60 protein-coding genes, 1 tRNA gene and 1 pseudogene (1 of these 62 cut by a window edge) are annotated in these 53,851 nt (G+C 71.1%); 40 read left to right on the top strand and 22 right to left on the bottom strand.

All coding sequences use genetic code 11. From position 1 onward, the window contains the following. Positions 1-754, top strand: the 3' portion of a protein-coding gene (locus CXQ97_RS13015; RefSeq protein WP_104181294.1) for an APC family permease. It extends 575 nt beyond the left edge of the window; only the last 754 of its 1,329 coding nucleotides appear in the window; the start codon falls outside the window, past its left edge; it ends in the stop codon at positions 752-754. Between the two features lie 152 nt (positions 755-906). Here CXQ97_RS13015 and CXQ97_RS13010 read toward each other — a convergent pair whose 3' ends face one another. Further along, positions 907-1,122 (bottom strand): transcriptional regulator, encoded by a 216-nt coding sequence (locus CXQ97_RS13010; protein WP_104181293.1) that lies wholly within the window; start codon positions 1,120-1,122, stop codon positions 907-909. Between the two features lie 52 nt (positions 1,123-1,174). Further along, positions 1,175-1,717, bottom strand: a complete 543-nt coding sequence (locus tag CXQ97_RS13005) for a thioesterase family protein (RefSeq protein WP_104181292.1) — start codon at positions 1,715-1,717, stop codon at positions 1,175-1,177. 126 nt (positions 1,718-1,843) lie between these two features. Between CXQ97_RS13005 and CXQ97_RS13000 the strand changes: the two genes are divergently transcribed. Both CXQ97_RS13000 and CXQ97_RS12995 read left to right on the top strand, forming a co-directional pair. Continuing rightward, positions 1,844-2,845 carry an NADP-dependent oxidoreductase gene (locus CXQ97_RS13000; protein WP_104181291.1) on the top strand — a complete coding sequence of 334 codons (1,002 nt, stop codon included), beginning with the start codon at positions 1,844-1,846 and terminating at the stop codon, positions 2,843-2,845. A 59-nt stretch (positions 2,846-2,904) separates the two neighbouring features. Continuing rightward, positions 2,905-3,363 carry an SRPBCC family protein gene (locus CXQ97_RS12995; RefSeq protein ID WP_104181290.1) on the top strand — a complete coding sequence of 153 codons (459 nt, stop codon included), beginning with the start codon at positions 2,905-2,907 and terminating at the stop codon, positions 3,361-3,363. On the opposite strand, the gene CXQ97_RS12990 is transcribed toward CXQ97_RS12995, so the two are convergent. Beyond that, the gene (locus tag CXQ97_RS12990; RefSeq protein WP_146069646.1) at positions 3,360-3,992 is read right to left on the bottom strand and encodes a GNAT family N-acetyltransferase; all 633 of its coding nucleotides are present in this window, start codon (positions 3,990-3,992) and stop codon (positions 3,360-3,362) included. The genes CXQ97_RS12995 and CXQ97_RS12990 overlap by 4 nt on opposite strands. A gap of 246 nt (positions 3,993-4,238) precedes the next feature. Here CXQ97_RS12990 and CXQ97_RS12985 point away from each other — a divergent pair, with 246 nt between their 5' ends. From CXQ97_RS12985 to CXQ97_RS12970, 4 genes are all read left to right on the top strand, one after another. Then, entirely contained in the window at positions 4,239-4,535 is a 297-nt protein-coding gene (locus tag CXQ97_RS12985) for a hypothetical protein (RefSeq protein ID WP_146069645.1), read from the top strand. A 136-nt stretch (positions 4,536-4,671) separates the two neighbouring features. Then, positions 4,672-5,499 carry an aldo/keto reductase gene (locus CXQ97_RS12980; RefSeq protein ID WP_104181287.1) on the top strand — a complete coding sequence of 276 codons (828 nt, stop codon included), beginning with the start codon at positions 4,672-4,674 and terminating at the stop codon, positions 5,497-5,499. 118 nt (positions 5,500-5,617) lie between these two features. Next, the gene (locus tag CXQ97_RS12975; protein ID WP_258062560.1) at positions 5,618-6,394 is read left to right on the top strand and encodes a sulfite exporter TauE/SafE family protein; all 777 of its coding nucleotides are present in this window, start codon (positions 5,618-5,620) and stop codon (positions 6,392-6,394) included. 28 nt (positions 6,395-6,422) lie between these two features. Next, on the top strand, positions 6,423-7,442 hold the full coding sequence (locus CXQ97_RS12970; RefSeq protein ID WP_104181286.1) for a putative zinc-binding metallopeptidase: 1,020 nt from the start codon (positions 6,423-6,425) through the stop codon (positions 7,440-7,442). A gap of 40 nt (positions 7,443-7,482) precedes the next feature. On the opposite strand, the gene CXQ97_RS12965 is transcribed toward CXQ97_RS12970, so the two are convergent. Then, positions 7,483-8,145: a pyridoxal 5'-phosphate synthase gene (locus CXQ97_RS12965; RefSeq protein ID WP_104181285.1), complete on the bottom strand. Its 663-nt coding sequence runs from the start codon at positions 8,143-8,145 to the stop codon at positions 7,483-7,485. Positions 8,146-8,254: 109 nt separating this feature from the next. Here CXQ97_RS12965 and CXQ97_RS12960 point away from each other — a divergent pair, with 109 nt between their 5' ends. From CXQ97_RS12960 to CXQ97_RS12940, 5 genes are all read left to right on the top strand, one after another. Next, positions 8,255-9,049 (top strand): phosphatase PAP2 family protein, encoded by a 795-nt coding sequence (locus CXQ97_RS12960; RefSeq protein ID WP_104181284.1) that lies wholly within the window; start codon positions 8,255-8,257, stop codon positions 9,047-9,049. Beyond that, entirely contained in the window at positions 9,033-9,641 is a 609-nt protein-coding gene (locus CXQ97_RS12955) for a TetR/AcrR family transcriptional regulator (protein WP_104181283.1), read from the top strand. The genes CXQ97_RS12960 and CXQ97_RS12955 overlap by 17 nt, the downstream gene beginning before the upstream one ends. A 105-nt stretch (positions 9,642-9,746) precedes the next feature. Continuing rightward, positions 9,747-11,207, top strand: coding sequence for an amino acid permease (locus tag CXQ97_RS12950; RefSeq protein WP_104181422.1), 1,461 nt, complete (start codon positions 9,747-9,749; stop codon positions 11,205-11,207). Between the two features lie 169 nt (positions 11,208-11,376). After that, on the top strand, positions 11,377-12,858 hold the full coding sequence (locus CXQ97_RS12945; RefSeq protein ID WP_104181282.1) for an APC family permease: 1,482 nt from the start codon (positions 11,377-11,379) through the stop codon (positions 12,856-12,858). 103 nt (positions 12,859-12,961) lie between these two features. Further along, positions 12,962-13,447, top strand: coding sequence for a hypothetical protein (locus tag CXQ97_RS12940; protein ID WP_104181281.1), 486 nt, complete (start codon positions 12,962-12,964; stop codon positions 13,445-13,447). A gap of 37 nt (positions 13,448-13,484) precedes the next feature. On the opposite strand, the gene ppk2 is transcribed toward CXQ97_RS12940, so the two are convergent. After that, the gene (gene ppk2, locus CXQ97_RS12935; RefSeq protein ID WP_104181280.1) at positions 13,485-14,507 is read right to left on the bottom strand and encodes a polyphosphate kinase 2; all 1,023 of its coding nucleotides are present in this window, start codon (positions 14,505-14,507) and stop codon (positions 13,485-13,487) included. A 324-nt stretch (positions 14,508-14,831) separates the two neighbouring features. Between ppk2 and CXQ97_RS12930 the strand changes: the two genes are divergently transcribed. Both CXQ97_RS12930 and CXQ97_RS12925 read left to right on the top strand, forming a co-directional pair. After that, a complete protein-coding gene (locus CXQ97_RS12930) occupies positions 14,832-15,650 on the top strand; it encodes a DUF1684 domain-containing protein (protein WP_104181279.1) in 819 nt (272 codons plus the stop codon). 38 nt (positions 15,651-15,688) lie between these two features. After that, positions 15,689-16,351 carry an alpha-ketoglutarate-dependent dioxygenase AlkB gene (locus tag CXQ97_RS12925; protein ID WP_104181278.1) on the top strand — a complete coding sequence of 221 codons (663 nt, stop codon included), beginning with the start codon at positions 15,689-15,691 and terminating at the stop codon, positions 16,349-16,351. Here the strand turns inward: CXQ97_RS12925 and CXQ97_RS12920 are convergent. Continuing rightward, complete coding sequence (locus CXQ97_RS12920; RefSeq protein ID WP_104181277.1) at positions 16,348-16,854, bottom strand: DUF664 domain-containing protein; 507 nt, start codon at positions 16,852-16,854, stop codon at positions 16,348-16,350. The genes CXQ97_RS12925 and CXQ97_RS12920 overlap by 4 nt on opposite strands. Further along, positions 16,851-17,516 carry a GNAT family N-acetyltransferase gene (locus tag CXQ97_RS12915; protein WP_181035071.1) on the bottom strand — a complete coding sequence of 222 codons (666 nt, stop codon included), beginning with the start codon at positions 17,514-17,516 and terminating at the stop codon, positions 16,851-16,853. Before CXQ97_RS12915 ends, CXQ97_RS12920 begins: the two co-directional genes overlap by 4 nt. Before the next feature lie 247 nt (positions 17,517-17,763). On the opposite strand from CXQ97_RS12915, the gene CXQ97_RS12910 reads away from it, so the two are divergent. Continuing rightward, on the top strand, positions 17,764-19,077 hold the full coding sequence (locus tag CXQ97_RS12910; protein ID WP_104181421.1) for an alpha-hydroxy acid oxidase: 1,314 nt from the start codon (positions 17,764-17,766) through the stop codon (positions 19,075-19,077). Positions 19,078-19,328: 251 nt separating this feature from the next. Continuing rightward, positions 19,329-19,628 carry a hypothetical protein gene (locus tag CXQ97_RS12905; RefSeq protein WP_146069644.1) on the top strand — a complete coding sequence of 100 codons (300 nt, stop codon included), beginning with the start codon at positions 19,329-19,331 and terminating at the stop codon, positions 19,626-19,628. Positions 19,629-19,703: 75 nt separating this feature from the next. Here CXQ97_RS12905 and CXQ97_RS12900 read toward each other — a convergent pair whose 3' ends face one another. Then, on the bottom strand, positions 19,704-20,006 hold the full coding sequence (locus CXQ97_RS12900; RefSeq protein WP_104181274.1) for a DUF4193 domain-containing protein: 303 nt from the start codon (positions 20,004-20,006) through the stop codon (positions 19,704-19,706). Positions 20,007-20,343: 337 nt separating this feature from the next. Here CXQ97_RS12900 and CXQ97_RS12895 point away from each other — a divergent pair, with 337 nt between their 5' ends. The 7 genes from CXQ97_RS12895 (at position 20,344) to CXQ97_RS12865 (ending at position 25,319) form a co-directional block, all read left to right on the top strand. Next, the gene (locus CXQ97_RS12895) at positions 20,344-20,778 is read left to right on the top strand and encodes a DUF2243 domain-containing protein (RefSeq protein WP_258062557.1); all 435 of its coding nucleotides are present in this window, start codon (positions 20,344-20,346) and stop codon (positions 20,776-20,778) included. Positions 20,779-20,780: 2 nt separating this feature from the next. Continuing rightward, entirely contained in the window at positions 20,781-21,623 is an 843-nt protein-coding gene (locus CXQ97_RS12890) for a cytochrome c oxidase assembly protein (RefSeq protein WP_104181273.1), read from the top strand. Positions 21,624-21,668: 45 nt separating this feature from the next. Further along, a complete protein-coding gene (locus CXQ97_RS12885) occupies positions 21,669-22,445 on the top strand; it encodes a hypothetical protein (RefSeq protein ID WP_104181272.1) in 777 nt (258 codons plus the stop codon). 119 nt (positions 22,446-22,564) lie between these two features. Next, positions 22,565-22,999, top strand: coding sequence for a hypothetical protein (locus CXQ97_RS12880; RefSeq protein WP_104181271.1), 435 nt, complete (start codon positions 22,565-22,567; stop codon positions 22,997-22,999). Positions 23,000-23,071: 72 nt separating this feature from the next. Beyond that, complete coding sequence (locus tag CXQ97_RS12875) at positions 23,072-24,403, top strand: alpha-amylase family glycosyl hydrolase (RefSeq protein WP_104181270.1); 1,332 nt, start codon at positions 23,072-23,074, stop codon at positions 24,401-24,403. 85 nt (positions 24,404-24,488) lie between these two features. Then, complete coding sequence (locus CXQ97_RS12870; protein WP_104181269.1) at positions 24,489-24,749, top strand: hypothetical protein; 261 nt, start codon at positions 24,489-24,491, stop codon at positions 24,747-24,749. A gap of 69 nt (positions 24,750-24,818) precedes the next feature. Next, a complete protein-coding gene (locus CXQ97_RS12865) occupies positions 24,819-25,319 on the top strand; it encodes a DUF5684 domain-containing protein (RefSeq protein WP_181035070.1) in 501 nt (166 codons plus the stop codon). Positions 25,320-25,388: 69 nt separating this feature from the next. On the opposite strand, the gene CXQ97_RS12860 is transcribed toward CXQ97_RS12865, so the two are convergent. Beyond that, positions 25,389-25,461 (bottom strand) — tRNA-Ala (locus tag CXQ97_RS12860). 112 nt (positions 25,462-25,573) lie between these two features. Here CXQ97_RS12860 and CXQ97_RS12855 point away from each other — a divergent pair. The 4 genes from CXQ97_RS12855 to CXQ97_RS12845 all read left to right on the top strand — a co-directional run bounded on the left by CXQ97_RS12855 (position 25,574) and on the right by CXQ97_RS12845 (position 30,638). After that, positions 25,574-27,124 (top strand): DHA2 family efflux MFS transporter permease subunit, encoded by a 1,551-nt coding sequence (locus tag CXQ97_RS12855; protein ID WP_104181268.1) that lies wholly within the window; start codon positions 25,574-25,576, stop codon positions 27,122-27,124. 36 nt (positions 27,125-27,160) lie between these two features. Then, positions 27,161-28,648: a S10 family peptidase gene (locus tag CXQ97_RS12850; protein WP_104181267.1), complete on the top strand. Its 1,488-nt coding sequence runs from the start codon at positions 27,161-27,163 to the stop codon at positions 28,646-28,648. 64 nt (positions 28,649-28,712) lie between these two features. After that, a complete protein-coding gene (locus CXQ97_RS20365) occupies positions 28,713-28,835 on the top strand; it encodes a hypothetical protein (protein ID WP_258062556.1) in 123 nt (40 codons plus the stop codon). A 27-nt stretch (positions 28,836-28,862) separates the two neighbouring features. Next, positions 28,863-30,638 carry a glycoside hydrolase family 15 protein gene (locus CXQ97_RS12845; RefSeq protein WP_104181266.1) on the top strand — a complete coding sequence of 592 codons (1,776 nt, stop codon included), beginning with the start codon at positions 28,863-28,865 and terminating at the stop codon, positions 30,636-30,638. 3 nt (positions 30,639-30,641) lie between these two features. On the opposite strand, the gene CXQ97_RS12840 is transcribed toward CXQ97_RS12845, so the two are convergent. Then, complete coding sequence (locus CXQ97_RS12840) at positions 30,642-31,142, bottom strand: DUF456 domain-containing protein (protein WP_104181265.1); 501 nt, start codon at positions 31,140-31,142, stop codon at positions 30,642-30,644. Between the two features lie 129 nt (positions 31,143-31,271). Between CXQ97_RS12840 and CXQ97_RS20360 the strand changes: the two genes are divergently transcribed. Then, positions 31,272-32,297, top strand: coding sequence for a hypothetical protein (locus tag CXQ97_RS20360; RefSeq protein WP_104181264.1), 1,026 nt, complete (start codon positions 31,272-31,274; stop codon positions 32,295-32,297). A gap of 87 nt (positions 32,298-32,384) precedes the next feature. Here CXQ97_RS20360 and CXQ97_RS12830 read toward each other — a convergent pair whose 3' ends face one another. Together CXQ97_RS12830 and CXQ97_RS12825 are read right to left on the bottom strand one after the other, a co-directional pair. Beyond that, positions 32,385-33,302, bottom strand: a complete 918-nt coding sequence (locus CXQ97_RS12830; protein ID WP_104181263.1) for an SDR family oxidoreductase — start codon at positions 33,300-33,302, stop codon at positions 32,385-32,387. A gap of 334 nt (positions 33,303-33,636) precedes the next feature. After that, positions 33,637-34,440: an SGNH/GDSL hydrolase family protein gene (locus tag CXQ97_RS12825; RefSeq protein ID WP_104181262.1), complete on the bottom strand. Its 804-nt coding sequence runs from the start codon at positions 34,438-34,440 to the stop codon at positions 33,637-33,639. Between the two features lie 100 nt (positions 34,441-34,540). Here CXQ97_RS12825 and CXQ97_RS12820 point away from each other — a divergent pair, with 100 nt between their 5' ends. From CXQ97_RS12820 to CXQ97_RS12810, 3 genes are all read left to right on the top strand, one after another. Then, the gene (locus CXQ97_RS12820) at positions 34,541-35,413 is read left to right on the top strand and encodes an SDR family oxidoreductase (protein ID WP_306739958.1); all 873 of its coding nucleotides are present in this window, start codon (positions 34,541-34,543) and stop codon (positions 35,411-35,413) included. Then, positions 35,406-36,035 carry a flavin reductase family protein gene (locus CXQ97_RS12815; RefSeq protein WP_104181260.1) on the top strand — a complete coding sequence of 210 codons (630 nt, stop codon included), beginning with the start codon at positions 35,406-35,408 and terminating at the stop codon, positions 36,033-36,035. Before CXQ97_RS12820 ends, CXQ97_RS12815 begins: the two co-directional genes overlap by 8 nt. A gap of 115 nt (positions 36,036-36,150) precedes the next feature. Next, the gene (locus tag CXQ97_RS12810) at positions 36,151-37,233 is read left to right on the top strand and encodes an acyl-CoA desaturase (RefSeq protein WP_104181259.1); all 1,083 of its coding nucleotides are present in this window, start codon (positions 36,151-36,153) and stop codon (positions 37,231-37,233) included. A gap of 66 nt (positions 37,234-37,299) precedes the next feature. On the opposite strand, the gene CXQ97_RS12805 is transcribed toward CXQ97_RS12810, so the two are convergent. The 4 genes from CXQ97_RS12805 to CXQ97_RS12790 form a co-directional block, all read right to left on the bottom strand. Then, positions 37,300-38,121 carry an anti-sigma factor gene (locus CXQ97_RS12805; protein WP_104181258.1) on the bottom strand — a complete coding sequence of 274 codons (822 nt, stop codon included), beginning with the start codon at positions 38,119-38,121 and terminating at the stop codon, positions 37,300-37,302. Next, positions 38,108-38,677, bottom strand: coding sequence for an RNA polymerase sigma factor (locus CXQ97_RS12800; protein ID WP_104181257.1), 570 nt, complete (start codon positions 38,675-38,677; stop codon positions 38,108-38,110). The genes CXQ97_RS12805 and CXQ97_RS12800 overlap by 14 nt, the downstream gene beginning before the upstream one ends. 134 nt (positions 38,678-38,811) lie before the next feature. Continuing rightward, positions 38,812-39,519: a class F sortase gene (locus tag CXQ97_RS12795; protein ID WP_104181256.1), complete on the bottom strand. Its 708-nt coding sequence runs from the start codon at positions 39,517-39,519 to the stop codon at positions 38,812-38,814. Positions 39,520-39,611: 92 nt separating this feature from the next. After that, complete coding sequence (locus CXQ97_RS12790) at positions 39,612-40,430, bottom strand: DUF4397 domain-containing protein (RefSeq protein WP_104181255.1); 819 nt, start codon at positions 40,428-40,430, stop codon at positions 39,612-39,614. A 215-nt stretch (positions 40,431-40,645) separates the two neighbouring features. On the opposite strand from CXQ97_RS12790, the gene CXQ97_RS19885 reads away from it, so the two are divergent. Beyond that, the gene (locus tag CXQ97_RS19885; RefSeq protein WP_104181254.1) at positions 40,646-40,876 is read left to right on the top strand and encodes a zinc-ribbon domain-containing protein; all 231 of its coding nucleotides are present in this window, start codon (positions 40,646-40,648) and stop codon (positions 40,874-40,876) included. A 15-nt stretch (positions 40,877-40,891) separates the two neighbouring features. On the opposite strand, the gene CXQ97_RS12780 is transcribed toward CXQ97_RS19885, so the two are convergent. Then, entirely contained in the window at positions 40,892-41,740 is an 849-nt protein-coding gene (locus tag CXQ97_RS12780; RefSeq protein WP_104181253.1) for a CoA ester lyase, read from the bottom strand. A 227-nt stretch (positions 41,741-41,967) separates the two neighbouring features. Between CXQ97_RS12780 and CXQ97_RS12775 the strand changes: the two genes are divergently transcribed. The 6 genes from CXQ97_RS12775 (at position 41,968) to CXQ97_RS20090 (ending at position 47,437) form a co-directional block, all read left to right on the top strand. Further along, a complete protein-coding gene (locus CXQ97_RS12775) occupies positions 41,968-43,329 on the top strand; it encodes an MFS transporter (protein ID WP_104181252.1) in 1,362 nt (453 codons plus the stop codon). Between the two features lie 324 nt (positions 43,330-43,653). After that, positions 43,654-45,300, top strand: coding sequence for a thiamine pyrophosphate-binding protein (locus CXQ97_RS12770; RefSeq protein ID WP_104181251.1), 1,647 nt, complete (start codon positions 43,654-43,656; stop codon positions 45,298-45,300). A 156-nt stretch (positions 45,301-45,456) separates the two neighbouring features. After that, positions 45,457-46,560: an SDR family oxidoreductase gene (locus tag CXQ97_RS12765; protein ID WP_258062555.1), complete on the top strand. Its 1,104-nt coding sequence runs from the start codon at positions 45,457-45,459 to the stop codon at positions 46,558-46,560. 153 nt (positions 46,561-46,713) lie between these two features. Then, complete coding sequence (locus CXQ97_RS20100; protein ID WP_219815418.1) at positions 46,714-46,878, top strand: hypothetical protein; 165 nt, start codon at positions 46,714-46,716, stop codon at positions 46,876-46,878. Between the two features lie 56 nt (positions 46,879-46,934). Further along, a complete protein-coding gene (locus tag CXQ97_RS20095) occupies positions 46,935-47,204 on the top strand; it encodes an alpha/beta fold hydrolase (protein ID WP_219815417.1) in 270 nt (89 codons plus the stop codon). Positions 47,205-47,227: 23 nt separating this feature from the next. Then, the gene (locus CXQ97_RS20090; RefSeq protein WP_219815416.1) at positions 47,228-47,437 is read left to right on the top strand and encodes a hypothetical protein; all 210 of its coding nucleotides are present in this window, start codon (positions 47,228-47,230) and stop codon (positions 47,435-47,437) included. A gap of 91 nt (positions 47,438-47,528) precedes the next feature. Here the strand turns inward: CXQ97_RS20090 and CXQ97_RS12755 are convergent, their stop codons facing one another. Further along, positions 47,529-48,467 carry a YafY family protein gene (locus CXQ97_RS12755; protein WP_104181250.1) on the bottom strand — a complete coding sequence of 313 codons (939 nt, stop codon included), beginning with the start codon at positions 48,465-48,467 and terminating at the stop codon, positions 47,529-47,531. 101 nt (positions 48,468-48,568) lie between these two features. On the opposite strand from CXQ97_RS12755, the gene CXQ97_RS12750 reads away from it, so the two are divergent. Beyond that, on the top strand, positions 48,569-49,033 hold the full coding sequence (locus tag CXQ97_RS12750) for a VOC family protein (protein ID WP_104181249.1): 465 nt from the start codon (positions 48,569-48,571) through the stop codon (positions 49,031-49,033). Between the two features lie 78 nt (positions 49,034-49,111). On the opposite strand, the gene CXQ97_RS12745 is transcribed toward CXQ97_RS12750, so the two are convergent. Next, complete coding sequence (locus CXQ97_RS12745) at positions 49,112-49,798, bottom strand: LmeA family phospholipid-binding protein (protein ID WP_104181248.1); 687 nt, start codon at positions 49,796-49,798, stop codon at positions 49,112-49,114. Positions 49,799-49,993: 195 nt separating this feature from the next. On the opposite strand from CXQ97_RS12745, the gene CXQ97_RS12740 reads away from it, so the two are divergent. Next, positions 49,994-51,184, top strand: coding sequence for a glycosyltransferase (locus CXQ97_RS12740; RefSeq protein ID WP_258062554.1), 1,191 nt, complete (start codon positions 49,994-49,996; stop codon positions 51,182-51,184). A 39-nt stretch (positions 51,185-51,223) separates the two neighbouring features. Here the strand turns inward: CXQ97_RS12740 and paaK are convergent, their stop codons facing one another. The 3 genes and pseudogenes from paaK to CXQ97_RS12725 form a co-directional block, all read right to left on the bottom strand. After that, positions 51,224-52,555, bottom strand: a complete 1,332-nt coding sequence (paaK, locus tag CXQ97_RS12735; protein WP_104181247.1) for a phenylacetate--CoA ligase PaaK — start codon at positions 52,553-52,555, stop codon at positions 51,224-51,226. A gap of 58 nt (positions 52,556-52,613) precedes the next feature. Next, complete coding sequence (locus tag CXQ97_RS12730) at positions 52,614-53,345, bottom strand: IclR family transcriptional regulator (RefSeq protein WP_104181246.1); 732 nt, start codon at positions 53,343-53,345, stop codon at positions 52,614-52,616. 1 nt (position 53,346) lies between these two features. Next, a pseudogene (locus CXQ97_RS12725) lies at positions 53,347-53,851 on the bottom strand (3-hydroxybenzoate 4-monooxygenase); the annotation flags it as partial.

The raw sequence follows: 53,851 nt of genomic DNA, 5'->3' as shown, positions 1-53,851 counted from the left end.
CGGCGTCAGCGCGGCATCCGCCGTCCTGTCCGCCTCCCTCATCGCCTACTACTCCTTCGTCGGGTTCGAGGTGTCGGCGAACGTCGCCGAGGAGGTCCAGGACGTCAGCCGCGTCTACCCCCGCGCCATCTTCGGCGCCCTCCTGACGGCCGGCGTCGTCTACCTCCTCATCGGGCTCGCGTCCTCCGCGGCCCTCGCCCCCGACCAGCTCGCCGGCTCCAGTTCACCCCTGCTCGACGTCGTCGCGGCCACCGGCGCGGGAATCCCCACCTGGCTCTTCAGCCTGGTGGCCCTCATCGCCGTCGCCAACGGCGCCCTGCTGACCATGATCATGTCGAGCCGCCTGACCTACGGCATGGCGGAGCAGGGACTCTTCCCGTCCGTCTTCGACCGCGTGCTCCCCAACCGCCGCACCCCCTGGGTCGCCATCGTCGCGACCACCCTCGTGGCCATGGTGCTGACGCTCACGGGAGGGCTCGAGTCGCTGTCGCAGACCGTGGTCCTGCTCCTGCTGTTCGTGTTCCTCAGCACGAACATCGCCGTGATCGTGCTGCGGAAGGACGAGGTGGACCACCAGCACTTCCGCATCGCGGTGGTCTTCCCGTATCTCGCGATCGCTTCCTGTGTCCTGCTGCTCACGCAGCAGACGGGTGAGATCTGGCTCCGCGCGGGGATCCTCCTCGCACTGGGACTCGCCCTGTACGGCGTACAGCACCTGGTACGCGGCAGGACGGCGAGGACCGCCGACCGGTGACTCCTCCCCCGCCCCGAGCGGAGTCGTGCGCCGGGACCCTGACGGGGAGCTAGGAACCGCCACGGCCCACCGGGCTCCTGACGGATCGAGGAGACGAGGGAGGCGGCCCGCGAACGGGCCGCCTCCCTCGTGCGTACCGTGCCTCGGCGCCCCTACCGCTTGCCGTACTTGCGGTGCACGGCCTGCTTGCTCACGCCCAGGGACTGCGCGATCGCCTCCCAGGACAGTCCTGCCTGGCGGGCGCTGCGGACGAGACCGGCCTCGGCCCTTCCCACCTCCCGGTGCAGTTCGGCGATCACCTGCAGGGAATCGGCTGGTCCCTTCCCATCCATCGACCCGACGAGAGTCTTCATGCGCTCCACCTCCATGCGTCAACATTAGTTGACGTCGCGCCATGGGGGCAAGTACCGGCCCGGACGATCACCAGGAATGCGGGGCAGGCCTGCGGGTACTCGGGAGTGTGTTGTTGAGGCGCCATTCCTGGACCCACTCGGGCAGCACGAGCTCCTCGGGGGGCGCACCGAAGGCCGCGATGATCTCCTCGTTGCTCACGGGACCCGCGCCCGAGACGAGGCGCGTGGCGATCACGGCCCGCGCGTAGATCTCTCCGTCGGCCACCGCGCGCTGCTCGAAGTAGATGGCGCGCTCGTCGAGGCCGAGGATGCGGGTCTCGATCGAGTACCGCCGGCCGAGCTGGAGCGACTTGCGGAAGCTGATCGTCTCCCCTGCAGCGACGGGACTCCACCCGCGGGCGCGCATCGTCCGCCAGACACCGCTGCGCACCATGAGGTCGAAGCGCCCGAGATCGAACACGGAGAAGTACATGCCGTTGTTCATGTGCATCGCGATGTCGATGTCGGTCAGGAGGACCCGCAGGTCGATACTGCCGGGATCCCAGATACCGAGCGCCGGGCGCCTGCCGGAGGTGAACAGTTGCAGCATCGTACGGAAGATCAGGTGCATGCCCGCTATATTACTCACCAGTAACATGCCCGTCGATCGCGTCCGGGCGACTCCCGAGGAAACGGAATATTCTCTCCGTTTCAGTGGTTCCCGCCAGAAGGAAACAATCCAGCACGAGGAGCAGTCATGACCACCAGCACCCAGATCCAGCTCGTCTCACGCCCGGTCGGCACCCCGACCCCGGACGACTTCGCCACGGTGGAGGTGGAACTGCCCGACCTCGGCTCCGGCGAGGTACGCGTCCGCAACGAGTTCGTGTCCGTCGATCCGTACATGCGCGGCCGCATGAGTGAGGCGAAGTCCTACATCCCGCCGTTCGGGCTGGGCGAGACCATGACGGGCGGCGCGGTGGGCAGGGTCGTGGAGTCCACCTCCGCCGCCCTGCCCGTGGGCAGCGCGGTCCTCCACGGTGACGGCTGGCGCGATCTCGCGCAGGGTCCCGCCCGGCACTTCTCCCCCCTGCCGGAGACGGATCTGCCCCTGTCGGTCTTCCTCGGCGCGGCCGGGATGACCGGCCTCACCGCCTACGCCGGCCTCAAGCGCGTGGCGGGTATGGAGGAGGGCGACGTCGTCTTCATCTCCGGGGCGGCAGGCGCCGTCGGGTCCATCGCCGGACAGGTGGCGCGCAAGCTGGGCGCATCCCGGGTGATCGGTTCCGCGGGTTCGGCCGCCAAGGTGGCGCTCCTGAAGGAGAAGTACGGGTACGACGAGGCGTTCAACTACAGGGACGCACCCGTGCGGAAGCAGTTGCGCGAGATCACCCCCGACGGCATCGACGTCTACTTCGACAACGTCGGCGGGGACCACCTGGAGGCGGCCCTGGACCGCCTGAACCGCGGTGGACGCGCCGCCCTGTGCGGCGCCATCTCCCAGTACAACAACACCGAGCGCACGCCGGGCCCCGACAACATGGCCAATCTCGTCAAGAACTCCCTCAAGCTGGAGGGCTTCATCGTCGGGCAGCACCAGGACCTGCAGGCCGAGTTCGCGGCGAAGATGACGGGTTGGCTGGCCGATGGGAGCGTCGTGTTCGACGAGACCGTCGTGGACGGCATCGGGAACGCGGTCCGCGCCTTCCTGGACATGATGGGCGGCGCGAACACGGGCAAGATGCTCGTGCGCCCCTGAACGGCAGGTCCCGCCGCCGGTGTCGCAGCCGACCCACGCCGGGCTGCGATACTGGCGGCATGACCGTCGCCTTCACCTGTACGACGACGACCCCCGTCGGCCCGTCCGAACTGTTCGACCGTGCACGCAGCATCGACGCCCACGTCGGATCGATGCGCTTCTCCCGGGAACGCGCCATCGGAGGGGTGACGAGCGGGCTGATCGGCGACGGCGAGCAGGTCACGTGGCGGGCCTGGCACTTCGGCCTCCCGATCCGGATGACGAGCGTCATCTCGGAGTTCGACGCCCCGCACCGCTTCGTCGACGAGCAACTCAGCGGCCCGTTCCGTGCCTTCCGGCACGTGCACGAGTTCTCGGCGTCGGACGGTGTCACGACGATGACCGACAGGATCGAGTTCTCGGCACCCTTCGGGGTGGCCGGCATGGCGGCGGAGCGCGCTTTCCTCCGGCCGTACCTGCGTCACCTCATCGGCGTCCGCAACCGCTTCCTGGTGGCCGCGCCGCCGAGCGCGGGCTAGGCGTCGCCCGCGGCGCGGATCGTCGCCTCGAGCCGCTTCCGCTGGTCGACCGGCAGGAGGGCGCGGTACTGCGGGAATTCCGCCAGGAATTCACGCACCCGCGGGCAGTAGGGGACGACGGCGATACGGCGGCGGTGGGCGTTGAGGAGCACCTGGCGGATGAGGGCCGGCTCCACGTCGACGGCGTCGAACCGCGGGTCGACGACAGCCTGGATCAGGACCGCGTGGGCGCCCTTCATCTCGTACTTCACGTGGCCGACCATGGTGCCGTCGCTGAAGAGTTCGAAGCGGGCGAAGAGGGAGTTGTCCCGGAAGCCGCTGCGGGTCCTCACGGGGGCGGAGCGCACCTCTGCCTGGACCTCTCGGCGCTCGATCTCCTCGACCAGCATCTCGTAGTGGTGCACGGCCTCCATCGGCGGGAAGTCCCGATCGAGCAGGCGGTAGGTCTGGTTGCACAGCACACGGAGCTGGCGCGTCGACACGACGGTCAGGTCCTCGGGGAATTCCGTGTCCTCGGTGCGAGGGAGGGGGCTGGGCGAGATCCGGGGGACGGCACCCCAACCCACCTGGTCCGTGTCAGCGGGCTGTGCCGGCTGCGGACGGTAATCGACGATAGAGGATGTTTCCATGGTCAGCTCCACACTGGTGGTTCGATGGCCCGCTGCTAGGCCCTGCCCGAAACTATAGGCACATTCTTTCCGGATGGGAAATTACGTACCCTTACTATATCCCCGGCGGCCCTGTTATGGGTCGGGCATGCGGCTTGAACAAATCTTGATGCTGCGCCCGGCAGGGCTTGACGGCGGTGGGACTAGCGTGATCGCAACACCCCCGCCGTCGGCGCCCGGGTGATCCTGCCCCTGAGGGAGCCTGCATTGCAGTTCCAGACCGCCCGGAGAGCCATGGCGGCGTCGTGCCTGACGCTCGCCGAGGTGCACCTGCATTACCTCAATTCCGGCGGTTTCTTCGACGAGCTGGAGCTGGACGCCTATCTCCACGGCCTCGTCCCCCTGACGGGCGAGGAACGCGACTGCATCGCGGGTGCCGTCAACGAACTGGTCGACGATCTGCTGGCAGGCGGCACGCCGGGCCGTCCGCCGCGCGCCACGTACGGCGGGACGCCCGCGGCGCACGATGCCATCCGGTACGACCCCCGACGGCTGGTCGGCTAGCTGCAGGTGACCCGCGGCCGCGGGTCCTCGCCTACACGTTCCCTGCCGTCGGGCCGCGGGCCCGTGCCCGGTTGACGGTTGGAGTGCAGGCGGGGAAGGCTGGTGCGGACACCATCCCTCGACCAGGAGTCCCACCATGGCACCGGCCCCCACCGTCCAGCTGCGCAGCGGCGCCCATCTCCCCCTCCTCGGACTCGGCACCTGGCCGCTGGACGATGCGGCGGCGGCGGACACCGTGAGCCTCGCGATCGAGACCGGGTACCGGCTGATCGACACCGCGGAGAACTACCGCAACGAGAAGGGCGTGGGCGAGGGCATCCGCCGTTCGGGCGTTCCCCGCGAGGAGCTGTTCATCACCACGAAGTTCAACAGCGAGCACCACAGCAAGGACGGCGTGCGGCGGGCTTTCGAGACCAGCGCCGGCCTGCTGGGCCTCGACTACATCGACCTGCTGCTCGTCCACTGGCCCAACCCGGGCCAGGGCCGCCAGGTGGAGGCCGTGCAGGGCATCGCGGGTCTCCTGGAGGAGGGCCTCGTCCGCGCGGTGGGCACCTCCAACTACAAGCCCGCGCACCTGCAGCAGGTCCTCGACGCCGGGATCGTGCCCGACGTCAACCAGATCCAGCTCGACCCGCAGCGGCCCCGCATCGAGGAACGCGCCTTCCACAACGACCACGGGATCGTGACGGAATCCTGGAGCCCGCTGGGCCAGGGCAGCGGGCTCCTGGAGGACCCGGGTCTCGTGGCGATCGCACGGGCGCACGGGCGCACGCCCGCACAGGTGGTCCTGCGCTGGCACGTCCAGCAGGGCATGGTCGCCATCCCGAAGTCGTCCGACCCTAAGCGCCTGGCGGAGAACCTCGACGTCTTCGACTTCGAACTCTCGGGGGAGGAGCTGGCTCGCCTCTACACCCTGGACAGCGGCGACGCGGAGATCGTGGACTCGGACGAGTTCGGCCACTGACACCCCGGTCCGGCCGGGCGACGGGCATGTCCTTGCCCGGGTGCCTTCCCGCCGGCCGTTCTGCTGATGCCGGCGCCGACGGGAGCGCCCTTCCCGGACCTGAGAGGACGTCCCCCGCTTGCTCGAGATCGCCGTGATCCTCGCCGCCGGTTTCTGGGCAGGCATGATCAATGTCGTCGTGGGGTCCGGGACCCTGGTGACCTTCCCGACCCTCCTCCTGTTCGGCTATCCGCCGATCGTCGCGAACATCTCGAACAACATCGGACTCGTGGGTGGTGGGCTGTCCGGCTCGTGGGGATACCGCCGCGAGATCGTCGCGAACAAGCGGCTCCTCCTGAGGCTGCTGCCGATGTCGGCGCTCGGCGGCCTGGTCGGTGCGCTCCTGCTGCTCGTGCTGCCGGCGGAAGCCTTCCAGGCGATCGTGCCCATCCTCATCATCATCGGGCTCGTCATGGTGGCGCTGGCTCCGCGCGTGCAGCGCGCCGCGGCCGCGAAGGCCGGCGAGGCCGCTCCCGACGCCGCTGCCTCCCGGCGTCGTTCGTTGCTCCTGCTCGCCGGCATCGGCGTCCTGGGGGTCTACGGCGGCTACTTCGGGGCGGCGCAGGGCATCCTCATCGTCGGCCTGATGAGCATGGTCACCATCGAGAGCCTCCAGCGGATCAACGCCATCAAGAACGTCCTCACCACCGCCGTCAACGGCGTCGCGGCGGTCACGTTCATGGTGTTCGCCTGGAGCTCCATCAACTGGGCGCTGGTGCTCATCATCGCCGTCGGCGCCACCCTCGGCGGGTTCCTCGGGGCCCGCGTGGGCCGCAGGCTCTCCCCCCTCGCGCTGCGTGCCACCATCCTCGTCATCGGCACGGCCGCACTGATCCGCATCGTCTTCTTCAGCTGACCTCCACCACCCGGAACCAGGAATCCCCATGCAACGCTTCACCTGCGCCGTCTGCTCGGCGCCCCTGTTCTTCGAGAACTCCCGCTGCCTCGCCTGCGGCACGCAGCTCGGGTTCCACCGCGGCGAGCGGGCCATCACACCCCTGGACGACGACGGCGTGTACCGCGACCTCGAGGGCCGGTCCCTGCGCCGCTGCGTCAACCTGACGCTGTCCGGCTGCACCTGGCTGGTCGGGGAGGAGGGCGACGAGTGCTTCAGCTGCAACCTCACCCGCACCCGCCCGGCGGACCACGACACCACCGGCCTCGCCCAGTTCCTCGACGCCGAACGGTCCAAGCGGCACCTCGTCCACGAACTCGACGTCCTCGGCCTGCCGATCGAGGACCGCGTCCGGAACCCGGAGCGGGGCCTCGCGTTCGACCTGCTCTCCAGCGTCGAGGAGAAGGTGGTGATCGGGCACCAGAACGGCCTCATCACCATCGACCTGGCGGAGACCGTGGATTCCCACCGCGAGAAGATGCGGGCGACGCTCGAGGAGCCCTACCGCACCATGCTGGGGCACTTCCGCCACGAGACCGGCCACTACTTCGAGGGGACACTCGTGTTCTCCGATGCTGCCCTGACGGACCGGGCGCGCAGCATCTTCGGCGACGACCGGACCAGCTACCAGGACGCCCTCGAGCGGCACTACGCCGAGGGCGCACCCGAGGACTGGCGGCAGGACCACATCTCCACGTACGCGACGATGCACCCCTACGAGGACTTCGCCGAGACCTTCGCGCACTACCTCCACATCTGCGACACGGTCGACACGGCCCTGCAGTACGGGCTCGCCGAGGGTCCGGGCCCGAACAGCTCGGAGGACTTCGGCGACGTGGTCCGCGAGACGTGGATCCCGCTCTCCGTGGCGCTCAACCAGGTCAACCGCAGCATGGGTGCCAACGACCTGTACCCGTTCGTCCTGCCGCCCGCCGTCGTCGCGAAGCTCGACTTCGTGCACAAGCTGCGCGTGCGCGTCGGGGAACCGGTGGCGGGAGCGGGCGCCTGACGGAGCACACGGGAGGCGCCCGGTGACCTGACGGGCCGGCCTACGGCCAGAGCAGCTCCCGGCGCCATCCCTCGCCGGACCTCGAATACAGGAGGCGGACGTGCCGGCGCTCCTGGTCCGCCTGCCAGAACTCGACGGCGTCCGGCGCCACGGTGAAGACCGTCCACGTGGTCGAGGCGAGGCCGTCCGCCGCCTCGAGACGCTCCACCTGCTCCCCGACCGCGGCGTCGAGCTCCTCCCTGCTGCGCAGGACGGAGCTCTGGGATCCGGCCAGCACGAGTGCCCGCGCCACGGGGTGCCGGCGCTGGAAGTCGGCGTCGTTCTCCTCGGCGGTGGCGGTCGAGACCGATCCGCGGATCCTCACCTGCCGACCCGCCGCGGGCCAGAAGAAGGTGAGGGCCGCCGAGGGGTTCGCGGCGAGCTGCCGCCCCTTCGGGCTGTCCAGGCTGGAGGCCACCTGCCACCCGGCCGGGGTGAGGTCCTTGAGGATCACAACGCGCGCGTCCGGCATGCCGTCGTCGCCCACGGTCGCGAGCGTGACCGCGTGCGGTGCCGCGACGCCGTCCTCCACGGCGCGCGTCAGCCACTCCACGAACAGGTCGACCGGCGAGCCGGGCGCGGCCTGCGGGTCGAAGGGCGGCATGTCGTCGGGGAAGACGGGGACGCCGCGGACGAGGTCGCGGATCAGGCCTGGCTCGTTCATGCGGCCAGCCTAGTCGGCCCGGAGCACACGCGGCCTCCGCGGGCGCAAACCGCCCTCCGCCGTGCCCGTCCGTGTCCCGTCACGCGCACCGGCGGCATAGAGTCGTTGGATGCCAGCCCACCAGGACCAGTACGTAGGACCACGGGACCTCACCCGCTGGAAGTCGCCGGTCGGCCGCTTCCTCGTGCAGTGCGTCCGTCCGCTCGCCCGATGGGTCGGACCGCACGGGGCGCTGCTGCTCCTGATCGCGATCGGCGGGGGCATCGCCGCGGCCCTGACGGCCGTGTCGGCCGAGGTGTACGAGTCGGTCGTCGAGTCCGACGGCGTCGCCGCCCTCGATCGTCCTGCCCTGGACCTCGCCGTCTCACTGCGCCAGGACTGGCTCGACGCCGTCATCACCGGCTACACCCACATCGGCGGGCCGATCGGCATGCCCATCCTCGCCGTGTCCGTGATGGTGCTGCTCGCCGTCCGCCGCAGATCGTGGATCCCCGTGATCCTGCTGCCCGCCGCGGCCTTCGGCTCCCTGCTGATGACCGTCGCCGGGAAGGACGCCATCGGTCGGCTCCGCCCGCCGATCGAACTCGCCGTCCCGCCCTACGAGTCGTCGCCGTCGTTCCCCAGCGGCCACTCGCTGAACGCCCTCGTGATCGCGGGCGTCGTCGCCTACCTGCTCGTGGTGCGGCAGCACCGCAAGCGCACCCGAACCCTCACGATCACGCTCGCCGTCCTGTTCGCGGTGAGCATGGGCCTCAGCCGCGTCTACCTCGGCCACCACTGGCTCACCGACGTCCTGGTGGCCTGGACCCTCGGGATCGCCTGGCTCGCCGTCGTCATCACCGCCCACCGGCTCTTCCTGACCTTCCGGCTGCACCGGGCGGCCCCGCATGCCCCGCCCCCCTGAGGCTCCCGGACCGGGCGCCGTCGAGCGCCCGCTGCGACGGGACGCCCGGCGCAACCGGGAGGTGGTCCTCGCGGCGGCGCGGCGCATGTTCGCCGTCCGGGGGGCGGACTGCAGCTTCGAGGACATCGCCCGCGAGGCCGGCGTGGGGGTCGGGACCGTGTACCGCAGGTTCCCGGACCGCCGGACGCTCATCGAGGCGATCCTCGAGCAGCGCGTCGCGGACGTCGACGCCGTCGCGGCGTCCGCGCTCCGGACCGCCGACCCGTGGACGGCCGCGAGACTCTTCGTCGGCGCCGCCGCACGCATGCAGCTGGAGGACCGGGGGCTCCGCGAACTGCTGCACGATCCCCGCTTCGTGTCGGCCGGCCTCGCCCTCCTCCGCGAGCGCATCACGCCGACCGCCGAGGAACTGGCGTCCCGGCTGAGGAACGACGGCGGCGCCCGGACGGACCTGACGGCACAGGACCTGCTGGCCCTGATCCGCATGCTCGGCTCCCTTCCGCCCGAACCCGCCGACCGGTCCGACGGCTTCGAGCGGTATCTCGGCCTCCTGCTGCACGCGCTGCGCCGTCCCCCGTCCGGCGAAGGTTAAGGAGAACCAACGCTTTCCCTTCAGGAACGCCTGCTTCCGCGGACCGACAGCCGGCTCCATACTTGCTGGATGCACAGTGCACACCCCTCCTAGGAAAGGATGACGATGTCGGACAGCTCAGGGGCGCGGGGATCGCAATCGGTTCTGCGGCGCAAGCCCATCGACAACGTCGAGGACGAGACGGGCCGCTCGGGCCTGTTCAAGAGCCTCGGCCTCTGGCAGCTGACGGCCATCGGCGTCGGCGGCATCATCGGCGTGGGGATCTTCACGCTCGCCGGCCTCGTGGCGAACGGCGGACCGGACGGCACGCCCGTCGGGCCGGCCGTCCTGCTCTCCTTCCTCGTCGCCGGGCTCGCCAGCGCTGCAGCGGCGCTGTCCTACGCGGAGTTCGCCGGGATGATCCCCCGCGCCGGATCGGCCTACACGTACGGCTACGTGGCGCTCGGTGAGATCATCGGATGGTTCATCGGGTGGGACCTCCTGCTCGAGTACATCGCCATCGTCGCGGTCGTGGCCATCGGCATCTCGGGGTACTTCGCCGAGTTCATGTCCGGCATCGGCGTCACCGTGCCCACCTGGATGCAGGGCACCCCGGACACCATCGAGGGCGGCGTGATCAACGTCCCCGCGATCGTGGTGTGCCTGATCATCACGTTCATCCTCAGCCGCGGCACCAAGACCTTCGGCCGCTTCGAGCTCATCGCCGTGGGCCTCAAGATCCTGCTCATCCTCGGGATCGTCGGCCTCGGATTCTTCTACGTCAACGCCGAGAACTACTCGCCGTTCCTGCCGTCGGGCTTCGGCGCCGTGTTCACCGGTGCGGCCACCGTGTTCTTCGCGGTCTTCGGCTACGACGCCATGAGCACCGCGGCGGAGGAGGCGACGGACGGCAAGAAGCACATGCCGAAGGCCATTCTCCTGTCCCTCCTGATCGCCATGGTGCTGTACGTCCTCGCGACCCTCGTCCTCACGGGCATGCAGAACTACCAGGACATCAGCCCCACGGCCGGCTTCGCCTCGGCGTTCCAGTCCGTCGGCCTCCCGGTCGTCGCGACGATCATCTCGGCCTTCGCGGTGATCTCCATCCTCACCGTCATGCTGACCTTCCTCCTCGGCGTGACGCGCGTCTGGTTCTCGATGAGCCGCGACGGTCTCCTGCCGGCCTGGTTCTCCACGACGGACAAGAACGGCACGCCGCAGCGGGTCACCTGGATCGCCGGTATCGCCTCGGCCCTGCTCGCCGGTGTCTTCCCCATCCGCGCCGTCGCGGACCTCACCAACATCGGCATCCTCGCGGCGTTCGTCGTCGTCTGCATCGCGGTGATCGTGCTGCGCCGTACGCGGCCCGAGGTCCCCCGCACCTTCAGGCTGCCGCTGATGCCGATCGTCCCCGCCTTCGGTGTCCTCGCGTCGCTGTTCCTGATGCTGCAGCTGCACTGGGAGACCTGGGTGCGGTTCGGCATCTGGCTCCTGATCGGCCTCGCCGTGTACTTCTTCTACGGCCGGAAGCACTCGCTGATGAATCCCGACAGTCCGCGGCACGCCCTGCTGAAGAGCGGCGCGTAGCCCGCAGAGCCGCCCACGGAGTCACAGGCAGCATCACCCGGCGCCACCCACAGGGAGCCCGCCGCACGTCACGATGTGCGGCGGGCTCCCTGCTGCTCCTATCCTCGTCAGGGGCCGGCAGCACCCTGCCCGCCCGCACCCGCTCCCCAAACGAAGGACCAGCACCCCCATGGACCTCTTCCGGACCAAGTCCGTCGAACAGTCGATCAAGGACTCCGACGAGAAGGGACACGGCCTGAAGCGGTCCCTCACGACCTGGGACCTCATGATCATGGGCGTCGCCGTCGCCGTCGGGGCCGGGATCTTCTCGGTGGGCGCGCAGGCCGCCGCCTTCAACGCCGGCCCGGCCGTGACCATTTCCTTCGTGCTGGCGGCCGTCACGTGCGCCCTCGCCATCATGTGCTACGCGGAATTCGCGACGGCCATCCCGGTGGCCGGCAGCGCCTACGTGTTCACCTACGCCACGATGGGCGAGCTGCTCGCGTGGATCATCGGCTGGAACCTGATCCTCGAACTGCTGATGGCCGCCGCCGTGATCGCGAAGTTCTGGGGCGTCTACCTCAGCGACCTCTTCAGCGCCCTGGACCTCGACGTCCCCTCGGAGATCACCCTCCTGGGCCTGGACCTGACCTGGGGCCCGCTGCTGATCGTCGCGGTGTTCACCGCCGTGCTCATCTACGGCACGAAGCTCTCCGCCCGGGTCAACAGCGTCTTCACGGTCATCAAGATCGGCATCGTGCTGTTCGTCATCGTGGTCGGTTTCTTCTACGTCGACCCTGCGAACTACACGCCGTTCGTCCCCGCGTCCCAGCCCGCCGCGGACAGTGGCGCCGGTTGGGCGGACCAGCCCTTCCTCTCCTTCCTCAGCGGCGCCTCGCCGGCCGCCTTCGGCTTCACCGGGATCATCTCGGGTGCCGCGCTCGTCTTCTTCGCGTTCATCGGGTTCGACGTCGTCGCCACCTCCGCCGAGGAGGTGAAGGATCCGAGCCGCACCCTTCCGCGCGGCATCTTCGCCGGGCTCGCCGTGGTCAGCGTCCTCTACATCCTGGTGACCCTCGTGGTCACCGGCATGGTGCCCTACACGGACCTCGGGGCGTCGGGCGCGCCGTCGCTCGCGACCGCCTTCGAGCTCGTCGGCGCCGACTGGGCCGCCGGCATCATCTCGCTCGGCAGCCTGATCGGCCTGACGACGGTCATCATGGTGCTCCTCATGGGCCTGGCACGGGTGATCTTCGCCCTCAGCCGCGACGGACTCCTGCCCCGCGCGTTGAGCCGCACCTCGGACAAGCACGGCACACCGGCACGCACCCAGGTCCTCTGCGGCGTCGTCGTCGCGCTCCTCGCCGGGTTCACGCAGGTCGAGGTGCTCGCCGAGATGATCAACATCGGCACGCTGACCGCGTTCATCACGGTGAGCCTCGGGATCATCGTGCTGCGCCGCAAGCGCCCCGACCTGAAGCCCGCGTTCCGCGTGCCCTTCGGGAAGGTCATCCCGCTCGCGTCGGCCGCGCTGTGCCTCTACCTGATGTTCAACCTCGCCACGATCACGTGGCTGTTCTTCGCCGTCTGGCTCGGAATCGGTACCGCCATCTACTTCGCGTACGGTTACCGGCACTCCCGCCTCCGCGCCGAACAGCGCGTCTCCGTGTAGGGCGGGCCGCCGCGAGGCGTGCGCCGGCGTGCAGGACGCGAGATGATGGTGCCCCGGGGCGGCCGCTTCGGCGCACCCGCCCAGCTGAACCAGGAGAACCACGATGTCCCAGGATCCGTATCCCGGCGAGCGCCCCTCCACAGGGGGCTCCGACAACCCGTCCGACGGCGGCGCCTACGGCAGCCGGCCCTACCAGCCCACCCAGCCGTACGAGCAGTCCTACCAGCAGTCCTACCAGCCGGGCGGTCACCCGGCCGGCGACTACCGGCCGGGGCCCTACCAGGCCGGCGGCTACCCGATGGGCCCCTACCAGTCCTACCCGCCCTCCTACGAGGCGCTGGAGGGCGAGAAGGCCGCGCAGCTCTCCCTCATCCTCGGGCTGGTGGGACTGTTCGTCGCGGGCTTCGTGCTCGGCCCGCTCGCCATCTGGCAGGCGCGGAAGGCCGAACGCCTCGGCGTGCCGGCGACGGCGGGGAAGGTCCTCGGCTGGATCGTGACGATCCTCTATGCTCTGGCGATCCTCGCCACGATCGTCTTCTTCGTGATCATCGTCGTCGGGCTGGGAGCGACGGCCACCTACAGCGGCTGAGCCTGCGTCGTCGTCCCCGCCGGCGCGGCCGCTCCCGTCACAGCGTGGGGAAGAGTCGCGCGGACTGCTCGTCCGCCTCGAACACGCGGGAGTGCGGCCCCGTCCCGACGATCAGCGGGTCCGGCGTGCCGACGACGTCGTGGTCCTTCTCGTCGTAGTCGAGGACGGACAGGACGTAGCGCAGCGCCTCGATCCGGGCGCGCTTCTTGTCGTTGCTCTTGATGACGGTCCACGGGGCGTCCGCCGTGTTCGTGTAGAAGAACATCGCCTCCTTGGCCTCGGTGTAGGCGTCCCACTTGTCGAGGGACTGCAGGTCCATGGGGCTGAGCTTCCACCGCCGTACCGGGTCCGAGTGGCGTTGCGCGAAGCGGCGGCGCTGTTCCTCCCGCGACACGGAGAACCAGAACTTGATGAGGTGCGTGTCGCTGCGGACCAGCATCCGTTCGAGGTCCGGGGCCTGCCGCATGAACTCGAGGTACTCCGTGGGCGAGCAGAAACCCATGACCCGTTCCACACCCGCCCGGTTGTACCAGGACCGGTCGAACAGCACGATCTCCCCACCCGAGGGGAGCGCCGAGACGTAGCGCTGGAAGTACCACTGCGTCTGCTCCTTCTCCGTCGGCTTGTCGAGGGCGATGATCCTCGCGCCGCGGGGATTCAGGTTCTCGGTGAACCGCTTGATGGTCCCGCCCTTCCCCGCGGCATCACGCCCCTCGAACAGCACCGCCACCTTGGCCTGGTTCGCCTTGACCCACCCCTGCATCTTGAGCAGTTCGATCTGCAACGCCCTCTTGGCCTTCTGGTACTCACGCTCCGTCATCCGCGTGTCGTACGGGTAGTCCTCGCGCCACGTCGGCTGGTCCGGGTGCGGCAGCAGCACGTGGTCCTCGCCCTCCGCGTGCGGCGTCGGGACCGGGATGGACGGAGGCGGGGCGTCGACGCCGTCGGCCCCGGCCGGACGCGTGCGATCGGCGGGCGCGTCCGTCGGCTCGTCGGTCAGCGCGTCCGTCGGCTCGTCGGTCGTGTCGGTCGTGTCGGTCGTATCGGTCGTGTCGGTCATGTCGGTCTCCTCCTCGTGCAGCGGCGCAGATGGCCACGGCGCTCCGGGCGCTCGTCGTGGGCGGCGTGGCGGCCCGGTAGGGGACGGACGCCGCCGCATCTCCGCCGGTCCTTCATCGTTCCAGAAGACCCGGGCATGGACACCTGCCCCCGCAGGGCCCGCGCCGGGTGGACGGAACGGCAGGGGCTTGGTACCCGGACGGGAGCGTCCGACGCCCGCCCTGCCGCAGGACCCGCGGGCATCCAATCCGCCCGGCCCGCCGGGAATGCGGCGCTCGCTCCCGCCGTTCCAGCCCATGCAGGTCCCCACGAGCCAGGAGAATCCATGAGTCCCACGTCCCAGACCGCCGAGGATCGCTGGTCGCGCTTCCGTGCAGCACGGAACGCGGCGCTCGCAGAGGCGCACGGGTGGCTGACCCTGACGTCCTTCCACTGGCTCGAGGACCGGCCCGCCGCGCTCGTGGGCCTGCCCGGACTCTGGTCCACGGCCGGCGGTGCGGCGAGCGTGACCGCCCGGCCCTCCGACGGCCTGACCGACCTGGCGAGCGGCCGCCCCGTCCACGGGACGCTCACCGCGGTGCTCGACGACGAGGACTCGCTGATGTGGGTGGCCTACGACGGCGCGGACGGACAGCGCGTCGTGGTGGAACTCGCCCGCCGCGCCGACCGGTACGCCCTGCGGACCAGGGATGCGGGATCGACGACCCTGGCACGGTTCACCGGGGTTCCCGTCTTCGGCTACCGACCCGACCTCGTGGTCGAAGGGCGCTTCGAACCGTATGCTGAGCCGCTGCACGAGCGGATCCCCACGGCGCACCCCGAGGTGCCCGGAACGCACACCGCGGTGGGGGACGTCGTCTTCGCGCTTCCCGGCACTCCCGGCGAGCATCGGCTCCGCGCCGCGCAGGACGAGGCGGGTGCGCTCAGCGTCAGCTTCCACGACACCACCAACGGCACCTCCACCGCGCCGTGGCGCAAGGTGGCGGTCCGCCGTCCGCGGCCGGACGGCTCCGTGATCCTCGATTTCAACAGGACCATCAACTACCCGAGCGCCTTCACGCCCTTCGGCACGTGCCCCCTCCCGGTGGACGCCAACGTCGTGGACGCCCCCGTCGAGGCCGGCGAGAAGCTGCCGGAGTCCTGACGCTCCGGGAGTGCCTGCGCGCGGCGCACAATGGGGAGGTGAGCGAACCGACCGACGCCCTGATCCCCCGTCCCCGCCGGGACGTGGCGCCGGGCGCCGTGCACCTTCCGGGCTGGCTCGGTCCCGAGCGGCAGCGCGAACTCGTGGCCCTCTGCCGCACCTGGGCGAGCGGGCCGGTGCCCATGCGGGCCGTGACGATGCCGACCGGCGGCGTGATGTCGGTGAGGAGCGTGAGCCTCGGCTGGCACTGGCTCCCCTACCGGTACAGCCGCACGGCCGACGACGTCGGGGGCGGCGCCGTCGCCCCGTTCCCCGGGGTGCTCCGCTCCCTGGGACGGGACGCCGTCGCAGCGGCCTGCGGGCCGGCGGAGGGCGCGTCCTACGAGCCCGACGCGGCGCTGGTCAACTACTACGACGACGCCGCCCGGATGGGCATGCACCAGGACCGGGAGGAGCGCGTCAACGCGCCCGTGGTGTCCCTCAGCCTCGGCTCGTCATGCGTCTTCCGGTTCGGCAACACGGAGAACCGGAACCGCCCGTGGCAGGACGTGGAACTCGCCTCGGGCGACCTCTTCGTCTTCAGCGGCCCGTCGCGGTTCGCCTACCACGGGGTGACGAGGATCCTGTCCGGCACGGCACCCGCCGGGATCGGCTTCGACGGCCGGCTCAACATCACGCTGCGCCAGACCGGCCTGTCCTAGGCGAGGACGATGCCGCGCGCGTAGGCGGCCTGCCCTGCGTGCTGTACGGCGTCGTCGATCACGCTCACGAGCCGGACGAGGAGGGTCACGGGCGGGTCCCAGCGTTCGTCGACCACGCGGGAGAGGTCCTCGTCGTCGAGCCCGGCCACCAGGTCCTGGGCGAGGCCGTGGACGGCGTCGAAGTAGTCGAGCAACTGCTGGACGGAGCCGACCCTGACGGCGTCCACCTGGTCGGAGGAATGGCCGTACCCGGTGTCGTCGCGGTCGAGCGGGAGCTCCCAGCGGTCGGCGTAGCCGCGCGTCAGCCAGAGCTGGTCATGGCCGAACGCCTCGGCGAAGTGGCTGTCCTCCACGCGTGCGAGGTGCCAGACCAGCCAGACGATCGGGTTCCCGGATCCTCCCGGGCGGAGGGCCAGCTGGTCGGCATCGAGGCCGTCGACGGCGTCGCGCACCAGGTCGGGCAGCCGGCTGTACGCCTCGGCGAGCACGTCGGCCGGCGTCACCGCAGGTCCTGCTCCACGGCCGCGGTCCGTGAGGCCCTGAGCAGCCTGAACCGGCGCCGCTGCCGCGCGGGGATGAGCGAGAGGAACTGCGGATGGTCGGCCAGGAAGTCCTGGGCCTCGGGGCAGCAGGGCGTCACGGCGAGGCGCCTGCGGTGCGCATCGAGGAACACGGCCCGCATCAGGGCGGGCTCGAGGCCTGTACCCCGGAACCCCGGATCGACGACGGCATGCAGCAGCAGCAGCTGCCCGCCGCGCATCTCGTACTGCACGTACCCGGCCAGGATCCCGTCGTGGTACAGCTCGAAGCGCGAGAACAGTGCGTTGTCGCGGAACTTCTCGCGGGTGTCCTGCCCGCCTGCCTGCAGCGCGGCCTCACGCTCCCGCCGTTCGAGCTCCTCGACGAGGGCGTCGTACCGCTCACGCGCCTCGGGGAAGGGCTGGGCCTGGTCGAGGAGCTGGTACGTGCGATCGCAGAGGTGGCGCAGCCGCCGGGAGGAGACGGGCCCGAGATCGGCAGGGATCTCCGGCTCCGCGCCGAACAGCACCGGGGCGAGGCGCGCCCGCTTCGCCGCCCGGGAGAGCGAGGTCTCCTGCCGGCGGAGGGGGTCGTCGAGTGTCTGGGGGAAGGTGTCCATGGCGTGCTCCACGTCGGGTGGGTCCATGGCCTCCTGCTCGACCAGTCCCTGAAGTCTAGGGGACTCCGGCCCCGTCCGACAGCACAACTCGCCGCGAACGGCCTCCGTTGGCAGGGACCCCGATCCGCGGTAGGGACCGTCCCTGTGGCGGCGTATCCCGGCCCTTCCGGCGCCGCGCATCCCGGCTCCGCAGGTCGTAGGATCTGTGGTCAGACCCCGGGCGTCCCAGAGCATCCCCGCCGCCCACCCGTCCGACGACGAGCGAAGGCACACCATGCAGGATCCCTCCAGCCCCCCTCTCCCCCCGGCGCTCCACCGCCGGATGCCGAAGGTCGCGGACCTCGCCCCGCTCATGCAGTTCAGGAAGCCGGAGTTCGGCGCCGCTGCACGGCTCCGCCGGGCCAACACCATCTGGGACCTCCGCGACATGGCGAAACGGCGGACGCCCCGGGCACCCTTCGACTACACCGACGGCGCCGCCGAGGCGGAGATCTCGCTCGGCCGCGCACGCGACGCCTTCCTCGACCTCGAGTTCCGGCCCGGGATCCTGCGCGACGTCCGGACCGTCAGCACCGCCACGCGGATCCTCGGGAAGGAGTCGGCCCTGCCGTTCGGGATCGCACCGACCGGTTTCACCCGCATGATGCAGTCCGAGGGCGAGTACGCCGGATCGCAGGCAGCCGCGGCCGCGGGCATCCCGTACACCCTGTCCACGATGGGCACCGCGTCCATCGAGGACGTGGCGCAGGCGGCGCCGGACGGCCGCAACTGGTTCCAGCTGTACCTCTGGACGGACCGGGACCGCTCCATGGAGCTCATCAGCCGGGCAGCCGCCGCCGGGAACGACACCCTCATGGTCACCGTGGACACCGCCGTCGCCGGGGCCCGCCTCCGGGACGTCCGCAACGGCCTGACCATCCCTCCCGCCCTGACCCTCAGGACCGTCGTCGACGCCTCGTACCGGCCCGCCTGGTGGTTCGACTTCCTCACGCACGAGCCGCTCTCGTTCGCCTCCCTCTCGCGCTACTCCGGCACCGTCGCCGACCTCGTCGATTCGATGTTCGACCCGACCCTGACCTTCGACGACCTCGACTGGCTGCGGGGCGCCTGGAAGGGCAACCTCGTGGTCAAGGGCATCCAGACGCTCGACGACGCGAGGAAGGCCGTGGATCACGGAGCCGACGGAATCGTCCTGTCCAATCACGGCGGGCGGCAACTCGACCGGGCCCCGATCCCCCTGCACCTCCTGCCCCGCGTCGCCGCGGAGCTCAGGGGCAAGGCGGACATCATCCTCGACACGGGCATCATGAGCGGCGGCGACATCGTCGCCGCCCTGGCGCTCGGCGCCGACTTCACCCTGATCGGCCGCGCCTACCTGTACGGGCTCATGGCCGGCGGCCGCAGGGGAGTGGACCGCGCCCTCGAGATCCTCGGCATCCAGACCACCCGCACGATGCAGCTCCTCGGCGTGAACCGGATCAGTGACCTCACCCCCGACCACGTCCACCTTCTCGGCGGCGCGACCGACAGCCGGAACACCGGCGCGACGGTGGGCTCCGGCCGGCCCGAGGGAGCGCTGAGCCTCTGAGGCAGCGGTCCGCCCCGCGCGTCCGGGTCGGGGACGACCGCGGGACCGCCGTCGGACCGCCCGTTGCCGCCGTTCCGGCGCGCCGATCCCCGGGCGCGATCCGCCCGGGGTGTCGCCCGACGGCGGACATCGGCCGCGCTTCCGCCGTCGTACACACGAAATGCCTCGTCAGAGCGCTATCATTCATCCAGTGGTGCCGCCTGGGGGCGGGCCCGAATGAGTCCGGGGAGACGAATATGGAGCGTGAGCGGATGCACTATCCGTTGCGTTATCGACGAGCGCGATCACTGCTCTACGTGATCGCGCTGTTCTGGCTGTGGCTATGGCTCGGGAGCGCCGCCTCGATCGCCGCCCTGCACCATTCACCGGTGCATGCCGTCCTCGCGATGTACGCGCTCGCCGTCGTCGTCCTGGTGTCGATCCCCGCGGCGCTGCTCGCGGCAGTGCGGATGATCCTGACCCACCCGCGCCGCCACGCCGTCGTCGTGCCCCTGAACGCCCGGCAGACGCTCGAGCCCGCCCACTGGTGGTACGGCGAGAAGGCCTCCTGACGCCTGGGGTGGGCGGCGGACACGAACGGCGCCCCCCTGGGGAGCGCCGTTCCTGCGTTCAGGGCCGGGGCGCTGTCAGCCCTCGCAGTCCGTGCAGTACTGCCGGCCGTCCTTCTCGAGCGCGATCTGGCTGCGGTGCCGGACCAGGAAGCAGGAGGCGCAGGTGAATTCGTCCTCCTGCGGCGGGATCACCTGGATGAGGAGTTCCTCGCCCGAGAGGTCGGCGCCCGGCAGGTCGATGCCCTCCGCGGTGTCGCCGTCCTCGATGTCGACCGACGCCGACTGGGCCTTGCTGCCACGGTTCGCCTGGAGCGCCTCGAGGGACTCCGCTTCCTTGTCCTCGTCGTTGTTGCGCGGTGCGTCGTAGTCCGTTGCCATGCCGATGCCGTTCTTCGTGGGGGTTCCAGGTGCCGCTGGGGCTCGTGCAGCATCCGAGTCTAGTGGGAGAATCCGGCGGAATCGCCGGTTACCGGCCTCCCTGCCGTGATGCTCGTCATACCTTCCGGGAGTGCGGTCCCGTCCGGGGGGATGCGGCTCCTGCGGCCGTCCGGGCCCGCTCCGCCCGAGCAGAAAGGGGTGGACGCTCGGGACGCTGCGCTGTCAGGCTGGGGGCATCCGACCTCCGACGACGGGGCACTCCATCACTTCCTACACCAGACCACCGAGCCCTGCCGGGCAGGACGGCGGCGCCGCGCTCCGGCGGCGCAACGTCCTGGTGGGCGCCCTGTTCGGGTGCGGCATCATCGCCTTCGTCGACGAGGCCGTCTTCCACCAGCTCCTGCACTGGCACCACTTCTACGACCGCTCCACGCAGGCCGCGGGGCTCGTGTCCGACGGCGTCTTCCATGCGTTCAGCTGGTTCGCCACTGTCGCCTCGCTCTTCCTCTTCGCGGACCTGCGGCGGCGCGGTGCCCTGTCCACGCGACTTTGGCTGGCGGGGATCCTGATGGGGATCGGCGCCTTCCAGCTGTTCGACGGCCTCGTGCAGCACAAGCTCCTCGACCTGCACGAGATCCGCTACGGCGTCGACCTCGTGCCCTACGACCTGGCGTGGAACGGCGCCGCCGTGGCGTTCCTCGTGGCCGGGATGCTCCTGCTCCTCGCCGTCCGGCGCGCCGGGCGCCGGAGTGCCGGCGCGGACGACGGCTGACCATGTCCGAGGACCCGCACCATCCGGGCGGGCCGGGCGGCGTCGGGGCGGAGAGCCTCGGCGCCTTCGCCGCGGACACCGCCGTCGTGCTCGTCTGGCTCGGACTCGCCGTCGCCTACCTGCTCGCGGGGCGCGCGGCCGCCCTGCGCGGGCGGACCGGCTGGCCTCCCCGGCGGACCGCCGCCTGGCTGACGGGGTGCGGACTGGGGCTCGTCGCCACCGGAGGCCCCGTCGCCGAGGCTGCGACCGGCAGCCTCACCGCGCACATGGCGGTCCACCTCGTCCTCGGGATGCTGGTGCCGCTGCTGCTCGTCCTCGGCGCTCCCGCGACCGCCCTCCTGCGCGCCGTCCCGGCGCGGGTCGGACGGGGCTACACGGGACTCGCGCGGTCGGCGCCCTTCCGCCTGGCCGCCCATCCGGTAGTCGCCGCCCTGTTCGTCACCGTTCCGGTGGCCACCCTCTACCGGGATCCCGCGGGCCTCGCCCTGCTCCATTCCCCCGTGGCCGGCCCCGTGCTGCACGTCCATTTCGTCGTGGCGGGGACGCTCTTCGCCTATGCCGTCGTCGGGGTGGACCCGAATCCGCACAGGGCGGGGGTCCGGCTGCGGGGTGCCGTGATCGCAGGGACGATCGCCGTGCACGCGGTGGTGGCGAAACACCTGTACGCCGTCGCGGACCGGGGCCCCTGGCCCGCCGACACGGAACAGGCCGCGCAGCTGATGTACTACGGCGGGGACGCCGTCCACGTGCTGCTGCTCTGGGTGTTCTGCACCCAGGTCTACCGGGAGGGCGGGCGGCGCCTGCGGCGGCCGGCCCCGTCCTCGGCGACGGGCCGCCCTGTGTAGCCTTGCGGGAGCGGGCGCGGGCCCGGCGCCCATCGAAGGAACACCATGCCACGCACCACGACCCCTGCCGGACTCGGCCTCGCCGCCCTGCTCGCCGCGCTCGGCCTGGCCGCCTGCTCGGCGCCCGCCCCGGAGCCTCCGGAGTCCGCCGACACCGGCAGGACGACGGCGCCCGCCTCCGGACCGGCATCGGACGACGGCGCCTCCGGCCCCGCATCCGCGGACGGCACCTACTCCTCGGCGGAACTCGCCGGGATCCTCGGCACCCTGACCGAGGCCGGGGGTGCGCCCCTGCAGGTCATCCCCGCGGACCAGATCGACCGCAGCATGGCCCAGGCACGGCAGTTCCTCGAGAGCGTCACCATCACGCCCGAGGAATGCAGGATCTTCGTCTCCAACAGCCTGGCGGCACCCGAGGGAGCAGGCTACTCGACCGCGGTCTCCAGCGTCGACGGCGACGCCGTCCAGACGATCGTCTCGGCGTCGTCCTCGGCGGACGCCTCCGACGCCCGGACCCGCACCGACGCCGCCTCGGCAGCCCTCGGACCCTGCGCGTCGTTCAGCCTCGACGCGCAGGGGGTCGCGATCGAGCAGACCGTGCAGGGGGTCGAGGCCGCGACGGACGCGGAGACCACGTTCGGCACCGTGACCACCCAGACGTCGTCGGACGGGGCCGAACAGGAGACCATGACCGTCGTCGGGACCCGCGGCGGCCTGGCCGTGACGGCCCTCCGGACGGCTCGCGACACGCTGCCCGAGGGCACGCAGGACGAGCTCCAGCTGCTCGTCGACAGGACGTTCGCCGCTGCCACGAAGGGCTGATCCGCCCCGCCTCCGCCACGTCCCTCCGGAGGTGGACACAGGTAGCTCACTGCGCATATAACTAGTTCTTCGAACTAGTTGCATGAGGTACCCGTTCCCGATCGGAAGGTGAGAGAGCCATGACCCAGACCACCGGTGCTGCTGTCGGCGCCGGGGACGTGGCCCTGGGGGCACCCCTCCACTGCGGCGAGCCCATGATCCTGCGCGAGACCTCCTACCGGGGGTCGTCCTACGGCATGGTGTCCCAGCCACCCGCCGGATCCGACGTCGAACTCGTCTGGGCCTGCTCCTGCGGTTTCCAGCTCTCCCCCGCAGAGCCGGAGGAACTCGCCCTCCCCCTCTCCCCCGCCCTGCACAGGGTCGCCGCGGCCGCCGCGGACCTCGAGTCCATCCAGTGGCAGCTCGACCAGCTGGCGGGCGAGCTGGAGTCCGCGATCCTGCGGGCCGCGGACGCCGGTGCGGCGATCATCGACATCGCCGAAGCGGCGCAGCTCGAACCGTCCGACGTGCAGCAGCTCGCCTCCGGCGGCCACCTGCTCGTCGACGTAGGCTAGGAGCCGCGCCGCCCCTCCCGGGTGGGGAGGGTACGCGGGCCGCGAAGGCCCACTGAGGAAAAGGGCAGCACCATGGACGAACCCCGCTGGGTGGAGCACGCCATCTGGTGGCAGGTGTATCCCCTGGGCTTCACCGGCGCGGAGAAGACCGCCACCCCGGATCCCGCGGCCGCCCACCGGCTGCTGGGGCTGGTGCCGTGGCTCGACTACGCGGTGGACCTCGGCGCATCGGGGCTGGCCCTCGGGCCCGTGTTCGCGTCGGAGACCCACGGCTACGACACCACCGACTACTTCCGGATAGACCCCCGCCTCGGGACGCTCGGGGATTTCGACACGCTCGTCGCCGAGGCGCACCGGCGCGGACTGCGCGTGCTGCTCGACGGCGTCTTCAACCATGCCGGGCGCTCGTTCGGTCCCTTCCAGGACGTGCTAACGCACGGCCCGGGTGCGGCGACGGCCTCCTGGTTCTCCCTCGACTGGCCCGAGGGTGCCGGCGCCGGCACCGAACCGGCGTACCGCGACTTCGAGGGCCATTCCCACCTCGTGGCGCTCCACCACGCCGAACCCGCCGTCGCCGACTTCGTCGTCAAGGTCATGGAGTACTGGCTCGGCCGGGGCGCGGACGGATGGCGGCTGGACGCCGCCTACGCCGTGCCGTCGTCGTTCTGGGCCGACGTGACGGCGCGGGTGCGCTCCTCGCATCCCGACGCCTACTTCGTGGGCGAGTACATCCACGGCGACTACGCGACGGAGGTGCAGCACGGCGGGCTCGATTCCGCCACGCAGTACGAACTGTGGAAGGCCGTGTGGAGCTCGCTCAACGACGCGAACTTCTTCGAACTCGCGGCCGCGCTCGAACGGCACAACGCGCTGCTCGGATCGTTCGCGCCGCTGACCTTCGTCGGGAACCACGACGTCACGCGGATCGCGAGCCGACTGGCCGACCCCGGCCTCCTGGCACACGCCGTCGTCGCCCTGTTCACCGTCGGCGGCACCCCGTCCGTCTACTACGGGGACGAGCAGGGCTACCGAGGCATCAAGGAGGACCGGGCGGGGGGCGACGACGACGTGCGGCCGCTCTTCCCGGCCGGACCCGGCGACCTCTCCGGCGTCGGACGCCCGGCCTACGAAGTACACCAGCAGCTCATCGGCGTCCGGCGGCGCCACCCCTGGCTGCACCGAGCGACCACGGAGGTGCTGCACCTGTCCAACGAGGTGCTCGCCTACCGCGTGACGGACGGTGCGAATGCCCTCGTCGTCGCGCTCAACCTCTCCGCGATCCCCGGGACGGCGAGCATCCCGGGGATCGCGGACATCGGATCGGTCCTCGCCGGGGAGGGCTCCGTCGACGCCGCCGCGGGCCGCGTCCGGCTGCCCGCGCGGGGCTGGGCCGTCCTGGGCTGACCGTCTCCCGGCCGGACTCCCCGATGCAGGGCGGAGTCCCGGCACCAAGGGGATAATGGGAGGACGAACTGCGGAGGAGGACGGCATGAACGCGGAGGACCAGGACACCGGCACGCTCGACTTCACGCCCTGGCCACGGCCCGTCCCGTCCCATGTCCTCGGGGGCGTCAAGAAACTGCTGCTCGTCACCGCGATCCTCGTGGGCGTCCATCAGCTGTTCCCCGCGACGAGCCTCGGCTCCTCCCTGAGCAGCACGTTCACCCTCCTCGTGGTCATGTCCTGGCTCAGCCCGCTCGCGCGCATCCTCGCGGCACGGCCGTGGGCGCGGAAGGCGCCCGAGGAGTAGACCCCACGGCGCGGAGCCGCCACGCGCCGTTCGTCCCGAATTCATTAACATGACGGTACTGTTCGATCCATGACACTGATTACGGCCCTTGCCTCCGGCATGCTCCCGGCGATGACCACGACCACCACCACCGACCCCGCGGCTGTCGCGGGCGCCCTGACCGGGAGCCTCCTCGGCCTCGTGCTCGGCATCCTCGTCGCCGGCTTCTCCCTGATGGGCATGTTCACGAAGGCAGGCGAGCCCAAGTGGGCGGCCTTCGTCCCGCTCTACAACATCATCGTCCTGCTGCGGATCTCGGGCCTCTCGCCCTGGCTGATCATCCTCGCGTTCATCCCCGTCGCGAACATCGTCGTCGTCGTCCTCCTCGCCATCAATGTCGCGAAGGTCTTCGGCAAGGGTGTCGGAACGGCCATCCTGCTCTTCTTCTTCAGCACCATCATGTACTTCGTCCTCTCCTACGGCGGAGCCCGGTACCTCGGCCGCGAGGCAGCCCGGCACCCGCTCGGCCAGGCACCCCGGCAGTCCCACGGCCCTGTCGGCGCCTACCAGCCCGGCCAGTACCAGTCCTGACCCCTCCGACCGCGTCCGGAACGAGAAAAGCGAGGCTCCCGGAAACGGGGGCCTCGCTTTTTCACACCGTGGAGCTTAGGGGAATCGAACCCCTGACCTTTTCATTGCGAACGAAACGCTCTACCAACTGAGCTAAAGCCCCGGATACCACTTCCGAACACCAACACTGTACCGAAGAGGACCGGCTTAGCCCAAAGCGGCGTCCCGCGCGCATCGCACCGGGGAGTGTCGGGAGCCGGGCGTAGTCTTCTCCCATGTCCAGCAACCCCTCCGGGGCAGCGCCTGCCCTGCCCCAGCACGACGGCGTGAGGCCCTGGCCCGCCCTGTGGTCGCTCGTCATCGGCTTCTTCATGATCCTCGTCGATTCCACGATCGTCTCGGTCGCCACCCCCGCCATCATGGAGGGCCTCGGCGCCGGGATCGACAGCGTCATCTGGGTGACCAGCGCGTACCTGCTGGCCTATGCCGTACCGCTGCTCGTGACGGGCAGGCTCGGCGACCGTTTCGGCCCGAAGCGCGTCTACCTGGCGGGCCTCGTGGTCTTCACCCTCTCGAGTGCCTGGTGCGGGCTGTCAGGCACCGTGGAGGCGCTCATCATCGCCCGCGTCATCCAGGGCCTGGGCGCCGCGCTCATGACACCGCAGACGATGTCCGTCATCACCCGCATCTTCCCGCCCGAGCGCCGCGGTGCCGCGATGGGCCTGTGGGGATCGGTCGCGGGCATCGCGACCCTCGTCGGCCCGGTCCTCGGTGGTGTGCTCGTCGACTCCGCCGGGTGGGAATGGATCTTCTTCATCAACGTCCCGGTCGGCGTCGTCGGCTTCATCCTCGCCGCCCGCCTCGTGCCCACGCTGCCGACGACGTCGCACCGTTTCGACATGCTCGGCGTGTTCCTCAGCGCGGCCGGCCTCTTCTGCCTGGTGTTCGGCATCCAGGAGGGCGAGAGCTACGACTGGGGCACCATCGCCGGGCCCCTGTCCGTATGGTCGCTGATCATCACCGGCATCGTGCTGCTCGTGGCCTTCGTCGTGTGGCAGAAGGTCAACCGCGGGGAGCCCCTCGTCCCGCTCCGGCTCTTCCGCGACCGCAACTTCTCCCTGGCCAACACCTCGATCACGGCCATGGGCTTCTCGATCACCACCATGACGCTGCCGCTGATGCTCTACGCACAGACCGTCCGCGGGCTCTCGCCCACGCAGGCCGCGCTCCTGCTGACCCCCATGGCCGTCATCTCGGGCGTCCTCGCCCCCTTCGTCGGCAAGTACGTGCAGCGCAGCAACCCGAAGTACATCGCCATCGCCGGATTCGCCGGCATGTCGGCCTCCCTCTTCTGGATGGGCTCGATCCTCACGCCGGACGTACCGATCTGGCACCTGCTGCTGCCGGTCTCGCTGCTCGGCCTCTCCAGTGCCGGGATCTGGGCGCCGGTGTCCCTGACGGCCACCCGCAACCTCGCCCCGTCGCTCGCCGGCGCCGGCTCCGGCGTCTACAACACCACCCGGCAGATGGGCGCCGTGCTCGGGAGCGCCGCCATCGCCGCTGTGATGCAGTCACGCCTGATGGCCAACCTCGGTGGCGGCGGGATGGGCGCCACCCCCTCGGCAGCCCTGCCGGACGAGGCGAAGGCGGGGTACGCCCTGGCGATGGGCCAGTCGCTCTACCTCCCCGCCGTCGTCGTCATCATCGGCTTCGCCGCGGCCCTGTTCTTCGCGAAACCGCAGCAGAACCGCGTGTGGGACGGGGATGCCGGCGCGGTCCGCGCGGCGCCGGCCGGCCGGCGCGAGGCGACACCCGCCGACACGTAGCCCGTTGCCTCGGTGAACGACCGGTAGTCTCGTGCCATGGCTGATGAGACGAAGGACACACCGAAGGAACCCGGCAAGGACGCCGGACAGGACGCCGGGGCGAAGGAGGCCACCGACGACTTCACCGTCCGGGACCACACCTCCCCCGACGGCCTCCGCTACACGACGACGACCGGGCGCCTCGTGCTCCGGCGCGAGGAGACCAAGGACGGCAAGGCGGACGGCTTCAAGCCCAAGGCCGAGATCTTCATCGTCGCCTACACCAAGCAGGACGCCGAGCCGGGACGACCGGTGACCTTCGCCTTCAACGGCGGCCCCGGCTCGGCGTCGGTGTGGCTGCACCTGGGCCTCCTCGGCCCCCGCCTCGTCGACTCGGGGGACGTCGGCGCGATGACCCCCGCCCCGTTCGGGCTCGTCGACAGCCCCGACTCCCTGCTCGAGTCCAGCGACCTGGTGATGATCGACCCGGTCAGCACGGGGTACTCCCGCGTCGTCGAGGGCGAGAAGACCGACGAGTTCCACGCCTTCGTGCAGGACAGGGACCTCGTCGCGGAGGTCATCCGCCTCTGGACCACCCGCAACAACCGCTGGCTCTCCCCGAAGTACCTCGTCGGGGAGTCGTACGGGACCCTCCGCGCCGTCGCCGTGGCCGGCCGCCTCTTCGACGCCTACGGCATGGCGGTCAACGGCCTGGGGCTCATCTCCACGGTGCTCAACATGTCCACCCTCCGCTTCTTCCCGGGCAGCGACCTCCCCTACGCCCTGCACCTGCCCACCTACGCGGCGATCGCCCACTACCACGGCCGCCACGGCGACCGGGAGCTCGCCGAGGTGGTCCGCGAGGCGGAGGAGTATGCGGCTCGGGATTTCGGCTACGCCCTCACGCAGGGCGCGCGGCTGACCCCGGAGGAGTACGGGGACGTCGTCGCGAGACTGCACGCCATCACGACGCTCGACGAGGGCTTCATCCGCCGCACCGATCTCCGGTGGGCGTACCACGAGTTCGCCGCGGAGATCCTGCGGTCCGAGGGGCTCGCCGTCGGGCGCATCGACGGGCGCTTCACGGCGCGGCCGGACAACCTGCAGTCCTCGGACTCCACCGACGACCCGAGCATCAGGGCCATCACGGGGCCGTACTCGGCGGCGATGAACCACTACGTCCGCGCCGAACTCGGCTACGAGAACGACCTGCCCTACGAGATCCTGACCGCCCGGGTGCAGCCCTGGAGCTACCGCACCTTCGAGGGCGCACCCGTGGACGTCTCGGGGGTCCTGGAGCGGCTCCTCGTCCACAACCCGACCCTCCGCGTGCACGTCGACTACGGCTACCACGACGGCGCCACACCCCACTTCGCGGCCGAGTACGTGTGGGCCCACATGAACCTCGACGACGCCGCGCGTGCCCGGTTCACGCACCACTACCACGAGGCCGGCCACATGATGTACCTCAACCCGGTAGCACGCCGGACGCAGCTGAGTGCGCTGAAGGCCTTCGTGGGCGAAGGCGGGAGTGCCCAGGAATAGTAAGTAGGATGACGAATATGCCCGGCAGTGACCGTCGCCGCCGGCCCGACCGTAAGGACGCATCATGCTGAAGAAGCTCCTCTGGACACTGGTCCCCGTCATCGCCTCCCGCCTGCTGAACAACCGCCGTTCCGGGCAGCCACCCCGCGCCAACAAGACCCGCTACAACGGCAAGTACGGCAAGTAGGAACTCCGGCGTCGGGACCAGGGACCCATGACCTCCGGGCTCCGTGACGAGGACGGCTTCGCCGACCTCCGCTCCTACGCCGCGATCGGTGACGGGCGGACCGTCGCCCTCGTGGCGTTGGACGGCTCGATCGACTGGTACCCGACGCCGGACCTCGACTCCACGCCGGCCTTCGCCCGGTTGCTCGACGCGGACGAAGGCTTCATGGCCCTCGCCCCGGTGGACGAGTTCTCCGTGGAGCGGCGGTACGTGGACGGGTCGAACGTCCTCGAGACGACCTACACCACGGCCGCGGGGACCGTCCGCGTCACCGATTCCCTGAACACCGGCGTCGCCGGCCGGCTGCCCTGGGGCGAGCTCGCCCGGCGAGTGGACGGTGTCTCCGGAGCCGTCGCCATGGCGTGGTCCATCGCGCCGGGCACCTGCTTCGGGTCCGCCTCGCCATGGCTCGACAACGGCCCGGACGACCCGGTCCTCCGCATCGACGCGGTGGGTCTCGGCATCCGCGGCATCGACCACGGGCTGAAGACCCCCGAGGGGCAGACCGTCGAGGGCGCGTTCACCACGTCGGCGGGAAGCCGGCACCTCGTGGCGGTCATCTCCACGCACGGAGAACCGCTGCCGCTGCAGGACCCGCAGTCCATCGACGACGGCGTGGACCGCACCATCCTCAACTGGCAGGCGTGGTCCGACGACTTCGGCTACGACGGGGACTACCGGCACGCAGTGCTCCGCAGCGCCCTGGCGCTGAAACTCCTCCTGCACAGCCCCACCGGCTCGATCGCCGCCGCGGCCACCACCTCCCTCCCGGAGAGCGCTGCCGGCGGGAAGAACTGGGACTACCGCTACGCGTGGGTCCGGGACACCGCCTACACGCTGCACGCGCTGACGCGCGCGGGGCTCCGCGAGGAGGTCCACGCCGCGGTGTCGTGGATGCTGAAGAACCTCCGGTCGCAGGGCGCGGACCTGCAGGTGTTCACCCGGCTGAACGGCAGCATCCCGGAGGGCACGCGACGCCCCGACCTGACCGGCTGGCGCAACACCGGGCCCGTGGTGGACGGCAATCCCGCGGCGGGCCAGCTGCAGCTGGGCGTCTTCGGCGACGTGTTCGACATCGTGTGGCAGTACGTGCAGGCCGGCCACGTGCTCGATCCGGCGACCATGCGCCAGCTCGCCGACCTGGCGGACCTGACCTGCGACATCTGGCAGCGCCGCGACGCCGGCATGTGGGAACTGCCGGAGGAGCGCCACTACGTCACCTCCAAGCTGGGCTGCTGGAACGCGCTCCGCTGCGCGGTGCTGCTGGCCGAGCGCGGACAGCTGCAGGGGCCGGTGGAGCGGTGGGCCGCCGAACGGGACCGCATCCGCGACTGGGTGCACGAGCACGGCTGGTCGGAGGAGCGGCAGAGCTACATCTGGTATCCGGGGTCCACCGAGCTGGACGCCTCGATCCTCCTGCACGCGCTGAGCGGCTTCGACACCGGGCCCCGCATGTCCTCCACCATCGACGCGCTGCGCGAGGAGCTCGGCGCCGGCCCCCTGCTCTACCGGTACAGCGGGATGCAGGAGGAGGAGGCCACCTTCCTCGCCTGCGCCTACTGGATGGTCTCGGCCCTGGTCTCGGTGGGCCGCCGCGACGAGGCCGTGGACCTGATGGAGGAACTGCTGCCCCTCGCCAACGACGTCGGCATCATGTCCGAGATGATCGAACCGTCGGACAACTCGTTCATGGGCAACATCCCGCAGGGGCTGAGCCACCTGGCACTGATCGTCGCGGCCCTGTCGATCGCGGGCAAGTCCTGATGCTCAGGCCGTGGTGAAGTAGACCCACACGCCGATGACCCAGGTGGTCCCCGCGAGGCACGCGAGGGCCAGCTCCGCGAGGATGCCGAGGCCCGTGGCCTTCAGCGCGTGCAGGCTCGAGGTCAGGGCCGCACGGGCCTCGCGCTGCCGTGCGTACTCACTCGCGAACAGCCCGAGCGCGAAGCCGACGAACAGGCCGACCACGGGGATCACGAACATCCCGACGATCCCGGTGAGCACGCCGATGGTCACCGACCTGCCCGGGATCCTCCGCTGCTTCAGCGTCCGCCCCGTGAGGACGAGCCCCGCCGTGAGGCCGGCACTGGCCAGGGTGGCGCCGAGCGCGAAGACCACCCATCCCTCGGTGCTGGACACCGTGAGCGCCCAGGCGAGCAGCGACACGATGATCAGGATGCTCCCGGGCAGCACCGGGACCACCACTCCTGCGATTCCGACGGCGATGAGCGCGCCGCACACGAGCGTCATGAAGACCTGTAGATCCATGGCCCCAGTCTCGCACTCCCCCGTGCGACGCGTGTCCCGACGCACGCCCGGCATGCCACAGCATGGAATACTTGGGGGCAATAGTAAGCCACCTTAGGGAGCCTGCGGGCCCGAAGAGCAGGAGGACCGATGAGCACGCCAGGAACAGGCAACACGGACGGCGACGGATCGCGACAGGCCGACGGCGACACCCCGACGGAACTGATGGACACCGGCAGGTCCGGCTCCGGCGCGAGCAGCGTGGGACGCGCCGACAGCGGCGCGGACGACGGACACGGCGACTACGTGCCCGGCGGCTACTCCTCCGACGACGATTCCAGCGGTGACTACGTGCCCGGGATGTACAGCTCGGAGGCCACGCCCACGCGCGAGCAGACCCGGGCGCCGGCGCCGATCTCGGCATCGAGGAACGCATCCGCGACGCGGGAGCAGGAGCCGAGGACGCAGGCGCACACCCAGGTGGTCCCCGTGACCGCAGGGAAGGCTCACTCCGAGTCGGGCGACGGCGAGCAGGGACGGGGCAAGGGCCGGGACCGCCACCTGCCGCGGACGGCCGCCGCGGCTTCGGGCGTGCCGAGCCTCGAGGACCGGAAGCTCCTCCACCAGCGCGAGAAGGAGCACTTCGGCGGCATGAAGTTCGGTTCGGCGTTCTTCGGCTGGCTCACCGCCACCGGGATGTTCGTCCTGCTCTCGGCGCTCGTCGGCGCCGTGGCCGCGCTCTTCGGCGCCGGCGCGAACCTGTCCGCCGCCGACCTGACGAGCGGCTCGGGGGAGGCGCAGACCACGGGCATCACGGCCGCCGTCGTCCTCGGCGTGATCCTGCTGGTCTCCTACTTCGCCGGCGGATACGTCGCCGGGCGGATGGCACGCTTCAGCGGCATCAAGCAGGGTGTCGCGGTGTGGCTCTGGGCCGTCGTCGTCGCCGTCGTGCTCACCATCATCGGCGTCATCGTCGGCAACCAGGCGAATGTCACCGACCGGTTCCAGGGCCTCGGCGTCCCGTCGGCCCAGGACCTCACGGGCCCCGGCCTCATCGGCCTGCTCCTGGTGGCCGCCGTCGCACTGCTCGGCGCCATCCTCGGCGGCCTCACGGGCATGCGCTACCACCGGAAGATCGACCGCGCGGACTTCGACGCCCTCGACGAAGCGGGCTAGGACCCCCGTACCTCCCGGCAACGGGCTCGAGAACGCGACGGCCCCGGACTCCTGGAGTCCGGGGCCGTCGCGTGTCCGCGGGACGCGTCAGGGCGAGGGCATCCCGCCGTTGACGTTGAGGGTCTCGCCGAGCACGTAGCTCGCCTCGGACGACGCCAGGAAGACGTACGCCGGCGCCAGTTCGGTCGGCTGACCGGCGCGGCCCAGCGGGGTGTCCTTGCCGAACTCCGGCAGGGCCTCGACCGGCTGGCCGCCCGAGGGCTGCAGCGGGGTCCAGATGGGCCCGGGCGCGACCGCGTTGACGCGGATGCCCTTCGGCGCGAGCTGCTGGGCGAGTCCCTTCGTGAAGTTGTTGATCGCGGCCTTGGTGCTCGCGTAGTCCACGAGGGTCGGCGACGGCTCGTACGCCTGGATGGACGTCGAGTTGATGATCGCCGATCCGGGCTGCAGGTGCTTGAGTGCCTCCTTCGTCACGCGGAAGAACGAGTAGATGTTCGTCTTGTAGGTGTGGTCGAGCTGCTCGTCGCTCAGGTCCTCGAGGGACTCGACGGCCACCTGCTTGCCGGCATTGTTGACGAGGATGTCCAGGCCGCCCAGGCCGTCGACGGCCTGCTGCACGAGCGAGGTGCAGTACGCGGGATCCTTCAGGTCACCCGGGATGCAGACGGCCGTGCGACCCTCCGCCTCGATGATTCCCTTGACGACCTGCGCGTCCTCCTCCTCCTCGGGGAGGTAGGACAGGGCGACGTCGGCGCCCTCGCGTGCATAGGCGATGGCGACGGCCGCCCCGATGCCGGAGTCGGAGCCCGTGATGAGTGCCTTGCGGCCCGTGAGCCGGCCGGTGCCGCGGTACGAGGTCTCGCCCCGGTCCGCCTTGATGTCGAGGTCCGCCTCGAGGCCGGGCTCGGCGGTGTGCTCGGCGGCCGGCGTGATGCTCTTGAACCTCGTCACCGGATTCTGGAAGGTGTACTGGTCGGTCGATCCTGTCGTGCTGTCGGAGGTCATGCGTGTTCTCCCTGTACGGAAAGCATGTCCTGTGCCGCGCTGGTCGCGGCCCCGGCGGACATGCGGGCGAAGTGGGCCGGTAAAGCTAAGCCTACTTATCACCCTGGGCCCGGGAAAGTCCTGCCGGTCCGTCCGGACGAACCGGGAGAGGGTGGCGCGACGCGGCGAAGGCGGCTACGGGCGGGCCGCCCGCAGGGCGACGACGCTCAGAAGACGACGGAGAAGAAGCCGGCGCCGACGCTGATGACCATCGCGGCGACCAGGAGCCAGACGATCGGGGTGCGGAGTTTGCGCATGGAGTCCATAGTCGGCCCAGTCTAGCCGCCGGGCGGGATCACGCCGAAGCAGTCCGCCGTGCACGCGCGAGGCGCTTCAGGCCGTCGGCCGGGCGCACCGGCTCGGGCCACCGGGGCCCCAGGTCGTCGCCGAGCGTGATGTTGCGCAGCCGCCGGCCGAACATCGGGACCACCCACTCGCCCAGCCACGCCGTCTCCCGGCGGAGACCTGCCACCAGCCCCGCATAGCCCTCACGCTCGGGCAGGCGGGGGGTCAGGGAATGGTCGACGCCGAGGATCCTCAGCACGTGGGCGGCGAGGTTCCGGTGCCCGGCCGGCGACATGTGCAGGCGGTCCGCGTCCCACAGCCCCGGGTCCGAGTACTCCTCGAAGCACCAGTAGTCCACGAGGACGGCGTCGTACGTACGGGCGATGCGCCGCACCTGGTCGTTGAACAGCCAGTTGCGGCGCTTCATCGGCTCGAACACGGGACTCAGCGGGATGTCGAACCCCGTGAAGAGGAGCGGGCGCGCCCCGCTTCGGGCGATGCGGGCCACCATGGCCTCGTACTCGCGCATGAGGGCGCCCATGTCGGTGCGCAGCTCGAGGATGTCGTTGCCGCCGGCGTAGAGGCTGACGAGCGTGGGCCGCAGGCCCAGCGCCCGTTCCACCTGCTCGTCGCGGACGTGATGCAGGCGTTTGCTGCGGATGGCCAGGTTGGCGTACTCCCAGGCCGGATCCTGCCGCCCGAGTTGCTTGGCCACGCGGTCCGCCCAGCCCCGCACACCGTTCGGGAACTGCGCATTCCAGTCGCCGACCCCCTCGGTGAAGGAATCCCCGATCGCCACGAACCGTCCAGCCATTCGAGCGAGCCTAGCCCCGCCGGGCGACCCGCGGGCGACGGCGGGACCAACGCCCGGTGAACCCTCCTCCCGGAGGGGCGGAAATAATCCGGGCGCCGTCGTGGCTGAGACGGACATGGAGCACCGCATCGCAGTCACAGGGTCAACGGGCGTCGTCGGCGGCAGCGTGGCCAGGATCCTCGCCGCCGAAGGGGTGCCGCTCGTCCTGCCGGTCCGGTCCCCCGACCGCGCGCAGCACCTGCCCGAGTCCGTGGTGCGCCGGTCGTCCTACGGTGACGGCGAGGCCTCGCGGGAGGCCCTCAGCGGCGTGGACGTCCTCTTCATGGTGTCCGCAGCCGAGGCGCAGGACCGCCTCGCGAGCCACCGCGCCTTCGTCGATGCCGCGCGGGAGGCGGGCGTCAGGCACATCGTCTACACCTCGTTCCTCGGCGCCGCCCCCGAGGCGTCCTTCCTCCTCGGGCGCGACCACTGGTACACCGAGGAGCACATCCGCCGGTCGGGCCTGACCTGGACGTTCCTGCGCGACAACCTGTACCTCGAGGTCGTCCCCGCGCTCGCGGAGGACGGCGTCATCCGCGGTCCCGCCGGGGACGGCCGGCTCTCGGCCGTCGCGCAGGCCGACGTCGCCCGCTCCGCCGCCGCCGTGCTGCGCGCACCCGACGAGCACGCGGGCACCACCTACCACCTCACCGGGCCGGAGCCCTTCACCCTGGCCGAGGCGGCGGCGACCATCAGCGAGGTGACCCCCGCGACGGTGCGCTTCGAGGACCAGACCCACGAGGAGGCCATGGCGTCACGGGCCCACCACGGCGCGCCCCGGTGGCAGGTGGAGGCGTGGGTGAGCACCTACACGGCCATCGCGCGGGGTGAGATGGCCGAGGTGTCGCCCGACGTCGAGCGCCTCACCGGGCGGCGGCCGGTCGGCCTCCGCGACCTCCTCTCGGCGCAGCACGGGGGCGGTACCCATGCGTAGGGACGTCGTCCCGGACCCCGCGGACAGCCGCGCGTTCTACCGGTTCCTCACCTCCGTCGTCGTGCCGCGCCCCATCGCCTGGATCTCGTCGACCTCGGCGGAGGGCGTGGACAACCTCGCACCGCACTCGTTCTTCACGATCGCGTCGGTCGATCCGCCGATCGTGCAGTTCACCTCGGTGGGACGCAAGGACTCCGTGCGCAACATCGAGGCCACGGGCGAGTTCGTGGTCGGTTTCACGCCGGAGGGTCTCTTCGAGGCCGTCAACGCGACGGGCACCGCCTTCCCGCCCGAGGTCAGCGAGTTCGACGCCGTCGGCCTCACGCGGGAGCCGAGCGCGACGGTACGGCCGCCCCGCGTCCTGGAGTCGCCCGTGGCCCTCGAGTGCCGGCTCCACCTGATCCAGGAGATGGGCGACTGCACGCTCGTCTTCGGGGAGGTGCTGCACGCCGTGGTGTCGGAGGAGGTGCTCGACGGGGACCTCCCGGCGATCGATGCGCTCAGGCCGCTCTCGCGGCTCGGCAGGAACGAGTGGGGCACAGCGGGGACGATCCGCGGCATCACCCGCATCCCGGTGGAGGACTGGCCCGGCCACTACGGCGGTATGCACAGAACGACGTGACATGGGTACTCCTCCCGCACAGGCAACGGCCGGGCTTCTCCCGTACAGTCGAAATATCCAGGGTTGTAGCACACCCTCTTCGGGCTGGGAAGCCCTCCGCTACCCAGGGACTCCCATGAGCGTCAACGCCGCCCCGCGTACTGTCCGTATCTCCCGTCCGAACGACGTCGTCGCGTCCTACTCGGTGCTGCTGAAGCAGGTCCGCAAGGAAGGCCTGCTGAACCGCCGGCGCCGCTTCTACATCACCGTCTTCGCAGCCCTCCTGCTCGCCATGGGCGCGGCCTGGACCGGCTTCGCGCTCCTGGGCGACACCTGGTTCCAGCTCCTCGTGGCCGCCGTCCTCGGCGTCGTCCTGACCCAGGTCGCATTCCTCGCCCATGAGGCCTCGCACCGGCAGATCTTCGCGAGCCGCGGCGCGAACGACTGGTCCGGCCGCATCCTCGCCGCCGGGGTCGTGGGGATCAGCTACGCGTGGTGGATGGACAAGCACACGCGCCACCACAACGACCCGAACACCAAGGGCAAGGATCCGGACATCGAGGTCGACACCATCTCCTTCCTCGAGGAGGACGCCGCGAAGGCGAAGGGCCTGCAGGCCTGGATCACGCGCCGCCAGGGCTACCTCTTCTTCCCCCTCCTGACCATGGAGGGCATCAACCTGCACGCCCGCTCCATCAGCACCCTCTTCGCCCGGCGCACCATCAAGGGCCGCTGGGTCGAGCTCGCGCTCCTCGGTGTCCGGTTCGGCGCGTACCTCGGCGTCCTGTTCTGGTTCCTGCCCGTCGGCCTGGCGTTCGCCTTCCTGGGCGTGCAGCTCGCCGTGTTCGGCGTCTACATGGGTGCGAGCTTCGCCCCCAACCACAAGGGCATGCCGGTGGTTCCGAAGGACAGCAAGCTCGACTTTTTCCAGAAGCAGGTCCTCACCTCCCGCAACATCCGCGGCGGTTCGTTCGTCAACAACGCCTTCGGCGGGCTGAACTTCCAGATCGAGCACCACCTCTTCCCGGACATGCCGCGCCCGCACCTGCGCCGCGCCGCGGTGATCGTCCGCGAGCACTGCGAGCGCCTGCGCGTGCCCTACACCGAGGTCGGCGTGGCTGCGTCGTACGGTGCCGTGGTGTCCTACCTGAACCGCGTCGGGCTCGCCGCCCGCGACCCGTTCGACTGCCCCATGGTCAACCGCTTCCGCCGTCCCTGAGGTCGCGCCGCGGTGATCCCGCGTGGACTTCCTGCCACGGGCACCGTCGGCGACCTCGAGGGCCCGCTACACGTCCCCGGCGTCGATGGTGCCCCTCACCACGCTGACCCCCGAGTGTGTCGGGTCCCCGTCCAGCGGTTCGTCCGACACGTCGACGACGGGGAACTGCCGGAGGTCGATCGCGTCGGGGACGTCGAACGTGCCGTGGTCGCCGTCCAGGATCCCGATGCTGTACATCCGGGTGGCGTCGGGGGCGAGGAGCCAGACCTCCCGGTAGCCGCCGGGGGCCGCACCGGAGACCGTCACGTCGAGGCGTCGTACGCCGTCGTCGGACTCGCTGAGCGTGGCCTCCCCGGAACCGCCGAAATCGGGCAGCGGAGCCAGGTCCGCGCGTGCCAGGATCTGCCCGCCCGCCTGCGTGGCCTGGACGGCCCACAGCACTCCTCCCCCGGCCGCGATCCCTGCGACGGCGGCCGCGGCCAGCCACCACGCAGGGACGGACCGGGACGTGCGCGCAGGACCGGGCGCAGCAGGGCGCCGGGTCGTGGCAGCCGGTTCCGCAGGGCCCGGTTCCGGTGCGCCTCGCCGAGGCCCCGGTTCCGCGGCTGCGGGACGGGAGCCGAGGGGCTCGAGGGTGCCGACCGACCGGAGGCGGGGTGTCGTCCCGCCGGCGAGACCGAGTTCCCGGGCGACGGCGTCCCACACGGCGGGGTCGGGCTCCTCGAGCCGGGTGGGACGCCCACCCGATCGGGCGAGGACGACGACCTCGCGCAGGGCGGCGACCTCCTCGCCGCAGGCGGCGCACGCGTCGAGATGGATGCGGGACGACCGGTCCAGCGGTTCGTCCAGCGCGGCGATCCCCACGCTGTCCGGATCAAGATGCTGCATTCCACGCCCCCAATCGACTGCGCAGATGTGTCAGGCTCCTCCGGATGTGACTCTTGACGGTTCCCAGCGGCAACTCCAGTCGTTGTGCGATCTGCTGATGTGTGAGGTCTTCGTAGAAGGCGAGCCGGAGGATGGACTGTTGGGGTTCGCCCAGCAGTTCGAGCTCCGCGTCGAGGACCACGCGGTCCGTCACGGCATCCACCTCCCGCGCGTGCTGCCTCGGGCTCTCCGGTTCGGCGATCGCCCCGGAACGGGCCACCATCTGGTTCTGCCTGCTCCTGGCCGCCAGGGTGTCCAGGATGACGTTCCTGCTGATGCCGAGGATCCAGCCGGGAACCGTGCCGTACTGCGGATCGAAGCTGTCCCGGAAACGCCAGGCCCGCACGAACACGTCCTGGGTGATGTCCGCAGCCGCCGTCCGGTCGTTCATGGACCGCAACGCTACCGTGAACACGAGGGGCGAAAGACGCCGGTACGCGGCGGCCAGGGCCTCCTCGTCACCGGCGGAGAACTCCACGTCGAGTTCCCGCGTCCACTCGGTGCCTGGAGGTGTCACGCCCTACTCCTTCAGCGCGGTGCCGGGCCCAGCACCGCACCAGGAGCACCCGGTGCACCCGCCCTGCCCCTTCCCGACAGCGGTGCGTCGGAGAGCGGGGAGTGCGAGGCAGGCGGACTGCGGGATCCGTGCGTTCAGAGCGGTGAGGCTGTGAGGACAACATTATCCTCGTAGTCGCCCTTGTCCAGCAGCCATTCGCCTCCACAGGTGATGATCTTCAGCCGATGGGGGCCGTCCCGCCGGAAGACGTCCGATCCGTCGAGCGTGGCCTTCGGGACGTTCCGGACGTCGTCGACGCGGTACTGCAGCATGCTGCCGTCCGCGAGACCGACGGTGAGAACGGTGCCGGGATCGACGTCCTTGAGCCGGGCGAAGGGCATGACCTCCGTCTGGCTGTCCACGTGTGCGGCGATCACGGCGTGTCCCGCGTCGGCTCCGGGAGCCGGCCCGAAGCGGTACCACCCTGCTTCCCAGAAGCTGTCCGGGATCTCCATGGCGTCGTTCCCGGCGATCCCCACGTCGACGACCCGGACCGAGATGTCCGTGCCGGGGACGTCCAGGGAGACCGGAGCGGGAGGAGGCGGCTGGACGGCCGCGTCCGCCGGACGCACCGGGATACCGGCGGCGACGCCCGTGCCCGCTGCCGGGGGCGGCGCCGCGGTCGGTGACGCGGCGGCGTCCGGCACCGGGGGCTCCGGCACCGGCACCGTCCCGGGTGGCGGGGTGGGCGCGAGGAGGGGGGCCGCGGGCGGCGCCGGCTCGGCGGGGCCTGCGGACGACGTGGAACATCCGCCGAGGACGGCGGCGGTCGCGATCGACAGCGCCGCGAGGCCGGTTGCCATACGGGAAGGGTGCACGGGATCATCCTGGTTCTCGGGGGTCGGCTGGGGGAACTGGGCGCGCGGAGCCCGACGGCGTCCGCGCGCCCGGCCCGTCATACCCGCGCCGTACGCCTCCGGCTCACGGCGATCGCTCCGCCGAGGAGGGCGAGGGCGGCCGCGCCGATCCCCATCGCCGCTCCGGCGTCGTCGTCCTGGGCCGCCAGGCCCGACTGCCCGCCCGGGACGGAGCCCGGCGACGAGTGCAGCCCGTCGATGACCTGCGTAGCGAGCGCGAGGTTGCCCGCCTCGAGGCTCCCCCACGCGTAAACGATCGTCGAGGTGCCCTCGGCGAGGGTGAGGTCCGCCGGGCCGATCACGGGCTGGGTGGTGCCCGCCGCCGCGACCGCCGCGGAGACCGTCCCCGGGTCCGTGGTCAGCGTCGCCTCGCCCGGGTTGCTGAGGTTCGGCACGATCGGCGCGCCCCCCGCGAGGACGTCGACGGCGGGCGCCGCGGCGACGTGCCGCACGGTCAGGCGGGACTTGCCGGCCTCCACCGCCGAGACGTCGTTCGTGTAGAAGTTGGCGGTCGGCGTGCCCGCCGCGTCGAGGTTGGCCGTGGCGGTGTAGTTCCCGCCGGCGGCGAGGGAGACGTCCACGGGGCCGATGACCGGCGCGCTCGCGTCGGGGGCGTCGGCCGCCGTGATGGCGAGCTGGTAACTGCCGGCGGGCAGCGAGAGCGGACCGGCCAGTGTGCCGGGCGCGAAATCGTCGAGGGTGAGGGCACCGTTGACGTAGACGTCGACCGTGAGGTCGGGGACTCCATGCAGTACGGACAGCGATGCTGCGGATTGTGACTCGGCGGCCGTCGCCGGGGCGGCCGCGGCCGCCGCGACCACCAGCACGGCTCCAACGGTGTACAGGCTTCTTCGCATGACAACTCCTTCGTGTCGTCCCCTCAAGGGGGCGCTTCTGCTGACACCTGGTATTACCGGGAAGGAGGGACTCCTGGATGCAGCGGAACGGAATTTTTCCTGGACGTCGTCCGATGATCCGCCGGGGGCAGGGCATCCACGGCCCGGTAATGCAAGCCCGCCGGGTGTGCAGTACGGCACTCCCCGCCCGGCGCAGGGCTGGTTACGGTGGATGGATGTTCTTCCTCTTCGGCCTCACCACGCGTGAGCACCTGCAGTTCACCCGATCCGCCGGCTGCCGCTACTGCGGTATGCACGCCCCGCAGCAGGTGGTCCAGCGCAAGACGAAGCTCTCGGTGTTCTTCATCCCGCTCATCACCCTCAAGAAGACCCGCCTGCAGGTGTGCACCAACTGCGGCGGCACCTCGACGATCAGCGGCTCCGAGCAGCGGGCCCTCGCCTACTAGCCCTCCTGCCGGGGACTACGCGTTCCAGAGGCCGTAGGAATCCGCGAGCGACGAGATCTTCTGTGCGCGCGCGAGACGCGGCAGGTAGGAGCCGTCGCCCACCACGGCGCCTGCCGCATGCTCGCGGAGGAGTTCGGCGGCCCAGTTGATCTCCGAGTCGCTCGGGGACAGGCCCCGGTTGATGGTGTCCGTGGCATCCGTGAGCAGGCACAGCTTGCCGGTCATGCCCATGGATGCCGTCACCTTGCAGGCCTCGAGCAGTTCGTCCCCGAGGGCGCCGACGGTCGGACCGTCGATCGGTCCAGGGAGCTGCCCGACGCGTGAGGCCACCACGAGCTTGGAGCGCGCGTAGGCGAGTGCCATCGGGTCGTCCGAGGCACCCGTGTCGCGCCGGAAGTCGCCCACGCCGAACGCCAGGCGGAAGGTCCCCGGCGCGCTGGCGATCGCCGTCGCGTTCTCGATGCCGAGCGCCGACTCGATCAGCGCGAGGACGGGCGTCCCCGCCTGCAGCCGCATGGCCGTGTGCGTCACCTGTTCGGGCTTCTCCGTCATGGCGAGCATGACGCCGCGCAGGCCGGGCGCCCTGGACAGCGCGGCCAGGTCGTCGGCCCAGTACTCGGTCTCGATGCCGTTGACCCGCACCCAGGCCGTCATGCCGGTGGACAGCGCCTCGACGACGCGCTCGCGTGCTTCGGCCTTGCCCGGGGCGGGAACGGCGTCCTCCATGTCGAACACGACGGAATCGGCCTCCGACGTGAGGGCGGGGATGAAGGTGTCCCCGGTAGCAGCGGAGGCCAGCAACCAGGATCGTGAGAGCTTGGCGGGAAGCGCGGCGGCGCGGCTGTTTCTCAGGAAGGAGGCCATGGTCAAACAGTACTGAGGATCGCTCCGGGTTATCCAACGGACACCGGAGGCATCGCGTGAACACTACGACCAAAAGGGCCCGATGCCCCCTCCGGAACCCTTGACCCTCCGCCGGAACGCGGCCTAGCATTCGTATACGATTTCTGCTCGATGGTGGGGACTGCGGCGTCTCCATCCGGATCAGGGCATATCGGAAGCCACGCACTGCAAAAACAAGGGAGTTTTTCATGGCACTAGCGTCAGAGCGTCCGGACGCACAGTCCCGGAGCGGCATGAGCGCGGCGGACCGGAAGGTCCTCGCCGGAACGATGGTCGGCACCACGATCGAGTGGTACGACTTCTTCATCTTCGCCCAGGCCGCCGGGATCGTCTTCGCCACGCTGTACTTCGGGCCGCTCGAGGGTGAGAGCCCGGGCCTCGCCCAGCTCGTCGCCTGGGCCACGATCGGCATCAGCTTCTTCTTCCGGCCCCTCGGCGCCGTTATCGCCGGACGCCTCGGCGACAGGATCGGCCGGAAGGCGATGCTCGTCTTCACCCTCGTGATGATGGGCTCCGCCACCGCCCTGATCGGCCTGCTCCCCACCTACGCGCAGATCGGCATCTGGGCGCCCGTCCTGCTCATGCTCCTGCGCATCCTGCAGGGCTTCTCCGCGGGCGGCGAGTGGGGCGGCGCAGCACTCATGGCCGTCGAGCACGCACCGGTGGGCAAGCGCGGCTTCTGGGGTGCCTACCCGCAGATCGGCGTCCCCGTCGGCATGATCCTCGCAACCCTCGTGCTGTTCCTCCTGCGCACGTCCATGTCCCCGGAGGACTTCCTCGCCTGGGGCTGGCGCATCCCGTTCCTGCTCTCCGTCGTCCTCATCGTCGTCGGCTACTTCATCCGTGCCGCCGTCGCCGAGAGCCCGGTCTTCAAGCGCATGATCGAGCGCAAACGCGACACCGCCACTCCCCTGCGTAGCCTCCTGAAGACCAACAAGAAGCAGGTCGTCCTCGCCGCCGTCATCTTCATCGGCAACAACGCCGCCGGCTACCTCGTCATCGCGTTCCTCTCCTCCTACGCACAGCGCACCCTCGGGATGCCGGCCGCACCCGTGCTCCTGGCGACACTGCTGGCATCCTTCGGCTGGCTCATCTTCACGCTCTACGGCGGCATCCTGTCCGACCGCATCGGCCGCGTCCGGACGTTCCAGATCGGTTACGCGCTCATCTTCCTCTGGATGATCCCGATGTTCATGCTGATCGACACCCGCAGCATCTGGGCCTACGGGATCGCCATCTTCATCCTCACCATCGGACTCGGGCTGTCCTATGGCCCCATGTCCGCCATGTACGCCGAGATGTTCCCCGCCAACGTCCGCTACTCGGGTATCGGCATCGGCTACGCCCTCGGAGCGATCCTCGGTGGCGCGTTCGCCCCGCTGATCGCCGAGGCCCTGCTGAGGGGTACGGGATGGTCCGGGTCGATCGGCCTCTACATCATGGGCCTCTGCGTCGTCTCCTTCATCGGCGTGACCCTGGTCAAGGAGACCAAGGGGGCACCGCTGGAGGCGGAGGAGGGGGCGGACGCCGGGACCGGGCACCACTCCTGACAGTCCCCGCCTGCTCGCACCTCCTGGGGATGTCCTCCGACGGCGACGAGTCGGAGGACATCCCCGGACGCGCCGTGCGGGACGGGCGGGCAGGACGGGTCGCCGAAGAGGTTCGCCGACGTCGTCGGGCCGGGCAGGGCACCACGGCGGTGCGGCGGCCGCTATAGTGACATGCGTCGGGCGCTCAGGGCGCCGTGCCTGAAAAAGAGGCAATAAGGGCATCGCCGCCCGAGGCACATACGGAACTCACCCACCAAGTCCGCCGGGTCGACCGTGTGCCACTCGTTGCAGCCACCGGAGGACTCCGCCCTGAAGGATTCCACGATGGCCACCGTCTCAGCCCGCATCGTCTCAGCCCTGCTGCCCGCCACCACCGAGGTCTTCGGGGTCATGGGCAACGGCAACGCGCACTTCCTCGACGCCGTCATGGCGGCACCGTCGCTGCACTTCACCGCCGTCCGGCACGAGGCGGGCGCGGTCGCCGCCGCCGACGCCTACCATCGGGCCGGCGGCCGCCTCGCCGTCGCCACCACCACGTACGGCGCCGGGTTCACGAACGCCCTGACGCCCCTGGCCGAGGCGGTGCAGGCGGACATCCCGCTGGTGCTCGTGGTCGGCGACGCCCCGACCACCGGGATGCGCGCGTGGGACGTCGACCAGGTCCTGGTCGCCAAGGGGCTCGGCGCCACCACGTTCACGGTGTCGGCGGCCCGCCCGGGGGCGACGACGACGGCGGCGGTCGAGCACGCGCTCCGCTACCGGGAACCCGTGGTCCTCGCGATCCCCTACGACCTCGCCGCCGCCGACGCCGCGCACGAGGAACCCGCCGCGGCGCCCGCTCCCGTGCCCCTCGCCGAGCCGTCCGCGGGCGACATCGCCCGCGCCGCGGCGCTGCTCTCCGCTGCCGAGCGGCCCCTCGTCCTGGCCGGGCGCGGCGCCTGGGTGAGCGGCGCCGGCGAGGCGGCGGCACGCCTCGCCGACCGCCTCGGTGCCCTGACCGCCACCTCGGGTCTCGGGGCGGGGCTCTTCGGGGACAGCCCGGCCGCCCTCGGCATCGCGGGCGGCTGGGCCTCCGAACGTACGGCCCACCTCGTCGGGCAGGCCGACGTCGTCCTGGTGCTCGGTGCACGGCTCAACCAGTTCACAATGCGTTTCGGGCACTCCTTCGGCCCGGGGGCCCGCGTCATCCAGGCCGACATCACGGCCGGGCCCACCTCGCCCGCCGTCACCGACTTTCTCCCCGCCGACGCTCGGCTGGCCGCCGAGGCCCTGCTCGCCGCCGTCGAACCACGGGAGGGGATCCGGAGGTGGAGCACCGTCGCCGCCGACGACGCCCTCGACGCCCATGACGCACGCGACGACGGCGAGGCGGCGGCACCCGACGGCCGGCTCGACCCGCGGAGCCTGTGCAGGGCGCTGGACCGGATGCTGCCCGCGGACCGGACCGTCGTGCAGGACGGCGGCCACTTCATCGGGTGGGCGCCCGGCTATCTCCGCGTCCCCGCACCCGATCGCATGATCATGGTGGGGACCGCGTTCCAGACCATCGGCCTCGGCTTCCCCAGCGGCGTCGGTGCCGCCCGCGCCCTGCCGGACTCCACCATCGTCCTGTGCACGGGCGACGGCGGAGCCCTCATGGCCCTCGCGGACCTCGTCACGTTCATCCGCACCGCGCGCAGGGCGGTCATCGTGGTCTTCAACGACGCCGCCTACGGAGCAGAGATCCACCAGTACGCCGTCCGCGGTATCGACTCGGGGCCCATGATGATCGATGAGGTGGACTTCGCGGCCGTCGCCGCCGCCTTCGGCGCCCGGTCCGCCACGATCGGCTCGCTCGAGGACCTCGCCTCGGTGGAGGGCTGGCTGGCGTCCGACGACGACGGCGTCCTGCTGCTCGACTGCAAGATCTCGCAGCAGGTCGTGGCGCCCTACATGCAGGAGATCGTGGCGGTGGCGACCGGCACACGCTGAGGCGGGAGCCGTGTCCGTCAAGGGATCCCGGCTCCTCCAGCGCCCGCCTCGCCGGCCGCCCGGCGACCTGTCCCGAAAGTTATAGTCGGAAGAGGCCGGTCGAGAAGCCGACAGCGGTTGCGAACGGCGCTGACGAACCGCTACCGAGGAGCCCCCGTGACCCCCGAGACCACACGAACGACCGACATGCAGGCGGCAGCCGACGACGAGGCGACGACCGTCCTGGTCGCCGGAGCCGGAGGGGTCATCGGCCGGCACGTGGCGGACGAGTACACCCGCCGCGACGTGCGGGTCCGGGGGCTCAGCCGACGTCCCGTCAGCGGCGCCCGATGGGACCACCTGCCCGTGGACCTGCTCGACCGGGAAGCAGCACATGCCGGGCTGGAGGCCGCCGCGGACACCACGCACCTGGTGTTCGGCGCCTACATCGAACGGGACACCACCGCGGAACAGATCGAGGTGAACTCCGCCCTGCTGACGAACGCCCTGGACGGCCTCGAGGCCGCGGGTTCGCCCCTGCGCCACGTCACCCTCTACCAGGGCGGGAAGGCGTACGGCGCGCACCTGGGCTACTTCAACACCCCCGCCAAGGAGAGCGACGCACGGCTCGTCCAGCCGAACTTCTACTACGACCAGGAGGACCTCCTCCGGGCCGCCGCGGCCGAACGCGGCTTCCACGCCACCATGCTGCGCCCCGAGGGCGTCGTCGGGTACGCCGTCGGCAACCCCATGAACATCCTCATGGTCATCGCCGTCTACGCGAGCATCTGCCGGGAGCTCGGCCAGCCGCTGCGGTTCCCCGGCACCCACGCCGCATACGACGCCCTGTACCAGGTGACGGACGCCTCGCTCCTGGCCCGCGCCACGGTCTGGGCCGGCTCGGAACCACGGGCCGCGGGTGAGGTCTACAACATCACCAACGGGGACCAGATCCGCTGGCGCCACCTGTGGCCCGTGTTCGCCCGCCACTTCGGGATGGACCACGCCGAGCCCCAGCCGGTCCCGCTGGCCGAAGCGATGCCCCACCACGAGGAGCTCTGGAAGGGCATGGTGGCGACGTACGACCTCGTGCCCACTCCCTTCGAGGACCTCGCGGGCTGGTCGTTCGGCGACTTCCTCTTCCGCTCGGGCTTCGACAATGTGACGTCCACCATCAAGGCCCGGCGCCACGGCTTCACCGACTGCCTGGACACCGAGGAGCGGTTCATCGAGCTCTTCGATCAGCTGGCAGCCCAGAGGATCATCCCGCCGCTGGACTGAGGCGCCCGCGCTTCCGCCGATGTCAGGACGGGCCCCGGGACGGCTGCGCCCATGACCCCCGGTGCCCGGGACGGGCGCAGAGCCACTGGTCAACCCCCGTCCGGGATGGTTCACTGCTGGGACTGCCCCTGCCGACCATGGAAGCGAGCCCCGGTGACCGCCCGTCCCGCGAGCCCTCCTCCCGACGGCCTCGACGCCTCCCGCGATCCCGGCCCCGGCCCCGGGCGGAACGGGCGCGTCGGCTGGCTGATGGCCGGCTCGCCCGTGGCCGGGTTCCTCGCCGCGGTCCTGCTGGCGGTGGCACCCTTCATCCCCTGATCGATGTCGGCGGCCACCGCCTCTACCTGGACTGCACCGGCTCGGGCAGCCCGACCGTGGTCAACGAACCGGGCGCCGGCCTGACGTCGTCGGACCTCGCCCTGATCGCACCGAAGGTCGCGCAGGACACCCGCGTCTGCGTCTACGACCGGGCGGGGCGCGGCTGGAGCGATCCGGCTACCGTGCCGCAGGACGGTGCGCGGATCGCCGCCGATCTGCACACCCTGCTGCAGCGCGGGGACGAGCCGGGACCGTACGTGCTGGCCGGTCATTCCTTCGGCGGCCTCTACGCCCTCACGTTCGCTGCCAGCAGGCCGCTGCGCTGAGGACCCTCGCCGACAAGCCTCTGGTGGTCCTGACGGCCGGCAGCGGCACCCGCCCCGGATGGACCGAGTCGCAGGACGCACTCGCCGCCCTGTCGACTAACACCTTGCACCGCGTCGTCGACGGGGCGACGCACGGGTCGCTGCTCGGCGACGAACGGGACGCCGCCGAGACCGCCCGGGGCATCCTCGACGCCGTCACCGCGGTGCGGACCGGGGACCCTCTGTCCCCTTAGGGCAGGCGTCGCCACGGGGCAGGGCGCCGGTCGACTCAGGGGACGGCAGGCGCCGGTGACGCCGAGGAGAGCGAGCATCCCATCCCGGGGACTACTCCCGGGCCGCCGCCAGGCGGAGGGCGAGGTCCCCGGCCGCGGTGCGGAGCGGCTCCGGGCCCAGGATGGAGAAGGGCGCGTCGAACCGGGCGACGGACGCGAGGACCCCGGTCCACGACCAGGAGCCGATGCTCACCCGGCAGGAGGTCGCGGTGAGTTCCTCGACGCCGCCGTCCCCGACGAACGGGGCGACCTCCCCCAGCGGCAGGTCGATGACGACCTCACCGGTGCACGGCCACCGGTCGACCGCGTCCGAGCCCTTGAGCCGGGCGGACAGGTAGGCGCGGGCATCGGGGGCCGGGAGCCGGCGTGGCGCGAAGACCGCGCCCGCCGGGGTCCGGGGGGACACCCGGTCGAGGCGGTAGATCCGCCAGTCGTCACGGTCGAGGTCCCAACCGATCAGGTACCAGCGTCCGTTCCGGACTCCGATCGCGTGCGGCTCCGCCCGGCGCGGGAGCCCGTCCTGGCGGTAGTCGAACCTCAGGGTCGTCCGGCCCCGGACGGCGGCGCTGACCGCTGCGAGGACGGCCGGATCGACGCGGGCGGTCGTGGGCCCCGCTCCGGTGAACCGGATCCCGTCGACACGGTGCCGGAGGCGGGAGGGCAGGACCTGCCGGACGGTCGCGAGCGCCCGCTCGGCCGCCTCGTCGAGGTCGATGCCGGAGGACGGTGCGTTCTGCAGGGCGACGGCGATCGCGACTGCCTGATCGTCGTCGAACTGCAGGGGCGGCAGGTCCGCGCCGGCCGCCATCCGGTATCCGCCGTCCGGGCCCTTGACCGCGCGGATCCGGTACCCGAGTTCCCGGAGCCGGTCGACGTCCCGGCGGACCGTCCGCGGTGTCACCCCGAGGCGCTCGGCCAGGACGATCCCGGGCCAGTCCCGCTGGGCCTGCAGGATCGAGAGCAGCGCCAGCAACCGTGCAGAACCTGTCATGCCAGTCAGTATGCGCGCGGTAGAGGACCGTAGCTGACCTCTACTGCCGCCACAGTGGTGCACGGCACTCCCGCCGATCGACACAGGAAAGAGCAGACACCATGAGCATCAAGACCACCACGCACCTGAACTTCCGCGGCACCGCACGCCAGGCCCTCGACTTCTACCAGGGCGTCTTCGGCGGCCGGGTCGTCCTGGCGACCTACGGGGATCTCGGGATGCCGCAGGACGATCCCGGGCACGACAGGATCGTCTTCGGCCAGGTCGAGAACGAGGACGGCTTCCGTGTCATGGCCTACGACGTGCCGGGCCAGGACGACGGCGGTCCGACGCCGAGCACCGGCACCCGCCGCGAGAACGGGACCACCATGACGGACAGCGCCTTCTTCCAGTCCGTGCGCGCCGAGGACCTCGAGGAGATCACCCGCTACTGGAACGGCCTCACCGACGGCGCGACCATCGTCGAGCCCCTCGCCGCCTCCGCCTGGACCCCCGGGTTCGGCATGCTCACCGACCGCTTCGGCGTGACGTGGATCCTCGACGTGGAGCCCGCCCACGCCGCGTGAGACCGGGCCGCAGGGTGCCCGGGCAGCGGCGAACCCTGATCAGCACGGGCGGCGCCGCGGGGCGGGGTCGGGGTAGGGTCAGGGAGCCAGCCGAACGTCGTCGCCGCGGAGGTTCGCGCGGAATCCGTCGTCCTGCACCGTGACGTCCTCGAGCACGAGGCCTTCGGGCAGCCCCTCGATCTCGTGCTCGATGGTCACGAGGTTCCGCACGACGGCGGCGGTAGCGCCGGAGAGGAAGTCCGGTCCGCCGATGTCGATCGACCGGGGCTCCATCACGAGCCGGCCCGCCTGGACCTCGACCGTCCCCGTGGCGGTCACGCGCACCTCGCGGCCCAGGGTCTCCACGGTACGGACCACGGTGGCCTGGCCGTCGTCGGCGGGCCGGACCTCCGTCACACCACCGAGCTCGGCGGCCACGACGTCGAACGGCACGGTCGCGTCGACGGAGAGCCGGGCGGCGACCAGCCCGTCAGGGCCCGTGACCACGTCCTGTCCGACGGCGCGGACGTCGCGGAGCGTCGACCCCGCGGACACCACCGTCCCGGCGTCCAGCACCAGGTCGCCCAGCCACACCTCCTCGTCCCGGAGGTCGGCGGGAGCTCCGGTGTCCGGCGCCTGCTCGCCACCCGCCGGCGACGACGGGGCGGACGCCGCCCGACCTGCCGGGTCGCTCACCCCCCACCAGAGGACCGCCACCGCGACCGCCAGGAGGAGGATCATCCCAAGAGCACCGATCAGCCAGTCCTTCGCACGCGTCCACCTCATCTGGACAGTCTGAGGGGTCCACGCCCCGGCGCGTCGTTCCGACACCTGCGCCTAAGCCCGGGTGGGCCCGATGGCCCCTGCCGGGCCGGAGGACGCGGGAGGGAGCCGACTGCTCTGGCCAGGGGTCGTTCCTGCGGCTATCGTCGTTCGTCCCAGGCCGCAGACCACCGGCGCGGCCGCTCGTGAGGGAGCGCCATGAGGATACTGCTGGTCACGGCGGGGTCCCGAGGGGACGTCGAGCCCTTCGCGGTCCTCGCCCGGCGGGCACGGAGCGCGGGCCATGCGGTGCGTCTGGTCCTCCCGGACAACTCGGGCGTCGATGTCGCCGGCCTCGATGTGGCGGGCCTCGCGGTCGACTATTCGAGGCTGATCGAGCAGCAGGGCGTCTCCCTCGGTGCGGCTCTCCGCTCCTACCGCTCGATCGTGCGTCCGGCCATGCACGAGGTCCTCGTCGGGTCTGCGAGGGCGGCGCTCGACTACGTCCCGGATGTGCTCGTCGCCCACCCGAAGATCCTGTCGGCTCCGCTGATCGCGGCCGGGCTCGGCATCCCCTTCGTGTGGGTCGAGCTCGTCCCGGTGATGACGCCGACCGCGGAGTTCCCTGCGGCCGGAACCGTCACCCGGGATCTCGGCCGGTTCAATCGGCTCACCTATCAGGCCGCGGCGGGCGGGGCCGCCATGTTCCGGCAGGACCTGAAGGACGTGGCCAGGCTGGTCGGCGGGCAGGGGGCCGCCCGTCCTCCGGCGTCGGCGACGCTGATGCCCATCAGCCCGGCCATCCTCCGACGTCCCGCCGACTGGCCGTCGAGCGTCCATCTCACCGGTCCGTGGCGTAGTGGAGTGCCCGGTCCGGTCCCCCGCGAGGTGTCGGACTTCATCGCGGAGGACGGCTTCGTGTACGCGGGGTTCGGCTCCATGGCCGCAGGGGATCCCGTCGCCCGGGCCCGGGAGGTGATCGGCGGCATCCGTGCAGCCGGGGCCCGCGCCCTCGTGGCCACGGGCCTGGGTGGACTGTCCGTCCCCTCCGACGTGGCCGGTGCTGATGTCCTGGTCACGGCGTCGGTCGCCCACGACGTCGTCCTGCCCCTGGCTGCGGCAGCGATCCATCACGGGGGGATCGGAACGGTCCAGGCGGCGACGGCGGCCGGCACCGTGTCGGTCGTGGTGCCGTTCATCGCCGATCAGCCCTTCTGGGGATCGACGCTCCATGCCCGCGGCCTGGGTCCGGCCCCGATCAGGCGACGCTCGCTGACGTCCCTCCGCGTGGCCGAAGCCCTGTCGCAGGTCGGGCGGTACCGTCCGGCGGTGCGTGGGGCCGCGCGGTCCATGGCGGCCGAGGACGGGCCGGCCGCCGCGATGGCCGTCCTGGAGTCCCTGCACCGGTGAGTTCGCGTGTGGGGGCGACCGCCCGGGCACCTGCCGGGGTCAGCCGCGGGGCCGCAGGTCGTAGATCCGCTTGAGCTTGCCGCTGGAGCGCACCAGCGAGCCCTGTTCGACGACGACGACGGCGCACGTCGACCCGATGTGCGTCTTGATCTGGTGTCGGAGCTCCTCCGCGGCTGCCGCGGCGTCGGCGGCGCTGACACCCTCGCGGGGCTCCACCCTGATGGTCAGCTGGTCCATCCGCTGCCCCTCCGGCCGGGTGATCTCGAGCTGGAAGTGCGGGCTCAGCGCCGGGATGCGCAGTGCCAGCTCCTCCACCTGCGTGGGGAAGAGGTTCACGCCGCGCACGATCACCATGTCGTCGCTGCGGCCCGTGATGCGCTGCATCCGGCGCATCCCGGGGCGGGCGGTGCCGGGCAGCAGACGCGTGAGGTCATGGGTCCGGTAGCGGATGATGGGCAGCGCCTCCTTGGTCAGGGACGTGAAGACGAGCTCGCCGGCGTCGCCGTCACCGAGCACCTGCTCCGTGAACGGGTCGATGATCTCGGGGCGGAAGTGGTCCTCCCATACATGCGAGCCGTCCTTGGACTCCACGCACTCACCCGCGACGCCCGGCCCCATGACCTCCGACAACCCGTAGATGTCGCACGCGTCGAAGCCCATGCGCCCCTCGAGTTCCTGCCGCATGCCCTCCGTCCACGGCTCTGCTCCGAGCACGCCGGTCTTGAGCGACGTCGACGACGGATCGATCCCGGCCGCGGCCATCGTGTCGAGGATGGTCAGCAGGTAGGTGGGCGTGGCGAGGATGGCGTCCGGTTCGAAGTCGCGGATGAGCTGGACCTGCCGCTCGGTCTGGCCGCCGGAGATCGGGATGACGGTACAGCCGAGCCGCTCCGCGCCGGCGTGCGCGCCGAGGCCGCCGGTGAACAGCCCGTACCCGTAGGCGTTGTGGACCTTCCATCCGGCCTTCACGCCGGAGGCCCGCAGCGAGCGGGCCACGAGGGAGGCCCACCGGTCGAGATCGCCCGCGGTGTAGCCGACGACCGTGGGCTGGCCCGTGGTGCCCGACGACGCATGGACGCGCGCCACCTGGGACTGCGGCACCGCGAACATCCCGAACGGGTAGGTGCTGCGCAGGTCCTCCTTCGTGGTGAAGGGGAACCTGGCCAGGTCCGCGAGCTCGCAGAGGTCGTCAGGATGCACGCCGGCGTCGTCGAACTTCCGCCGGTACAGGGGCACGTTCGCGTAAGCGTGGCGCAGCGTCCACTGGAGCCGTTCCAGCTGCACCGATTCGAGGTGGTCCCGGGACCAGGTCTCCTCCACGTCGAGGGTGGAGGGGTCCGCTGCCGAGGCCCGGAGGGGGAGGGTGGTCATGGCTGCTCCTTCGCAGGGTGGGTCCGGAGGGCTCCGGGGATGTCGCGGTGCACGGGCATCAGAGGACCGAGCCGACGGCGCGGGCCGCCTCGGCCACACGGGCGCCGATGTCCTCGACGGGGCGGTCGCTGCGGAGATAGACGACGGCGAGCGCGGCGGGGAGCTGCCCGCGCACGGGGACGGGAGCCGCGACGGAGCTGACGCCCGGGATGACCTCGTCGCGGCTCACCGCATAGCCGGCGGCTGCCGCGGCCCTCGATTCCTCCCGGTAGGGTTCCCCCGGCGCGAGACGGTCCCACCGCGCCTCGGTCAGCGCCGACTGGATGGCAATGCCGGGCGCTCCGGCGTCGAACCGGTGGCGGGAGCCCGGCCGCTGCACCAGTGTCCCCTCGCCGTGGGGCGGTTCCACGGCCACTAGGGTGACGCAGTGGCGCCGGTCCCACACGGCGATGAACGCCGTCATCTGCAGCTCGGCCGCGACCGCCGTGAGCTCCGGCAGGGCCGCCGTCTGCAGCCGGGGAGACACTCCGCGAGCCAGGCTCGCGAGGCCGGGGCCGGGCTGGAACCTCCCGGCGGCGTCCCGTACCACCAGCGAATGCTCCTCGAGGGTCCGCAGGATCCGGTACGCGATGGACCGGTGGACGCCCAGCGTCCCGGCGATCTCCGCCGTCGTCCGGCCCTCCGGCGCCTCCGCCAGGATCTCCAGCGTACGGAGCCCCCGGGAGAGCGTCTGGGAGGCGGGGGCCGCCGTGGTGCCCACCGCGGCCGTCGCGTCGTCCGCCGTGCGCATGTCAGGCCAGCGCCCGGCCCGCGCGCGGGTCGGGCGCAGCAGCGGACGGGGCGGCGAGGAGCGGGGCGAAGAATCCGGCCAGGGCCGCGGTGTCGGCCAGGGGCAGCACGTGCGCCACGTACTGGTCGGGGCGGACGACGACGACGGCGCCGGCCCGGTCGATGGCGCGCAGGTCGAAGATGTCGGCGGAGGGGTCCGCGGCGTACACCTTCTCGTAGTCGGTGAGCCCGAAGGGCCCCGTGGCCGGCTTGAACTCCGGGGGCACCCGCCCGAGGTCCACCCGGGTGTGGTCCTGCTGGTAGACGACCTTCACGTCGAACCAGGCGTCGCGGTCCGCCCCGTCGGGCGTCGCGGCGAGGGGTGAGTCGGGGGCGCTCCCGATCCAGGCGGCGAAGTCGGCCGCGTCCGACGCCGCTCCGGGCACGTCCGGGTCGGCGAAGACGTAGATGCGCCAGCGCCCGTCGGCCGTCGCGTGGTGGCCGAGGTGCAGGGGGACGCCGTCGCAC

Origin of the sequence: Arthrobacter sp. B0490 (genome assembly GCF_002929355.1) — a bacterium.
In the GTDB taxonomy this organism is placed as follows: domain Bacteria; phylum Actinomycetota; class Actinomycetes; order Actinomycetales; family Micrococcaceae; genus Arthrobacter_D.
Note: the sequence above shows the minus strand (reverse complement) of the source record. Positions and strands in the feature narration are given on the sequence as shown.

What these genes read in the sequence shown, in the direction of transcription:
- CXQ97_RS13010 (WP_104181293.1), bottom strand. Translation starts at nt 1,122, where the DNA reads ATGGAGGTGGAGCGCATGAAGACTCTCGTCGGGTCGATGGATGGGAAG.
- CXQ97_RS13005 (WP_104181292.1), bottom strand. Translation starts at nt 1,717, where the DNA reads ATGCACCTGATCTTCCGTACGATGCTGCAACTGTTCACCTCCGGCAGG.
- CXQ97_RS13000 (WP_104181291.1), top strand. Translation starts at nt 1,844, where the DNA reads ATGACCACCAGCACCCAGATCCAGCTCGTCTCACGCCCGGTCGGCACC.
- CXQ97_RS12995 (WP_104181290.1), top strand. Translation starts at nt 2,905, where the DNA reads ATGACCGTCGCCTTCACCTGTACGACGACGACCCCCGTCGGCCCGTCC.
- CXQ97_RS12990 (WP_146069646.1), bottom strand. Translation starts at nt 3,992, where the DNA reads ATGGAAACATCCTCTATCGTCGATTACCGTCCGCAGCCGGCACAGCCC.
- CXQ97_RS12980 (WP_104181287.1), top strand. Translation starts at nt 4,672, where the DNA reads ATGGCACCGGCCCCCACCGTCCAGCTGCGCAGCGGCGCCCATCTCCCC.
- CXQ97_RS12970 (WP_104181286.1), top strand. Translation starts at nt 6,423, where the DNA reads ATGCAACGCTTCACCTGCGCCGTCTGCTCGGCGCCCCTGTTCTTCGAG.
- CXQ97_RS12965 (WP_104181285.1), bottom strand. Translation starts at nt 8,145, where the DNA reads ATGAACGAGCCAGGCCTGATCCGCGACCTCGTCCGCGGCGTCCCCGTC.
- CXQ97_RS12960 (WP_104181284.1), top strand. Translation starts at nt 8,255, where the DNA reads ATGCCAGCCCACCAGGACCAGTACGTAGGACCACGGGACCTCACCCGC.
- CXQ97_RS12955 (WP_104181283.1), top strand. Translation starts at nt 9,033, where the DNA reads ATGCCCCGCCCCCCTGAGGCTCCCGGACCGGGCGCCGTCGAGCGCCCG.
- CXQ97_RS12950 (WP_104181422.1), top strand. Translation starts at nt 9,747, where the DNA reads ATGTCGGACAGCTCAGGGGCGCGGGGATCGCAATCGGTTCTGCGGCGC.
- CXQ97_RS12945 (WP_104181282.1), top strand. Translation starts at nt 11,377, where the DNA reads ATGGACCTCTTCCGGACCAAGTCCGTCGAACAGTCGATCAAGGACTCC.
- CXQ97_RS12940 (WP_104181281.1), top strand. Translation starts at nt 12,962, where the DNA reads ATGTCCCAGGATCCGTATCCCGGCGAGCGCCCCTCCACAGGGGGCTCC.
- ppk2 (WP_104181280.1), bottom strand. Translation starts at nt 14,507, where the DNA reads ATGACCGACACGACCGATACGACCGACACGACCGACACGACCGACGAG.
- CXQ97_RS12930 (WP_104181279.1), top strand. Translation starts at nt 14,832, where the DNA reads ATGAGTCCCACGTCCCAGACCGCCGAGGATCGCTGGTCGCGCTTCCGT.
- CXQ97_RS12915 (WP_181035071.1), bottom strand. Translation starts at nt 17,516, where the DNA reads ATGGACCCACCCGACGTGGAGCACGCCATGGACACCTTCCCCCAGACA.
- CXQ97_RS12910 (WP_104181421.1), top strand. Translation starts at nt 17,764, where the DNA reads ATGCAGGATCCCTCCAGCCCCCCTCTCCCCCCGGCGCTCCACCGCCGG.
- CXQ97_RS12905 (WP_146069644.1), top strand. Translation starts at nt 19,329, where the DNA reads ATGCACTATCCGTTGCGTTATCGACGAGCGCGATCACTGCTCTACGTG.
- CXQ97_RS12900 (WP_104181274.1), bottom strand. Translation starts at nt 20,006, where the DNA reads ATGGCAACGGACTACGACGCACCGCGCAACAACGACGAGGACAAGGAA.
- CXQ97_RS12890 (WP_104181273.1), top strand. Translation starts at nt 20,781, where the DNA reads ATGTCCGAGGACCCGCACCATCCGGGCGGGCCGGGCGGCGTCGGGGCG.
- CXQ97_RS12885 (WP_104181272.1), top strand. Translation starts at nt 21,669, where the DNA reads ATGCCACGCACCACGACCCCTGCCGGACTCGGCCTCGCCGCCCTGCTC.
- CXQ97_RS12880 (WP_104181271.1), top strand. Translation starts at nt 22,565, where the DNA reads ATGACCCAGACCACCGGTGCTGCTGTCGGCGCCGGGGACGTGGCCCTG.
- CXQ97_RS12875 (WP_104181270.1), top strand. Translation starts at nt 23,072, where the DNA reads ATGGACGAACCCCGCTGGGTGGAGCACGCCATCTGGTGGCAGGTGTAT.
- CXQ97_RS12870 (WP_104181269.1), top strand. Translation starts at nt 24,489, where the DNA reads ATGAACGCGGAGGACCAGGACACCGGCACGCTCGACTTCACGCCCTGG.
- CXQ97_RS12865 (WP_181035070.1), top strand. Translation starts at nt 24,819, where the DNA reads ATGACACTGATTACGGCCCTTGCCTCCGGCATGCTCCCGGCGATGACC.
- CXQ97_RS12855 (WP_104181268.1), top strand. Translation starts at nt 25,574, where the DNA reads ATGTCCAGCAACCCCTCCGGGGCAGCGCCTGCCCTGCCCCAGCACGAC.
- CXQ97_RS12850 (WP_104181267.1), top strand. Translation starts at nt 27,161, where the DNA reads ATGGCTGATGAGACGAAGGACACACCGAAGGAACCCGGCAAGGACGCC.
- CXQ97_RS20365 (WP_258062556.1), top strand. Translation starts at nt 28,713, where the DNA reads ATGCTGAAGAAGCTCCTCTGGACACTGGTCCCCGTCATCGCCTCCCGC.
- CXQ97_RS12845 (WP_104181266.1), top strand. Translation starts at nt 28,863, where the DNA reads ATGACCTCCGGGCTCCGTGACGAGGACGGCTTCGCCGACCTCCGCTCC.
- CXQ97_RS12840 (WP_104181265.1), bottom strand. Translation starts at nt 31,142, where the DNA reads ATGGATCTACAGGTCTTCATGACGCTCGTGTGCGGCGCGCTCATCGCC.
- CXQ97_RS20360 (WP_104181264.1), top strand. Translation starts at nt 31,272, where the DNA reads ATGAGCACGCCAGGAACAGGCAACACGGACGGCGACGGATCGCGACAG.
- CXQ97_RS12830 (WP_104181263.1), bottom strand. Translation starts at nt 33,302, where the DNA reads ATGACCTCCGACAGCACGACAGGATCGACCGACCAGTACACCTTCCAG.
- CXQ97_RS12825 (WP_104181262.1), bottom strand. Translation starts at nt 34,440, where the DNA reads ATGGCTGGACGGTTCGTGGCGATCGGGGATTCCTTCACCGAGGGGGTC.
- CXQ97_RS12815 (WP_104181260.1), top strand. Translation starts at nt 35,406, where the DNA reads ATGCGTAGGGACGTCGTCCCGGACCCCGCGGACAGCCGCGCGTTCTAC.
- CXQ97_RS12810 (WP_104181259.1), top strand. Translation starts at nt 36,151, where the DNA reads ATGAGCGTCAACGCCGCCCCGCGTACTGTCCGTATCTCCCGTCCGAAC.
- CXQ97_RS12805 (WP_104181258.1), bottom strand. Translation starts at nt 38,121, where the DNA reads ATGCAGCATCTTGATCCGGACAGCGTGGGGATCGCCGCGCTGGACGAA.
- CXQ97_RS12795 (WP_104181256.1), bottom strand. Translation starts at nt 39,519, where the DNA reads ATGGCAACCGGCCTCGCGGCGCTGTCGATCGCGACCGCCGCCGTCCTC.
- CXQ97_RS12790 (WP_104181255.1), bottom strand. Translation starts at nt 40,430, where the DNA reads ATGCGAAGAAGCCTGTACACCGTTGGAGCCGTGCTGGTGGTCGCGGCG.
- CXQ97_RS19885 (WP_104181254.1), top strand. Translation starts at nt 40,646, where the DNA reads ATGTTCTTCCTCTTCGGCCTCACCACGCGTGAGCACCTGCAGTTCACC.
- CXQ97_RS12780 (WP_104181253.1), bottom strand. Translation starts at nt 41,740, where the DNA reads ATGGCCTCCTTCCTGAGAAACAGCCGCGCCGCCGCGCTTCCCGCCAAG.
- CXQ97_RS12775 (WP_104181252.1), top strand. Translation starts at nt 41,968, where the DNA reads ATGGCACTAGCGTCAGAGCGTCCGGACGCACAGTCCCGGAGCGGCATG.
- CXQ97_RS12770 (WP_104181251.1), top strand. Translation starts at nt 43,654, where the DNA reads ATGGCCACCGTCTCAGCCCGCATCGTCTCAGCCCTGCTGCCCGCCACC.
- CXQ97_RS12755 (WP_104181250.1), bottom strand. Translation starts at nt 48,467, where the DNA reads ATGACAGGTTCTGCACGGTTGCTGGCGCTGCTCTCGATCCTGCAGGCC.
- CXQ97_RS12750 (WP_104181249.1), top strand. Translation starts at nt 48,569, where the DNA reads ATGAGCATCAAGACCACCACGCACCTGAACTTCCGCGGCACCGCACGC.
- CXQ97_RS12745 (WP_104181248.1), bottom strand. Translation starts at nt 49,798, where the DNA reads ATGAGGTGGACGCGTGCGAAGGACTGGCTGATCGGTGCTCTTGGGATG.
- CXQ97_RS12740 (WP_258062554.1), top strand. Translation starts at nt 49,994, where the DNA reads ATGAGGATACTGCTGGTCACGGCGGGGTCCCGAGGGGACGTCGAGCCC.
- paaK (WP_104181247.1), bottom strand. Translation starts at nt 52,555, where the DNA reads ATGACCACCCTCCCCCTCCGGGCCTCGGCAGCGGACCCCTCCACCCTC.
- CXQ97_RS12730 (WP_104181246.1), bottom strand. Translation starts at nt 53,345, where the DNA reads ATGCGCACGGCGGACGACGCGACGGCCGCGGTGGGCACCACGGCGGCC.